Annotated in this window: 54 protein-coding genes (2 of these 54 cut by a window edge); 25 read left to right on the forward strand and 29 right to left on the reverse strand. The window is 63.5% G+C overall.

Annotated features, from left to right (window positions below; translation table 11 throughout):
• Positions 1–190, forward strand: the 3' end of a protein-coding gene (locus FFS37_RS02135; protein WP_137929274.1) for a DeoR/GlpR family DNA-binding transcription regulator. The gene continues 587 nt to the left of window position 1, outside the view; the window shows 190 of its 777 coding nt (coding positions 588–777); its start codon lies beyond the left edge, outside the window; the stop codon is at positions 188–190.
• An 11-nt stretch (positions 191–201) separates the two neighbouring features.
• Here the strand turns inward: FFS37_RS02135 and FFS37_RS02140 are convergent, their stop codons facing one another.
• The 4 genes from FFS37_RS02140 to FFS37_RS02155 all read right to left on the reverse strand — a co-directional run bounded on the left by FFS37_RS02140 (position 202) and on the right by FFS37_RS02155 (position 3,656).
• Complete coding sequence (locus FFS37_RS02140; protein WP_137929275.1) at positions 202–1,101, reverse strand: NAD(P)/FAD-dependent oxidoreductase; 900 nt, start codon at positions 1,099–1,101, stop codon at positions 202–204.
• The gene (locus FFS37_RS02145; RefSeq protein ID WP_137929276.1) at positions 1,091–1,540 is read right to left on the reverse strand and encodes an RrF2 family transcriptional regulator; all 450 of its coding nucleotides are present in this window, start codon (positions 1,538–1,540) and stop codon (positions 1,091–1,093) included. The genes FFS37_RS02140 and FFS37_RS02145 overlap by 11 nt, the downstream gene beginning before the upstream one ends.
• Before the next feature lie 75 nt (positions 1,541–1,615).
• A complete protein-coding gene (locus tag FFS37_RS02150) occupies positions 1,616–2,971 on the reverse strand; it encodes a sensor histidine kinase (protein WP_137929277.1) in 1,356 nt (451 codons plus the stop codon).
• Positions 2,972–2,981: 10 nt separating this feature from the next.
• Entirely contained in the window at positions 2,982–3,656 is a 675-nt protein-coding gene (locus FFS37_RS02155) for a response regulator transcription factor (protein WP_137929278.1), read from the reverse strand.
• Positions 3,657–3,955: 299 nt separating this feature from the next.
• Between FFS37_RS02155 and FFS37_RS02160 the strand changes: the two genes are divergently transcribed.
• The 8 genes from FFS37_RS02160 to FFS37_RS02205 all read left to right on the forward strand — a co-directional run bounded on the left by FFS37_RS02160 (position 3,956) and on the right by FFS37_RS02205 (position 12,235).
• A complete protein-coding gene (locus FFS37_RS02160) occupies positions 3,956–4,555 on the forward strand; it encodes a class I SAM-dependent methyltransferase (RefSeq protein ID WP_137929279.1) in 600 nt (199 codons plus the stop codon).
• A complete protein-coding gene (locus FFS37_RS02165) occupies positions 4,552–5,169 on the forward strand; it encodes a DedA family protein (protein ID WP_137929280.1) in 618 nt (205 codons plus the stop codon). Before FFS37_RS02160 ends, FFS37_RS02165 begins: the two co-directional genes overlap by 4 nt.
• Before the next feature lie 72 nt (positions 5,170–5,241).
• Positions 5,242–6,153 carry a LysR substrate-binding domain-containing protein gene (locus FFS37_RS02170; RefSeq protein ID WP_137929281.1) on the forward strand — a complete coding sequence of 304 codons (912 nt, stop codon included), beginning with the start codon at positions 5,242–5,244 and terminating at the stop codon, positions 6,151–6,153.
• 213 nt (positions 6,154–6,366) lie between these two features.
• Positions 6,367–7,521, forward strand: coding sequence for an ABC transporter substrate-binding protein (locus FFS37_RS02175; protein ID WP_137929282.1), 1,155 nt, complete (start codon positions 6,367–6,369; stop codon positions 7,519–7,521).
• A 182-nt stretch (positions 7,522–7,703) separates the two neighbouring features.
• Positions 7,704–8,702, forward strand: coding sequence for an ABC transporter ATP-binding protein (locus tag FFS37_RS02185; protein ID WP_137929284.1), 999 nt, complete (start codon positions 7,704–7,706; stop codon positions 8,700–8,702).
• Between the two features lie 217 nt (positions 8,703–8,919).
• Positions 8,920–9,885 (forward strand): ABC transporter permease, encoded by a 966-nt coding sequence (locus FFS37_RS02195; protein WP_137929285.1) that lies wholly within the window; start codon positions 8,920–8,922, stop codon positions 9,883–9,885.
• Positions 9,875–10,690, forward strand: a complete 816-nt coding sequence (locus FFS37_RS02200; protein WP_137929286.1) for an ABC transporter permease — start codon at positions 9,875–9,877, stop codon at positions 10,688–10,690. Before FFS37_RS02195 ends, FFS37_RS02200 begins: the two co-directional genes overlap by 11 nt.
• Before the next feature lie 117 nt (positions 10,691–10,807).
• A complete protein-coding gene (locus tag FFS37_RS02205) occupies positions 10,808–12,235 on the forward strand; it encodes a gamma-aminobutyraldehyde dehydrogenase (protein ID WP_137929287.1) in 1,428 nt (475 codons plus the stop codon).
• Between the two features lie 137 nt (positions 12,236–12,372).
• Here FFS37_RS02205 and FFS37_RS02210 read toward each other — a convergent pair whose 3' ends face one another.
• The 11 genes from FFS37_RS02210 to FFS37_RS02260 all read right to left on the reverse strand — a co-directional run bounded on the left by FFS37_RS02210 (position 12,373) and on the right by FFS37_RS02260 (position 22,874).
• Entirely contained in the window at positions 12,373–12,687 is a 315-nt protein-coding gene (locus FFS37_RS02210; protein ID WP_137929288.1) for a hypothetical protein, read from the reverse strand.
• Positions 12,688–12,694: 7 nt separating this feature from the next.
• Entirely contained in the window at positions 12,695–13,057 is a 363-nt protein-coding gene (locus FFS37_RS02215; RefSeq protein WP_137929289.1) for a nuclear transport factor 2 family protein, read from the reverse strand.
• A 105-nt stretch (positions 13,058–13,162) separates the two neighbouring features.
• On the reverse strand, positions 13,163–14,719 hold the full coding sequence (locus tag FFS37_RS02220) for an alpha/beta fold hydrolase (protein ID WP_137929290.1): 1,557 nt from the start codon (positions 14,717–14,719) through the stop codon (positions 13,163–13,165).
• Positions 14,720–14,931: 212 nt separating this feature from the next.
• Positions 14,932–15,243, reverse strand: coding sequence for a formate dehydrogenase subunit delta (locus FFS37_RS02225; RefSeq protein ID WP_137929291.1), 312 nt, complete (start codon positions 15,241–15,243; stop codon positions 14,932–14,934).
• Complete coding sequence (gene fdhD / locus FFS37_RS02230; RefSeq protein WP_137929709.1) at positions 15,233–16,060, reverse strand: formate dehydrogenase accessory sulfurtransferase FdhD; 828 nt, start codon at positions 16,058–16,060, stop codon at positions 15,233–15,235. Before fdhD ends, FFS37_RS02225 begins: the two co-directional genes overlap by 11 nt.
• Positions 16,060–16,284, reverse strand: a complete 225-nt coding sequence (locus FFS37_RS02235; RefSeq protein WP_137929292.1) for a hypothetical protein — start codon at positions 16,282–16,284, stop codon at positions 16,060–16,062. The genes fdhD and FFS37_RS02235 overlap by 1 nt, the downstream gene beginning before the upstream one ends.
• A gap of 28 nt (positions 16,285–16,312) precedes the next feature.
• Positions 16,313–19,189: a formate dehydrogenase subunit alpha gene (gene fdhF, locus FFS37_RS02240; protein ID WP_137929293.1), complete on the reverse strand. Its 2,877-nt coding sequence runs from the start codon at positions 19,187–19,189 to the stop codon at positions 16,313–16,315.
• A 10-nt stretch (positions 19,190–19,199) separates the two neighbouring features.
• Positions 19,200–20,756, reverse strand: coding sequence for a formate dehydrogenase beta subunit (locus FFS37_RS02245; RefSeq protein ID WP_137929294.1), 1,557 nt, complete (start codon positions 20,754–20,756; stop codon positions 19,200–19,202).
• Positions 20,753–21,232, reverse strand: a complete 480-nt coding sequence (locus tag FFS37_RS02250; RefSeq protein ID WP_137929295.1) for a formate dehydrogenase subunit gamma — start codon at positions 21,230–21,232, stop codon at positions 20,753–20,755. Before FFS37_RS02250 ends, FFS37_RS02245 begins: the two co-directional genes overlap by 4 nt.
• A 134-nt stretch (positions 21,233–21,366) precedes the next feature.
• Positions 21,367–22,266, reverse strand: coding sequence for a LysR family transcriptional regulator (locus tag FFS37_RS02255; protein ID WP_137929296.1), 900 nt, complete (start codon positions 22,264–22,266; stop codon positions 21,367–21,369).
• A gap of 239 nt (positions 22,267–22,505) precedes the next feature.
• Complete coding sequence (locus FFS37_RS02260) at positions 22,506–22,874, reverse strand: hypothetical protein (RefSeq protein WP_137929297.1); 369 nt, start codon at positions 22,872–22,874, stop codon at positions 22,506–22,508.
• Between the two features lie 65 nt (positions 22,875–22,939).
• Between FFS37_RS02260 and FFS37_RS02265 the strand changes: the two genes are divergently transcribed.
• Positions 22,940–24,115 (forward strand): Mrp/NBP35 family ATP-binding protein, encoded by a 1,176-nt coding sequence (locus FFS37_RS02265; protein WP_137929298.1) that lies wholly within the window; start codon positions 22,940–22,942, stop codon positions 24,113–24,115.
• Positions 24,116–24,289: 174 nt separating this feature from the next.
• Here FFS37_RS02265 and FFS37_RS02270 read toward each other — a convergent pair whose 3' ends face one another.
• Positions 24,290–24,736, reverse strand: coding sequence for an SRPBCC family protein (locus FFS37_RS02270; protein WP_137929299.1), 447 nt, complete (start codon positions 24,734–24,736; stop codon positions 24,290–24,292).
• A gap of 147 nt (positions 24,737–24,883) precedes the next feature.
• Here FFS37_RS02270 and FFS37_RS02275 point away from each other — a divergent pair, with 147 nt between their 5' ends.
• The 4 genes from FFS37_RS02275 to FFS37_RS02290 all read left to right on the forward strand — a co-directional run bounded on the left by FFS37_RS02275 (position 24,884) and on the right by FFS37_RS02290 (position 29,562).
• The gene (locus FFS37_RS02275; protein ID WP_137929300.1) at positions 24,884–26,689 is read left to right on the forward strand and encodes an IlvD/Edd family dehydratase; all 1,806 of its coding nucleotides are present in this window, start codon (positions 24,884–24,886) and stop codon (positions 26,687–26,689) included.
• 205 nt (positions 26,690–26,894) lie between these two features.
• A complete protein-coding gene (locus FFS37_RS02280; protein WP_137929710.1) occupies positions 26,895–27,713 on the forward strand; it encodes a chromate resistance protein ChrB domain-containing protein in 819 nt (272 codons plus the stop codon).
• Positions 27,710–29,098: a chromate efflux transporter gene (gene chrA / locus FFS37_RS02285; RefSeq protein WP_137929301.1), complete on the forward strand. Its 1,389-nt coding sequence runs from the start codon at positions 27,710–27,712 to the stop codon at positions 29,096–29,098. Before FFS37_RS02280 ends, chrA begins: the two co-directional genes overlap by 4 nt.
• A 65-nt stretch (positions 29,099–29,163) precedes the next feature.
• Positions 29,164–29,562 (forward strand): hypothetical protein, encoded by a 399-nt coding sequence (locus FFS37_RS02290; RefSeq protein WP_137929302.1) that lies wholly within the window; start codon positions 29,164–29,166, stop codon positions 29,560–29,562.
• Between the two features lie 18 nt (positions 29,563–29,580).
• Here the strand turns inward: FFS37_RS02290 and FFS37_RS02295 are convergent, their stop codons facing one another.
• Both FFS37_RS02295 and pdxR read right to left on the reverse strand, forming a co-directional pair.
• Complete coding sequence (locus tag FFS37_RS02295; RefSeq protein ID WP_137929303.1) at positions 29,581–31,173, reverse strand: trimethylamine methyltransferase family protein; 1,593 nt, start codon at positions 31,171–31,173, stop codon at positions 29,581–29,583.
• 181 nt (positions 31,174–31,354) lie between these two features.
• On the reverse strand, positions 31,355–32,848 hold the full coding sequence (pdxR, locus tag FFS37_RS02300; protein ID WP_137929304.1) for a MocR-like pyridoxine biosynthesis transcription factor PdxR: 1,494 nt from the start codon (positions 32,846–32,848) through the stop codon (positions 31,355–31,357).
• Between the two features lie 302 nt (positions 32,849–33,150).
• Here pdxR and pgi point away from each other — a divergent pair, with 302 nt between their 5' ends.
• Positions 33,151–34,794, forward strand: coding sequence for a glucose-6-phosphate isomerase (gene pgi / locus FFS37_RS02305; RefSeq protein ID WP_137929305.1), 1,644 nt, complete (start codon positions 33,151–33,153; stop codon positions 34,792–34,794).
• Positions 34,795–34,799: 5 nt separating this feature from the next.
• The gene (locus FFS37_RS02310; RefSeq protein ID WP_137929306.1) at positions 34,800–35,522 is read left to right on the forward strand and encodes an HAD family hydrolase; all 723 of its coding nucleotides are present in this window, start codon (positions 34,800–34,802) and stop codon (positions 35,520–35,522) included.
• A 106-nt stretch (positions 35,523–35,628) separates the two neighbouring features.
• Here FFS37_RS02310 and FFS37_RS02315 read toward each other — a convergent pair whose 3' ends face one another.
• The 3 genes from FFS37_RS02315 to FFS37_RS02325 form a co-directional block, all read right to left on the reverse strand.
• Positions 35,629–36,126 carry a GNAT family N-acetyltransferase gene (locus FFS37_RS02315; protein WP_137929307.1) on the reverse strand — a complete coding sequence of 166 codons (498 nt, stop codon included), beginning with the start codon at positions 36,124–36,126 and terminating at the stop codon, positions 35,629–35,631.
• Between the two features lie 171 nt (positions 36,127–36,297).
• Positions 36,298–36,939 carry a class I SAM-dependent methyltransferase gene (locus tag FFS37_RS02320; RefSeq protein WP_137929308.1) on the reverse strand — a complete coding sequence of 214 codons (642 nt, stop codon included), beginning with the start codon at positions 36,937–36,939 and terminating at the stop codon, positions 36,298–36,300.
• 71 nt (positions 36,940–37,010) lie between these two features.
• Positions 37,011–39,050 carry a long-chain fatty acid--CoA ligase gene (locus FFS37_RS02325; RefSeq protein ID WP_137929309.1) on the reverse strand — a complete coding sequence of 680 codons (2,040 nt, stop codon included), beginning with the start codon at positions 39,048–39,050 and terminating at the stop codon, positions 37,011–37,013.
• 466 nt (positions 39,051–39,516) lie between these two features.
• Here FFS37_RS02325 and FFS37_RS02330 point away from each other — a divergent pair, with 466 nt between their 5' ends.
• From FFS37_RS02330 to FFS37_RS02350, 5 genes are all read left to right on the forward strand, one after another.
• Positions 39,517–41,109, forward strand: a complete 1,593-nt coding sequence (locus tag FFS37_RS02330) for an ABC transporter substrate-binding protein (protein ID WP_137929310.1) — start codon at positions 39,517–39,519, stop codon at positions 41,107–41,109.
• Between the two features lie 51 nt (positions 41,110–41,160).
• Entirely contained in the window at positions 41,161–42,168 is a 1,008-nt protein-coding gene (locus FFS37_RS02335) for an ABC transporter permease subunit (RefSeq protein ID WP_137929311.1), read from the forward strand.
• Positions 42,169–42,238: 70 nt separating this feature from the next.
• A complete protein-coding gene (locus FFS37_RS02340) occupies positions 42,239–43,093 on the forward strand; it encodes an ABC transporter permease subunit (RefSeq protein ID WP_210240435.1) in 855 nt (284 codons plus the stop codon).
• 2 nt (positions 43,094–43,095) lie between these two features.
• Positions 43,096–43,968 (forward strand): ABC transporter ATP-binding protein, encoded by an 873-nt coding sequence (locus FFS37_RS02345; RefSeq protein WP_137929313.1) that lies wholly within the window; start codon positions 43,096–43,098, stop codon positions 43,966–43,968.
• Positions 43,965–44,792: a dipeptide ABC transporter ATP-binding protein gene (locus FFS37_RS02350; RefSeq protein WP_137929314.1), complete on the forward strand. Its 828-nt coding sequence runs from the start codon at positions 43,965–43,967 to the stop codon at positions 44,790–44,792. Before FFS37_RS02345 ends, FFS37_RS02350 begins: the two co-directional genes overlap by 4 nt.
• Positions 44,793–44,819: 27 nt before the next feature.
• Here the strand turns inward: FFS37_RS02350 and FFS37_RS02355 are convergent, their stop codons facing one another.
• The 3 genes from FFS37_RS02355 to FFS37_RS02365 form a co-directional block, all read right to left on the reverse strand.
• Positions 44,820–45,611 carry an inositol monophosphatase family protein gene (locus FFS37_RS02355; protein ID WP_137929315.1) on the reverse strand — a complete coding sequence of 264 codons (792 nt, stop codon included), beginning with the start codon at positions 45,609–45,611 and terminating at the stop codon, positions 44,820–44,822.
• 37 nt (positions 45,612–45,648) lie between these two features.
• Complete coding sequence (locus tag FFS37_RS02360) at positions 45,649–46,545, reverse strand: ROK family protein (protein WP_137929316.1); 897 nt, start codon at positions 46,543–46,545, stop codon at positions 45,649–45,651.
• 70 nt (positions 46,546–46,615) lie between these two features.
• Entirely contained in the window at positions 46,616–47,836 is a 1,221-nt protein-coding gene (locus tag FFS37_RS02365; RefSeq protein ID WP_232375552.1) for an ROK family transcriptional regulator, read from the reverse strand.
• Between the two features lie 477 nt (positions 47,837–48,313).
• Here FFS37_RS02365 and FFS37_RS02370 point away from each other — a divergent pair, with 477 nt between their 5' ends.
• The 4 genes from FFS37_RS02370 (at position 48,314) to FFS37_RS02385 (ending at position 52,415) form a co-directional block, all read left to right on the forward strand.
• A complete protein-coding gene (locus tag FFS37_RS02370) occupies positions 48,314–49,342 on the forward strand; it encodes a sugar ABC transporter substrate-binding protein (protein ID WP_137929318.1) in 1,029 nt (342 codons plus the stop codon).
• A gap of 284 nt (positions 49,343–49,626) precedes the next feature.
• Complete coding sequence (locus FFS37_RS02375; RefSeq protein ID WP_137929319.1) at positions 49,627–50,706, forward strand: ABC transporter permease; 1,080 nt, start codon at positions 49,627–49,629, stop codon at positions 50,704–50,706.
• 23 nt (positions 50,707–50,729) lie between these two features.
• Positions 50,730–51,479 carry an ATP-binding cassette domain-containing protein gene (locus FFS37_RS02380; protein WP_137929711.1) on the forward strand — a complete coding sequence of 250 codons (750 nt, stop codon included), beginning with the start codon at positions 50,730–50,732 and terminating at the stop codon, positions 51,477–51,479.
• Positions 51,480–51,530: 51 nt separating this feature from the next.
• Positions 51,531–52,415 (forward strand): sugar phosphate isomerase/epimerase family protein, encoded by an 885-nt coding sequence (locus FFS37_RS02385; protein ID WP_171026142.1) that lies wholly within the window; start codon positions 51,531–51,533, stop codon positions 52,413–52,415.
• Positions 52,416–52,456: 41 nt separating this feature from the next.
• On the opposite strand, the gene FFS37_RS02390 is transcribed toward FFS37_RS02385, so the two are convergent.
• The 5 genes from FFS37_RS02390 to FFS37_RS02410 all read right to left on the reverse strand — a co-directional run.
• Positions 52,457–53,731: a cysteine desulfurase-like protein gene (locus FFS37_RS02390; RefSeq protein ID WP_137929321.1), complete on the reverse strand. Its 1,275-nt coding sequence runs from the start codon at positions 53,729–53,731 to the stop codon at positions 52,457–52,459.
• Positions 53,732–53,768: 37 nt separating this feature from the next.
• Complete coding sequence (locus tag FFS37_RS02395; protein ID WP_137929322.1) at positions 53,769–54,443, reverse strand: amino acid ABC transporter permease; 675 nt, start codon at positions 54,441–54,443, stop codon at positions 53,769–53,771.
• Positions 54,444–54,601: 158 nt separating this feature from the next.
• Positions 54,602–55,396, reverse strand: coding sequence for an ABC transporter substrate-binding protein (locus tag FFS37_RS02400; protein WP_137929323.1), 795 nt, complete (start codon positions 55,394–55,396; stop codon positions 54,602–54,604).
• A gap of 93 nt (positions 55,397–55,489) precedes the next feature.
• The gene (locus FFS37_RS02405) at positions 55,490–56,689 is read right to left on the reverse strand and encodes a pyridoxal phosphate-dependent aminotransferase (RefSeq protein WP_137929324.1); all 1,200 of its coding nucleotides are present in this window, start codon (positions 56,687–56,689) and stop codon (positions 55,490–55,492) included.
• 170 nt (positions 56,690–56,859) lie between these two features.
• Positions 56,860–57,106 carry the final stretch of an HpcH/HpaI aldolase family protein gene (locus FFS37_RS02410; protein WP_137929325.1) on the reverse strand. It continues 530 nt past the right edge of the window, so only the last 247 of its 777 coding nucleotides appear in the window; its start codon lies beyond the right edge, outside the window; it ends in the stop codon at positions 56,860–56,862.

Genomic DNA, 57,106 nt, shown 5'->3' on the forward strand with positions numbered 1-57,106 from the left:
GTCGCGCGGCCAGCGCTCGCTCGTCATTACCGACCATACCAAATTCGGCCGCCAGGGCCTGGTCCAGGTCTGCGGCTTCGAAGGCTTTTCCGAGCTCGCCACCGACCGGCCGCCGCCGCGCGATATCGGCGCCGCGCTTTCACAGGCCGGAGCCCGGCTCAGCATCGCCGGCGGCGAGGCCCGGTTTTAGTCGAGCAGATTCTAGCCGAAGACGAGCGACTGGTGGGCGCACACGCCCGCGAAGGCGCCACCCGACACGGCAAAGGCGATGTTGTGCATCGCGCGTGCCGCGTCCCCCGCGGCATAGACGCCGGGAACCGTCGTCTGCTGCCTCTCGTCGACTGTGATCACCGGGCCGAGCATTCCGTCCGTGAAGCCGCAGCCGAGCTGTTCCGCCAGCGGGCTCGCCATCTGGTTGCGTGGCGCCGTGAACATCGCGCGGACACCAGCCTTTCGGCCGCCGTCGAGATGCACCATCAAGCCGCCGGAGCCGTCCTCCCTGAGCTCGCTGACCGCGGCGGGCTCGAACCGGATGTTCCTGCGCTCCAGCGCCTGCATCTCCTCGGCGTCAGGCTCGATCAGTCCGTTGCCGAACAGTGTGACGTCGCCCCAATCGGAAATCAGCTGCGCCTGATGCAGGGACATCGGGCCTGTCGCGAGCACGCCGAGCGGCCCGCCTGACACTTCGTAGCCGTGGCAGTAGGGGCAGTGCAGCACGGTCCTGCCCCATTGCCCGGCAAGTCCCGGAACCTCCGGCAGGATATCGCGCACGCCGGTCGCCAGCACCAGTCGCGCGGCGCCGAATGTCTCCTGGCCATCGGTGGAGATTTCGAAATCGCTGCCGCTGTTGGCGACGGCCTTGTCCGCGCGCGCCGTCACGATCCTGGCTGTCGGATAGGCCAGCAATTGCCGTCTTGCCTCGTCGAGGATGGCGTCGGGTGCGCGCCCGTCCTGCCCGAGAAAGCCGTGCGAATGTTCGGCGAAACGGTTGCGCGGCTGGCCGGCGTCGATCACCAGCACCTTGCGGCGGGCCCGCGCCGCCTGGATGGCGGCGGACAGGCCGGCGAAGCTGCCGCCGACGACGGCAAGATCATATTGCATGGCTGGAAACTCCAATGAGGTCGTAACGGCGGCGGAAGTCGGCGGTCAGGTCGGCCAGCGTGATGCGGCTGAGCTTCTCCGCCAGCAGCCTTTCGGCAGCGATGCGGAAATCGTCGAGCACGGCGATCACCGCTTGCTCGACCAGGCATCCCGGGCTTTCCGGCTCGGTGCTGAACGGTAGCAGCGTTTCGCCAAGGGCAGCACTGATCTCGGCCAGCGAGATGGCTTCTGGCGCTCGCCCGAGCAGCCAGCCGCCGCCATGCCCGCGTGACGAAGTGACGATGCCGGCGTCGCGCAGGCCCGCTATGGTGCGGCGCACCACCACGGGATTGGTGTGGATGAAGGTCGCAAGCTGCTCGGAAGTCAGTGCGTGCCCGGGCTCCTCGGCCATGTGGACGAGAATGTGCAAGGTGGAGGAAAGCCGGCTGTTGCGCTTCATGTAACTTAATTAGTTACGATATGCGCCGGCGTCAAGGATTGATGAAAGAGGCTCGACCTGTTGGAACCGGGACCTCTACGACGTGCGGAAGGTCAGCCTGAAGCAGGCGCCGGTCGGATTGCCGTCGAGAATTTCGATGCGTCCGCCATGCATCTGCATGATCTCCTGGACAAGGTTGAGGCCAAGGCCCGCGCCGTGATCCATCGGGCGCAGCCGGTAGAAAGGTTCGAAGATGCGTTCCCGTTCGGCCGGCGGCACGCCGCCGCCTTCGTCTCGGACCTCGATGGTGGCCGGGCGGGCGACGCTTAGCGTGATCTTGCCGGTGCGGCCGCCATGCTCGATGGCGTTCTGGACCAGATTGGTCACGGCGCGCTCGATCGATGTCCGGTCGCCGATGGCCTTGAGGGCTTCTTGTTCGGGTTCGAACGCCATTTCATATCCGGCCGAGAAAGCCATCGGCGCAAGGTCGACGATGACGCCGCGCGCGATCGCCACGAGGTCGACGCTCTCGAAGGATGAGGACTGCCGGTCGAGGCGCTGCAGGTCGAGCAATTGGTCGGTCAGCGTCGAAAGCCTGGCCGCGTCCTGCAGCAGCCGCGCCCGCTCTGGGGTCGGCGGCAGCGAGGCCAGCCGCGTGTTGAGGATGGCCACCGGCGTCCTGAGCTCATGCGCGGCATCGGTCAGGAAGCGCTTGTGGCGCTCATAGCCCTTGTCCAGGCGCGCAAGCGCGGCATTGACCGCGTTCACCAGCGGCGTGACTTCCTTGGGCACGTCCTTCAGCGGCAGTTGCACGCCACGCTGGTCGATGTCGATGCGTTCGGCCTCGGCGGCGGCATGGCCAAGGCCCGAAAGCGCGCCGCGCACCACCCAGGGCGTCGCGAACAGCGTGGCCAGCGCCATCAGTCCGGCCAGCGGCAATATCCCTTGCAGGAAGAATTGCGGCGCTTGCCCGAGCAGGCGCAGCAGCGAAAGCCCGCCCTTGGTGCCGCTGAAGATCTGGACGTTGCCGGCCGCCGTGTCGGTCCAGCGGATTTTTCCATCCGGCGGCGCGGCCTCCCCGATCGCGTGGTCGATCCGGGCGTCGCTGATAATGTCGAGCAGTCCGACGAAAGGCTGGAAGATGGCAGGCACCGTGCCCTCCTGGAGCCGCTGCCCCTGCTTGTCGCGGATAATGAACCACAGGTCCGGAACGCCGGATCGCAGCCTCGTCAGGTCAGGCGTTTCGTTGAGGACAAGCTTGCCGCCGGCATCGCGTGCCACCGCGTCGGCCAGCACATCCATCGTGCCGTCCTCGTAATCGTGGGGAATGAGGCCGGTGGCGAGCAGGGCGCCGAGAATGCCGACGATGATCAGCGTCAGCATCGCGCATTGCAGCAAGGCAATACGCAGCACCAAACTCCATTTGAGCGAACGCGGGCGCCTTATACTCATGGCTTGAGGCTCATGTCGTTTCACGCAAGAGGTAGCCCACACCGCGAATGCCGTTGATCGTCACCCCGGCATCGGCGTCGGCAAGCTTGCGGCGCAGGCGCGAGACATGGGTGTCGAGCGCGTTGGACTGGATCTCGTCGTCGAGGCCGAACACGGCCTCCATCAGCGCCTCGCGCTGCACCATGCGCCCGGTGCGTCGCATCAGCGCTTCCAGCACAAGCAGTTCGCGCCGCGGCAGGCTAAGCGGCTCGCCGCCGATCGATGCCTCGCGGTGACCGACATCGAGCACGAGATGGCCGGCGCGGATGAACTGCGACTGCATGGGCGCCGGACGTCGGAGCAGCGCGCGCAGCCGGGCCAGCAATTCCTCGAAGGCGAAAGGCTTTGCCAGATAGTCGTCCGCGCCCCTGTCCAGCCCGTCGACCTTGTCCGAGATGTCGCCTTTCGCCGTCAGCATCAGCACGGGCGTGGTGTTCTTGCGGGAGCGCAGCCTCGGTACCAGCGACAGCCCGTCGCCATCGGGCAACTGGCGGTCGAGCAGAATGGCGTCGTAGCTGTCGGCGGCAACGAAGCCTTCGGCCTCGAGCAGCGAGCCGGCATGATCGACCACCATATCGTGGCGCTTCAGCGCGGCGCGCAGCGCCGAGACCATTTCAGGCTCGTCTTCGACCAGCAAGATACGCATCCACGGTTCCTTCTTGGCGGCTCTCCGTCAGGCCGCGCTACAGCGCCAACATTGCGCAAACATGGCAAAACGCGCCAGCCAGCCGCCGGAAGTCTTTTCTGCCCGGCCGTCATGTTGCGCAATGTCTATGCAATCCAGCCGCTCCAAACAGCCCCGGTCGGTATGCAACCGCCAGCATGCCGGCCCCAAAGGCGCCGGACCCGGACATGGAACCGATTCCGGGTCCGGCGCCGAAGTCGAGAAATTCCAACGGCCGCGCCGATCCGCAGGATCGCCGCGGCCCAGCATTGAGGTTGGCTATGTCTGCAAATGATGCCTTGTCGTTTCTCATGGCGTGGACCGTGGCGCCGTTCAGGATCGGCTCCGTCACGCCGTCCAGCTCCACCCTGGCGACATTGATGACGCGCGACATCGGTCCCGAGACCGGCCCCGTGCTGGAGCTCGGACCTGGAACCGGCCCGTTCACCCGGGCACTGCTGGCGCGTGGAGTAAAAGAAGAGAACCTGACGCTGATCGAATCCGATCCGGATTTCGCCGCGCTGCTCAAGCGCCGCTTTCCCTCGGCGCGGATCTTCGAAATGGACGCTGTCGGCCTGCGGCATCTGTCGCTGTTCCCCGGGCCGGTGGTGGGTGCCGCCGTCAGCGGGTTGCCCTTCCGGCTGATTTCGCCGCGCAAGACCTTGGCCATCCTGGAAGGTGTTTTCGCGAACCTCCGCCCCGGCGGGGCGCTCTATCAGTTCACGCTCGGCCGGCGTTCCCCCTTCGACCAGTCGCTGCTTGACCGGCTCGATCTCGAAGTCACGCGGGTCGGCCATACCTTCCGCAATTTCCCGCCGGCGACGGTCTATCGCGTCTCCAGAATCAAGGGGCTCAAAACCTATGATTGGCGCGTCTCGTGACCGGTCCGCTCTCTGCCGTCCTCGGCCTCGGTCTGTTCGGTGTCTTCTGCCTCGCCTTCACCGAGAAGATCCTGCCTGTGCCGCCCTCGCATGTGCTGCTGCTGTTCCTCGGCATGACGGCGGCGCCTGACGAGGCGACATTGGCGATACTGCTCATGGTGACGACGCTTGCCTCCTTCGCCGGCTGCCTTGTCTGGTATGCCGTCGGCCGTCGGATCGGATTCGATCGTGCCGACAGGCTGATCGAGCGGGTCGGCAGATACATCTTCCTTCGACCGGCGACCTATCGCAGGCTTGGCGAGGCCTATCGCCGAAATCATATCCGGGTGTCCCTGCTGGCGCAGTTCATCCCGACAGTGCGCAATTATCTGCCGATCGCCGCGGGAGCGCTCTGCCTGCCGGCCCTGCCTTTCGCCCTGGCGACGTTGCTCGGCGCCGCTGTCTGGAATGCGGGCTTTCTTCTGACCGGCTATCTCCTGCATGGTCGCGGTCAGGATTATTTCACCGTGGGGTTCCGCATCATCGTCATCGTCGTGGCTCTGGAAACGGTTTTCATGCTCGCATTGCGCTATGGCGGCGCGTGGCGGCGGCGCATCAGGCTGGTGTTCGGCTGAGCCGATCACCAGCGGCGGGATAAGCCCGGCCGCCGGCTTTCTTTCCGGTTCGCGGCGGTGTTTAGTCCGCCCATGGCCTTCACCATCCGCCAGTTGCAGTTCTTCGTCGCCGTGGCCGAGCAAGGCACGGTGTCGGGCGCCGCGCAGAACCTTTCCATCTCTCAATCGTCGGTCACTGAAGCGATCAAGGAACTGGAAAGCGATCTCGGCGTCGAGCTGTTCGAGCGCCATCCGCGCGGCCTCAACATCACCCACAAGGGGCACCAGTTCCTGCGCCACGCGACCAAGATCCTGGCCGATGTGTCCGACGCCCGCCGTTCCTTCTCCGGCGAACAGGCCGTGGCCGGCGGCCGGCTGCAACTCGGCGTCACCTCGCTGGTTGCGGGCTATGTGCTGTCGGACCTTCTTGCCCGCTATCGCCGCGCCTATCCGGGCGTCGACGTCTCCGCCATCGAGGACAATGGCGACTATCTCGAACATCTGCTGATTGGCGGCAAGCTCGACATTGCCGTCATGGTCACTTCCAACCTGCGGGACCGCACCGCGCTGCAATCCGAAATCCTCGAGGTCTCGGCCTATCGCCTGTGGCTGCCGCTCGGCCATCCGCTGGCCAGTGCCGACATCATCGGCATCGGTGACATCGCCTCCGAGCCGCTGATCATGCTGACCGTCGACGAAATCGAGGAGAACACCGGCAAGCTTTTGACGGCGATCGGCGCCAGGCCGCATGTCGCCTTCCGCACCCGCTCGGTGGAAGCGGTGCGCAGCCTGGTCGCCACCGGCGCCGGCGTCGCGCTGCTGCCCGATCTCGTCTACCGGCCCTGGTCGCTGGAAGGCGACCGCATCGAATCGCGCGACATTTCCGGCTCCTTGCCGGTGGTGCAGGTCGGCATGGTCTGGCGGCGCGGCTCCGGCCTGCCGCAGGCCGCGCGCGATTTCATCGGCCTTGCCCAGTCGCAGCGGACCGTCCGGCAACGTGCCTGATCCGGTATATCGATATATCGGAAAAACCGATATCGCCTTTCTGATAAATGAATTTGCGAAACCGGATTTTTCCAAGCACCTTCCATTTCAGGGACCAAAGCCGCCATCAGAGCGGCACCGGATCCATAGGACGAACTGACAGTTTTTTCAGTCCGCGCATGATTGGCGAAACCCGGGCGGTTTCGGGATCAGCGCCAAAATGGGAGATCGATGATGAATTCATTCCTGAAGTCATGCACTGCGCTGACGGTTGCGCTGACCTTCTCCGGTCAGGCCGTTGCCCAGGTCAAGGAACTCGGCAAGGGCGAAGGCCAGGTCAACATCGTTGCCTGGCCCGGCTATATCGAGCGCGGCGAGACAGACAAGGGCTATGACTGGGTCACCGCCTTCGAGAAGGAAAGCGGCTGCAAGGTCAACGTCAAGACCGCCAACACGTCGGACGAGATGGTCTCGCTAATGAACGAGGGCGGCTTCGACCTCGTCACCGCTTCGGGCGATGCCTCGCTGCGCCTCGTCGCCGGCAAGCGCGTGCAGCCGATCAACACCGATCTCATCCCGAGCTGGAAGAATGTCGACGACCGGCTGAAGGACGCGCCCTGGTTCACCGTCGACAAGGTGCATTACGGCGTTCCCTACCAGTGGGGCCCGAATATCCTGATGTACAACACCGAAGTGTTCAAGGAAGCGCCGAAGAGCTGGAACGTGGTCTTCGAGGAGATGAAGCTGCCGGATGGCAAGTCCAACAAGGGCCGCGTCCAGGCCTATGACGGTCCCATCCATATCGCCGACGCCGCCAACTACCTGATGTTCCACAAGCCGGAACTCGGCATCAAGGATCCCTACGAACTGAACGAAGACCAGTACAAGGCCGCCCTTGAGCTGCTGCGCGTCCAGCGCACGCTGGTCGGCCGCTACTGGCATGACGCCGCCATCCAGGTCGACGATTTCCAGAACGAAGGCGTCGTCGCCTCCGGGTCCTGGCCGTATCAGGTCAACACGCTGGTCGCCGCCAAGAAGCCGATCGCCTCGACGGTGCCGGAAGAAGGCGTCACCGGCTGGGCTGACACCACCATGATGGAAGCCGACGCTGCGCACCCGAACTGCGCCTATATGTGGCTCGAGCATTCGCTGGCGCCAAAGGTGCAGGGCGACGTCTCGGCCTGGTTCGGCTCGCTGCCGGTTGTGCCCGCCGCCTGCAAGGGCAACGAACTGCTCGGCGAGGAAGGCTGCAAGACCAACGGCTACGACAATTTCGACAAGATCAAGTTCTGGAAGACGCCGGTCTCCAAATGCGCCACCCAGAACGACCAGTGCGTGCCTTACTACCGCTGGGTGTCGGACTATATCGGCGTCATCGGCGGGCGTTAAACTCCAAGGGCTGGCGCTGCCCCTCACCCTTACCCTCTCCCCGTGAAGAACGGGGAGAGGGGGGCGTCAGCGCGGGAGCTTCTCCCTTCTCCCCGTCACTATACGGGGAGAAGGTGCCGGCAGGCGGATGAGGGGCAGCACTGCCGCTCCGAATTGAAAAGCCTGACAGATCAGGACAACCCATGACCTCTGCCGTTTCCTTCAAACAAGTCTCGCGCCATTTCGGCAGCGTTCGAGCGGTCGACGCGGTCGATCTCGACATCGCGCCGGGCGAATTCTTCGCCATGCTCGGGCCGTCCGGTTCGGGCAAGACGACATGCCTGCGGCTGATCGCCGGCTTCGAGCAGCCGACGGCGGGGTCGATCTCGATCTTCGGTGAGCGGGCGGAGGGCGTGCCGCCCTATCGGCGCAACGTCAACACCGTGTTCCAGGACTATGCGCTGTTCCCGCATCTCAATGTGCTGGACAATGTCGCCTACGGGCTGATGGTCAAGGGCGTCGGCAAGGCCGAGCGCCACAAGGCGGCCGAGGAAGCGCTGTCGCTGGTCAGGCTGCCCGGTTACGGCGCGCGCCGCCCAGGCCAGCTTTCCGGCGGCCAGCGCCAGCGTGTCGCGCTCGCCCGCGCGCTGGTCAACCAGCCCAAGGTGCTGCTACTCGACGAGCCGCTCGGCGCGCTTGATCTGAAACTGCGCGAGAACATGCAGGAAGAGCTGAAATCGCTGCAGAAGGCGCTTGGCATCACCTTTGTCTTCGTCACCCACGACCAGGGCGAAGCTTTGTCGATGGCGGACCGCGTCGCGGTGTTCAATGACGGCAGGATCATGCAGATCGGCACGCCGGAGGACATCTATCAGCGGCCAAGGACGCGCTTCGTCGCCGACTTCGTCGGTTCGTCCAACGTGCTGCCGCCGGATTTCGTCCAGCGCTATTCCGGCCAGCACCGCTGGGGGAGTCTCAGGCCTGAATCCATTCGCGTTTCAAACGCAACCAGCGGCGACGGCGTTGCCGCGAAGCTCATCGGAACCAACTATCTCGGCGCCACCACAAGGCTGGCGCTCGATGCCGATGGGCTGAGGCTCCACGCCGTCGTGCCGGCGGGAACGGCGCTGCCGGCGGAAGGCGAGGCGGTGATGCTGACGTTCAACCGTGAAAGCCTCCACCTGATGGACGAGCCGGCATGAGGAAGGTCAGCGCGAAGCACCCCCCTCTGTCCTGCCGGACATCTCCCCCGCAAGGGGGGAGATTGGCTGTCGTCGCCGGCTTCGCCAATTTCCGACGTTGCAGAACTAGCGCGGCAGAAAAGCTGCTGATCTCCCCCCTTGCGGGGGAGATGTCCGGCAGGACAGAGGGGGGTGTGAAGGAACGCGGCCTCATTGATCCAATCGCCACGGTCGCCCCATGACGTCAGCCGCGGTTCAATACAATCCCACCCCTGCCATCCTGCCCGGCAAAGGCGGTATGCGCGGCGCGCTGTCGGACCTCTTCTGGCGCCGGCCGAAACTGCTTCTGCTGCTGATGCTGCTGCCGCCGGTACTGTGGCTCGGCATCGTCTATATCGGTTCGCTGTTTGCCCTCTTGGCGCAGAGCTTTTTCTCCATCGACGAGTTTTCCGGCCTCATCAACCGCCAGTTTACGCTGAAGACCTATGGCGACCTGTTCCAGCCCGCCAATCTCGACATCATCCTGCGCACGGTGACGATGGCGGCGCTGGTGACGCTGGCCTCGGCGATCGTCGCTTTCCCGATCGCCTACTACGCCGCGCGTTATGCGAAGGGGCGCTGGAAGGCGCTGTTCTACCTCGGCGTCATGCTGCCGCTGTGGTCGAGCTACCTGGTCAAGGTCTATGCCTGGAAGCTGATCCTCGCCAAGGAGGGCATCCTCACCTGGCTGTTCGGCAAGCTCGGCCTGTCCTGGCTGCTCGACGCCTGGCTCTCGCTGCCGATTGTCGGCGGCAACTCGCTGTCGGTGTCGTTCACCGGCACCTTCATCGTCTTCGTCTATGTCTGGCTGCCCTTCATGATCCTGCCGGTGCAGGCAGCGCTCGAGCGCGTGCCCGGCAATCTGGTCGAGGCCTCGTCCGACCTCGGCGCCTCGCCGGGGCAGACCTTCCGCAACGTGCTGTTCCCGCTGGCGCTGCCCGGCATTGTCGCCGGCTCGATCTTCACCTTCTCGCTGACCCTTGGCGACTACATCATCCCGGCCATCATCGGCACGTCGCGCCTGTTCATCGGCCAGGCCGTCTATTCGCAGCAAGGCACGGCCGGCAACATCCCGCTTGCCGCCGCCTTCACCGTGGTGCCCATCGTCATCATGGGCTTCTATCTCTGGGGTGCCAAGCGCATGGGGGCCTTCGATGCGCTCTGACCGTGGCCAACGTGCTCCGCTCGGCCTGAAGATCGCTGCCGCCTGCGGCCTGCTCTTCCTGCATCTGCCGATCCTGCTGATCTTCGTCTACGCCTTCACGACGGAAGAGAAGAGTTTCGTCTGGCCGCCGCCGGGGCTGACCACGCAATGGTTCGCCGTCACCTGGAACCGGCCCGATGTCTGGCAGGCGCTGTCGCTCTCGGTGCGCGTCGCCGCCATCTCGACCGCGATCGCGCTGGTGCTGGGTACGCTGTGCGCCGCAGCCGTCTCGCAGACACGTTTCTTCGGCCGCGAGACGATCTCGCTGCTGGTTATCCTGCCCATCGCGCTGCCCGGCATCATCACCGGCATCGCGCTACGATCGGCCTTCTCGCTCGCCGACATCCCGTTCTCGTTCTGGACCATCGTGCTCGGTCACGCCACCTTCTGCGTGGTCGTCGTCTACAACAATGCGGTGGCCCGCTTCCGCCGCACCTCAGGCTCGATGATCGAGGCTTCGATGGATCTCGGCGCCGACGGCTTCCAGACGTTTAGGCATGTCGTGCTGCCGAACATAGCCACCGCGCTGCTCGCCGGCGGTATGCTCGCCTTTGCCCTGTCCTTCGACGAGGTCATCGTCACCACCTTCACCGCCGGCCAGCAGCAGACCGTGCCGATCTGGATGCTGGAGGAACTGATCCGGCCGCGCCAGCGCCCGGTCACCAATGTCGTGGCCATGGTGGTGGTGCTGGTGACGCTGCTGCCGATCCTGTTTGCCTATTACCTGACCCGCGACGGCGACCAGATCGCCGGTTCGGGCAAATGAGAACAGTGAGTGGTGAGTAGGGATTAGCGAATAGGGAAATCCGCGACCGAAGCCTGCTCATCACTGACCACCAACTACTCACTATTCACTACTCACTTCTGTTCAAGGAGGAAGCCAATGGACACCCAGATGCTGATCGGCTCGAAATTCGAGAAGGGCACCGAAACCGAGGAGCCGATCCTCAATCCCAAGACCGGGGCGACCATTCTCAACCTGCCCGAGGCGAGCCAGATACAGATCGAAGCAGCTGTCAGTGCCGCCGAACAAGCGTTCGTCTTGTGGTCCCGCACCACGCCGGCGCAGCGCTCGGGCTATCTCCTGAAGATCGCCGACCGCATCGAGGCCGAGGCGAAGGAATTCGCCACCCTCGAGGCGCTGAACTGCGGCAAGCCGATCAACGCGGTGCTCAATGACGAAATACCGGCGATCGTCGATTGCTATCGTTTCTTCGCCGGCGCGGTGCGTTCGATGCCGGGCGTTGTCGCCGGCGAATATCTGCCCGGCCACACCTCGATGGTGCGGCGCGACCCGATCGGCATCGTTGCCTCCATCGCGCCCTGGAACTATCCGCTGATGATGATGGCCTGGAAGCTGGCGCCGGCGATCGCCGGGGGCAACACGGTTGTCTTCAAGCCATCCGAACAGACACCGCTGACGGCTTTGAAACTCGCGAGGGTTCTTGCCGACGTGCTGCCCGAAGGTGTCGTCAATGTCGTGCTTGGCCGTGGCGACAGCGTCGGCAACACGCTGATCAATCACCCCAAGATCAACATGATCTCCATCACCGGCGATGTCGCCACCGGCAAGAAGGTGCTGCAGGCGGCCGCCAAGTCGGTCAAGCGCACGCATCTGGAACTGGGCGGCAAGGCGCCGGTCATCGTCTTCGACGACGCCGATCTCGGCGCCGTGGTCAACGGCCTGCGCGCCTTTGGCTATTACAATGCCGGCCAGGACTGCACCGCCGCCTGCCGCATCTATGCCGGCAAGAAGATCTACGAGAAGCTCGTCGCCGATCTCTCCTCGGCCGTCTCGACCATCAAGTACAATCAGCCTGACGACACCGAAAACGAGATCGGTCCGCTGATTTCGCGCCGCCAGCGCGACCGCGTGTCGAGCTTCGTCGAGCGCGCGTCCGAACTGAAGCACATCGAGATCACCACCGGCGGCAAGCCGGGCGATGGCACCGGCTTTTACTACCAGCCGACGGTCGTCGCGGGCGCCTTGCAGGAAGACGAGATCGTGCGCCGCGAAGTGTTCGGCCCGGTCGTCTCGGTCACCCGCTTCACCGACGTCGACGAGGCGGTGAACTGGGCCAATGACAGCGACTACGGCCTGGCGTCGTCTGTATGGACGAAGGATGTGTCTCGCGCCATGTCGACCGCGGCGCGCCTGCAATATGGCTGCACCTGGATCAACACCCACTTCATGCTCACCAACGAGATGCCGCATGGCGGGCTGAAACAGTCCGGCTACGGCAAGGATATGTCGCTCTACGCGCTGGAGGACTACACCGCCGTGCGGCATGTGATGGTTGCGCACGGGTAGCGATTTCTCTTCTCCCCGTTCACGGGGAGAAGGTGGCCCGAAGGGCCGGATGAGGGGCAGCGCTGACGTCTGCGAGGTTGGCTCAGCCCCTCATCTGCCTACCGGCATCTTCTCCCCGTAAACGGGGAGAAGAGTTGTTACTCCACGATGCGATAGATGGCCCACAGGCTGGTGCCCGAAACCACATAGGGCTCCAGCTCCTTGCCCCATTTGGCGTGCGCGTCGATCTTGCCGATCTTGGCGAAGAATTCTTCCAGCTGCGCAAGCGTTTCGACCTGGTGATGCGTTTCGATCGTCGCCTCGCGCGCGCCGATCGAACCGGTCATGATCTGGAATTTCAGATCCGCGATACCCACCTGCGAGCCGATCTCGCGCTCCCATTTGCGCATCAGCTCGAGCACGGTCTGCTTGTGTCCGAACTTGGCGTCGATCTGCCATCTGGCGCTGAACATGGCGGCCTCACTCGTCCCAGGCCTGCACGACAGTCTGCCGTGCGATCAGGCCGTTCTTCAGCTCCAGCATCGCGGCGCAGAACACCTTGGTGCCATCCGGATAGGCGCAGGCCTGGGTGAAAGCCAGATTGTCGCCGTCGGCGATCGTGGTGTCGACCTTGTGGGTCATGGCCCGGCTGCAGATGTCGTCCCAGAACGTCGTGATCGCCGCGCGGCCACGGACCTCGCGCGGCTTGCTCGGCGGGTTGTTGCGGTCGATCACCCGAACCAGCGCGTCATCGGCATAAAAGCTCGCCAGCATCTTGCCATCACGGCCTTCGATCGCCTTCTTGATCGCCGCGCCGTTCACGGCCTGGGTCTTGGTCAGCATCTCATCCTCCGTTCGCAGCGCCTTCCCGGCGATATCCGCCCGGCCTGCATGGGGCAATTGATAACCCTGACGCCGGCGTGCCCGCTTCGCCCGAAAGCGCCATGGCTATGATGGCCCGTCCGAGCCAGCGTGCCGGGCCGAAAATGCCGCCGCCGCCGCTCGCGATGGCAGGTCGAGCTTGAGCAGTATGTTGGCGACATGGCGCTTGACCGTGTGTTCGCTCAGCCTGAGTTCGGCGGCGATCGTGGCATTGCTCTTGCCGTCGGCGATCAAATTTACCACCTCGCTCTCGCGCGTCGTCAGGCAGGCCGGCTCCGTCGCCTTGGCCTTGGGGCGGCAAGCCGGCTCCAGATGCTGCTCGGACATCGCGAGCACTAGCGCCAGCGGCTCGTCCAGTTCGTCGACGCCGATGCGGCCGGCGTCGGTGAAGTGGAGCCCTGAGCCGGTTGCCAGGTCGGCGACGAGCCGCGACGCCAGGATGTCGCCACGCCCGGCATGCGTGGCCAGGCGCATCGTCACGCGGCCCGTCAATCCGCTCGGTGGCCCGCGCAATTCGATCTCGCCGACATGCACGCCCTGCGCGCTCGACACGCCGATCTGCTGCGCTGCTTCACGCAGCGCCGCGGCGCAGCGCAGCGCGCGCCCAGCCCCATCGAAGCGTGAAATCATAGTCTCGCCACGCATGTCCACGCAGCGCCCGCCATGGCGTCCGACCAGTGTCCGCCACGTTTCCTGGAAACGCTGGCTGCGTTCGTTCCACATCCGGTCGCCAAGCCGCGCCGTGTCGTAGATGCGCGTCACCAGAAGCACCGCCAGCACGCGTTCGGCTTCCGCCACGGCGCACGCCCCTGTCAGGAATTCCTCGATCAGGTCGGCCACCCGGTCGACATCGCCGGTCCAGATCGGATGGTCGCGTCCCGGGATTTCCGCCAGCCGCGCATTCGGGATGTTCCTGGCCAGGAAGCGGCTGGCGTCGGGATCGACCCGGACATCGTTGCGGCGATGGATCAGCAGCGTCGGCGCGCCAATCGCGCCGAGCACGCCACGCACGTCGATTTCCGCGTTCATCCGCGCCAGCGCCGCCGCCGCGGTCGGGCTCGCCGACAGCCGTTCGAAGCGCGCCCACCAGGTCGAGAACCTGATGTCATCCACCCGGCCCGGCGCGAAATTGGGCAAGGTGGCGCCGGTGCCCCAGGCCGTGTCGGCCGTCGCGATGAAGGCGTTGAGACGTTCGGGCGACATCACCCATTTGTGGAAATGCGCATAGCCGCCATAAAGCGCCAGCGCGCGCGTCCGCTCCGGATAGGTGGCGGCGAACAGCATCGCCATGGGCGCGCCCTCGGAGGCGCCGAGCAGTGCGGCCCGGCCGCTGCCGGCCGCATCCATCACCGCGCGCACATCGTCCATGCGGGTTTCGAGGCTCGGCAAGTGATGGACATCGACGCGGTCGGAAAGACCCGTGCCGCGCTTGTCGAACAGGATCAGCCGCGAGAACGCCGAGAGCCGCTTCAACAGCCTTGTGTAGCCCTCGTCTTCCCAATGCAGGTCGAGATTGGAGATGAAGCCTGGGACGAAGACGAGATCAAGCGACCCCTGGCCGACCACCTGATAGGCGATCCGCACCTCGCCGCTGAGGGCATATCGGGTCTCGATCGGCCTCACGAGTTTCTTCCGCCCGGCCTGACGATTTCTGATCGTCAATCATAGCAGAGCCGCGTCGCCTAAGGCAGATTAAACTTTAGCGAAACGGAATATAGCCCGTACCGCTCGCCGCCCAGAGCAATTCCAGGAAAAGTGTGAGCGGTTTTCCGCCCGGAATTGCGTGTAACAGATAGATAGAGCGGTTCGCCATTTCCGTGAAACGGTGAAACGCTCTAGCCCTGCGACGCCGCGACATCGGCCGGCGAGGCTTCGATCCCGAGCTTTCGGTCAGCCTCGGCGGGGGTAATCGGGCGCTTGATTCTTGCCGAGGCCACCACGACAAGCTCGTCGAAGCCTTCGCCGCCGCTGTCCAGCATCTCGAAGAACTGGCGCCGCATCCTCGGTTCCCAGAACTTGTTGATGTGCTCGGCGACGCCGGCAACGCCTTCCTCGCGCGGCCTGGAATGGAAGAAGGCCGCGATCTGGTTGGCCATGCGCACCAGCTTTTCCCTGGTGCTCATCATGTGACCTTCGTCATGCGACATTCTGGGCAACTCCGTAAGCCACCCGTTCGGGGTGGGTGAAAACATCGAAATCGTCGCCGCGCACCAGCGCCACAAGGGTCATGCCGGCATCTTCGGCGGTGCGGATGGCGAGTGCTGTCGGCGCCGAGACGGCCATGATGAAGGCCGAGCCGATCGCCGCGGTCTTCTGCACCATCTCGACAGAAACGCGTGACGTCACCACCACCGCGCCGGTCGAACCATCGATACCGGCTTTCGCCAGCGCACCGGCCAGCTTGTCCAGCGCGTTGTGGCGCCCGACATCCTCGCGCGCCATGACGACGCCCTTGCCGGGTATGTAGAAGCCGGCGGCGTGGACGGCGCCCGTTTCGGCGTGAAGCGGCTGCACCTTCGACAGCAATCGGACGGCGCTCGTGATATCGGTGGCGCCAAGCGTAAGCTTTGACGCACCAACCGCGTCGACCGATCGCATCGCTTCCTCGATAGATTCGATGCCGCACAGCCCGCAGCCGACCGGTCCGGCAAGCCGCCGCCGCCGCGCCTCGAAGCGCGTGTTGGCCTGGTCCTTCAGTCGTATCTGGATATCGATGCCGGCACCGTGATCCTCGACCTCGATCGCCTCGATCTCGTCAGGCGAAGCGATGATGCCTTCGGTCAGCGAAAAGCCCAGCGCGAAATCCTCGAAGTCAGCCGGGCTCGCCATCATCACCGCATGCGTGGTGCCGGCAAAGGAAAACGCCACCGGCGTTTCCTCCGGCACCATGCGGTTTGCCGGCGCCGTTCCGGTGGCGCGATGCGCCAGCCGCGAGGTCTGGCTGATCGGCTGGCGCGAGCGCATCAGTCCTGCTTCATCCACTTTGGCGTCAACTCCGGGACGTCGTGCGCGATCATTTCGAATGCCTTGTAGTGTCCAAGACCCATTAGATTTCCGACAATGTGGCGCAGCTTGTCGAAGTCTTCCTTGGTCGCATGATCCTGAATATCGAACAAAAACTGATTCAGGTCGGCTCCTTGCTGTTCGCAAAGGCGCAAAAGTCTTTCGTAGGCTTCCTTTTGGGTCACCCGTGTTCCTCCGGCCGCGCGGCCAAGACTACTCCGCCGCCTGCAGCGGAGCGATGCGGCGGCTCTGCTCGGCCTGCTCGTTATAGTCGCGCTGCCATTCGGTCGGACCGTTGGAGGCGCCCACCTGAACCGCCGTCACCTTGTATTCCGGGCAGTTCGTCGCCCAGTCGGAGAAGTCGGTGGTGATGACGTTGGCCTGCGTATCCGGATGGTGGAAGGTCGTGTAGACGACGCCAGGCGACACGCGGTCGGTAATCTCTGCACGCAGCGTCGTTTCGCCGGAGCGGCTGGTCAACTTCACCCAGTCGCCGTCCCTCAGGCCCCGGTTCTCGGCGTCGTGCGGGTGGATTTCCAGCCGGTCCTCCGAATGCCACATGACATTGTCGGTGCGCCGCGTCTGCGCGCCGACATTGTACTGGCTGAGAATGCGGCCGGTGGTGAGCAGCAGCGGGAAGCGCGGTCCGGTCTTTTCGTCCGTCGCGACATATTCGGTGCGGATGAACTTGCCCTTGCCGCGCACGAAGCCGTCGACATGCACGATCGGCGTACCGAGCGGAGCCTTGTCGTTGCACGGCCACTGCACGGAGCCCATCTGCTCCAGATAGTCGTAGGAAACCTTGGCGAAGCTCGGCGTGGTCTTGGCGATCTCGTCCATGATTTCGGACGGATGCTGGTAATTCCAGTCGAGCCCCATGGTCTGGGCGAGCTTCTGCGTCACTTCCCAATCGGCCAGGCCGTTCTTCGGCGCCATCACCTTGCGCACGCGGTTGATGCGGCGCTCGGCGTTGGTGAAGGTCCCGTCCTTTTCGAGGAAGGTCGAACCCGGCAGGAAGACATGCGCGTAGTTCGCCGTCTCGTTGAGGAACAGGTCCTGCACCACCACGCACTCCATCGCGGCAAGGCCGGCGGCGACGTGCTTTGTATCGGGATCCGACTGCAGGATGTCCTCACCCTGGACATAGAGGCCCTTGAACGAACCGTCGACGGCGGCATCCAGCATGTTGGGGATGCGCAGACCCGGCTCGTCGTCGAGCTTCACGCCCCACAGGCTTTCATAGATGTCGCGCACCGCATCGCCCGAGACATGGCGGTAGCCCGGCAGTTCGTGCGGGAACGAACCCATGTCGCAGGAGCCCTGCACATTGTTCTGGCCGCGCAGCGGGTTCACGCCGACGCCCTTGCGGCCGATATTGCCGGTCGCCATGGCAAGGTTGGCGATGGCGATGACGGTGGTCGAGCCCTGGCTGTGCTCGGTCACGCCGAGGCCGTAATAGATCGAGCCGTTGCCGCCGCGCGCGTAGAGACGCGCCGCACCCCGGATCAGTTCGGGGTCGACATTGGCGAGCTTGCCGACAACTTCGGGGCTGTTTTCCGGCAGCGCCACGAACGAGGCCCAGTCCTGGAATTCGTCCCAGTCGCAGCGTTCGCGGATGAAGGCTTCGTTGAACAGGCCTTCGGTGACGATGACATGCGCCAGCGAGGTGACCACGGCGACGTTTGTGCCTGGCTTCAGCGGCAGGTGGTAATCGGCCTGGATATGGGCCGACTTGACCATCTCCGTGCGGCGCGGATCGAGCACGATCAGCTTGGCGCCCTTGCGCAGCCGCTTCTTCAGCCGCGATGCGAAGACCGGGTGCGCGGACGCCGGATTGGCGCCGATGACGATCACGACATCGGTATGTTCGACCGAATCGAAGTCCTGCGTGCCGGCCGAGGTGCCGAAGGTCTGGCCCAGGCCATAGCCGGTCGGCGAATGGCAGACGCGGGCGCAGGTGTCGACATTGTTGTTGCGGAAGCCCTGCCGGATCAGCTTCTGCACCAGATAGGTTTCCTCGTTCGTGCAGCGCGACGAGGTGATGCCGCCGATGGCGGTGCGGCCATACTGGTACTGGATGCGGCGGAACTCGTTGGCGGTGTGGGTGAGCGCCTCTTCCCACGACACTTCGCGCCACGGATCCGAGATTTTTTCGCGGATCATCGGCTTGAGGATGCGATCCTTGTGCGTCGAATAGCCATAGGCGAAGCGGCCCTTGACGCAGGAGTGGCCGCGATTGGCCTTGCCGTCCTTGTAAGGCACCATGCGCACCAACTCGTCGCCGCGCATCTCGGCCTTGAACTGGCACCCCACGCCGCAATAGGCGCAGGTCGTGACCTTCGAATTCTCGGGTTGGCCGATCTGGATCAGCGATTTCTCGGAAAGTGTCGCCGTCGGGCAGGCCTGCACGCAGGCGCCGCAGGATACGCATTCGCTGTCGATAAAGGGCTGGTGCATGCCGGGCGACACCCGGCTGCCGAAGCCGCGGCCTTCGATCGTCAGCGCGAACGTGCCCTGCACCTCTTCGCAGGCGCGCACGCAGCGCGAGCAGACGATGCACTTCGACGGATCATAGGTGAAGTACGGATTGGACTCGTCCTTCGCCATCCAGCGGAAGTTTTCGACGCCGTCGTTTTTCTTGAAGACGTGATTGTCGCCCTCATAGCCGTAGCGAACGTCGCGCAGGCCGACGACGCCCGCCTGGGTCTGCAATTCGCAATTGCCGTTGGCAGCACAGGTCAGGCAGTCGAGCGGATGGTCGGAAATGTAGAGTTCCATCACGCCGCGGCGGATATCCTTCAGCTTGCCGGTCTGGGTATGCACCACCATGCCCGGCGCAACCGGCGTCGTGCAGGAGGAGGGGGTGCCGTTGCGGCCCTCGATCTCGACCAGGCAGAGCCGGCAGGAGCCGAAGGCGTCGACCATGTCGGTGGCGCACAGCTTCGGGATGGCGATGCCCGCCTCCATCGAGGCGCGCATGATCGAGGTGCCTTCCGGCACTGTGACGGTGAAGCCGTCGACTGTCAGCGTCACCTGCTTCTCGGAGGTCGAGGCTGGCGTGCCGAAGTCGATTTCCTGAATGAGACCCATGAAGTGGCTCCTACTCTGCTGCTTCGGCAACCGGCGCCGGTTTGAAATCATCGCGGAAATGGGTGAGTGCGCTCATGACCGGATAGGGCGTGAAGCCGCCCAGCGCGCAGAGCGACCCGAACTTCATCGTGTTGCAAAGGTCGGTGACGAGCGCGATGTTCTTTTCCGGCTCGATGCCGCCTGCGATCTTGTCGATGGTCTCGACGCCGCGCGTCGAGCCGATGCGGCAGGGCGTGCACTTGCCGCAGCTTTCGATGGCGCAGAACTCCATGGCAAAGCGCGCCTGCTTCAGCATGTCGGCCGTGTCGTCGAAGACGGTGATGCCGGCATGGCCGATCAGCCCGTCACGCTTGGCGAACTCTTCGTAGTCGAACGGCGTGGCGAACAGTCCGCGCGGGAAATAGGCGCCGAGTGGTCCGCCGACCTGCACCGCCTTGACCGGCCGGCCCGTCGCCGTGCCGCCGCCGATATCGTCGACGATTTCGCCAAGCGTCAGGCCGAACGCCGTCTCGAACAGGCCGCCATTCCTGACATTGCCGGCGATCTGGATAGGGATCGTGCCGCGCGAGCGGCCCATGCCGAAATCCTTATAGAAGGCGGCTCCCTTGTCCATGATGATGGGCACGGAAGCCAGCGAGATGACGTTGTTGATCACCGTCGGCTTGCCGAACAACCCTTGGATTGCCGGCAGCGGCGGCTTGGCGCGCACCACGCCGCGCTTGCCTTCCAGGCTGTTGAGCAGAGAGGTTTCCTCGCCGCAGACATAGGCCCCGGCGCCGACGCGGATTTCCATGTCGAACGCATTGGGCGAACCCAAGACATTGAGCCCGAGCACGCCGGCCTTGCGGGCGACCTCGACCGCCTTGCGCATCATGGCAACCGCATGCGGATATTCCGAGCGGATATAGACGAAGCCCTTGGTCGCGCCGGTGGCGACGCCGGCGATCGCCATGCCTTCGATCAGCACGAAGGGATCGCCCTCCATGATCATGCGGTCGGCGAAGGTAGCGCTGTCGCCCTCGTCGGCGTTGCAGACGATGTACTTCTTGTCGGCGGTCGCATCGAGCACCGTCTTCCACTTGATGCCGGTCGGGAAGCCGGCGCCGCCGCGGCCGCGCAGTCCCGATTCCGTTACCTGTTTGACGACATCGGCCGGCGCCATGGCAACCGCGTTCTGCAGGCCCTTTAGGCCGCCGAGCGATTTGTAGGCGTCGAGCGACAGCGGGTCGTTGATGCCGCAGCGGGCGAACGTCAGCCGGGTCTGTTTGGCCAGGAACGGGATCTTGTCGGGCGCGCCGAGCCAGCGCTTGTGATGGCCGCCGGTGAGGAAGCCGCTGTCGAACAGGCTCTTGACGTCCGACGGCTTGACCGGTCCGTAGGCGATGCGGCCCTTGGCGGTCGCCACTTCGACCATGGGTTCGAGAAAATAGGCGCCGCGCGAGCCGTTGCGCACGATCTTGGCCTCGATGCCGCGCGCGGCGAGTTCAGCCTCGATTGCCTTGGCGACCTTTTCGGCGCCCAGCGCCAGCGCACCGGAATCGCCGGGAATATAGATGCGCGGGATCATGAGCGTACCTCCGCGACGATCTCGTCCAGCTTTTCGTCATCGAGCCGGCCGATCACCTCGCCGTCGAGCATGGCCGAGGGCGCGCAGGCGCACAGGCCAAGGCAGTAGACCGGTTCCAGTGTGACCGATCCGTCGCGGGCCGTCTCGTGGAAGCCGATGCCCAGCAACTGCTTGAGCTTGGCGGCGACCGCGTCCGAACCCATCGACTGGCAGGCTTCGGCCTGGCAGACCTTGAGCACATGCCGGCCGGCCGGATGGCTGCGATAATCGTGGTAGAAGGTGGCGACGCCATGCACTTCGGCATTCGAGATGTTCAGCGCGTCGGCGATGACGGGCAGCGAGTCCTGCGGCACGTAGCCAAACTCTTCCTGAATGCCGTGGAGGATCGGCAGCAGGGGGCCTTCGAGGCCTTTGAATTCGTGGATGATCGCCGCCGTGCGCGATACGATCTCGGTACTTGCAGGCTGCATCGTCATGCAGCGCCCTCCCTGGTCGGTAGCGTTCTAGCGCTAAGTGCTTAAGAAATCAGAGGAAACCTCTGAAATCAATAAAGCTGTCCCGTTGCTCGATAGAAAAATTCTATCAAACGGCGGTGTCGGGCATTTCTAACCTAGCGATGGGTGCGGAAATCGTCTGCCAGCGCCATCGCCTCGTCCAGCAGCGCCTGCACCAGAGGCGTGTGCGGCTCGCGCGGCGCGGCCACCAGGCCGACCGTGTGGCTGGCGTCCGGCTCGACGATCGGAATGGCCCGTATCGGTTCGGAAAAACCGAACGTTTCCGCGAGGTTGAGCGGCATGATCGACGACCATTTGCCGGTACGGATATGCGAGAACAGGACGATCATCGAATTGGATTCCAGCGTTGGCCGCACCTGCACGCCCGCTTCCGCCAGATGCTGGTCGATGATGCGCCGGTTCTGCATGTCGGGGGTAAGCAGGCAGAGCGGCAGTCGGCTGATCTCGGCCCATGTCACTTTGTCGCGATCCGAAAAAGGCGTGCCGACAGCGGTGATCAGCTGGTATCGCTCGTCGTAGAGCGGCACGCTGGTCACCCGGCCGAGCGGTTCGTTGTCGAGATAGGTAATGCCGGCATCGACATCGAAATTGCCAAGCAACGACAGCACTTCGATCGAGGTGCGCGACAGGATCGAGAAGGTGACGCCCGGGTGCTTTTCGCGAAAGGGGGTCGTCAGCCGCGCCACCATGGCGAGCGCGGTCGGGATGGCGGCAATGCGGATGCGGCCCGAAAGGCCGTGGCGCGCCGCGCGCATCTCCTCGCGCATGGTCCTTGTATCGCCGACGATCCGGCGCGCCCAGCCGAGCACCTGTTTGCCCTCCGGCGTCAGCCCCTGGAAACGTGATCCGCGATTGACCAGCATCACGCCAAGCTGGCCCTCAAGCTGCTTGATGCCGGCCGACAGGGTCGGCTGGGTGACGCCGCACACTTCCGCGGCGCGGCCGAAATGCTCTTCCTTGGCCAGCGCGATGAAGAATTCCAGCTTGTCGATCATGAGTAGGGTTTCGGTTTTGTTGGTAGATGTCTGGATCCAAGCCCGATGCCTGAGAATCAACGGGGTGGAGCAATGAGGAAGAGAGCTGCAGCAGCGACGGCCACGATGGCATGTGGCAGCATTACATGGGGCCACACCATGATCTGTAATGCGAGTCCTCCACGCCCACGGGCGTGCCAAGCGCGCGACCACGAAGTCGCAATCTGATAGGGTGGAAATTTGCCGACAGGATCCAAAAATTAGTGTTCGATATCATACACTCGTTTGTAGTATGCTTGCTGGTTAGTTTTCCAAAGTGCCTCAACAATCCAAAAAACTACAGCGCTACAGCAAGCCACGAGCAGTATCATCGGGGATTTTTGTGCATAAGACGTGACGATGCCGGCAGCGCTTAATGTAACGCTCCAGGCTTTTATAGTCAGAGATTTGCTGTCGAAATCCTCAACTATCTGCTGAATTCGCATGTATTCACGCGACAAATGCTCGACGGATTTATCTTCGCTGTCCATGGCATCCCCCGTTTCGATCGCAGGATCATAACTTTTATCGGGAGATTCCGACACCCACCGTCGTTTTCCAGGGCGTGTCGGCAAAGTGCGTTGCTGCACGGCTTGGTTCTATCCGGAAACTGCACTATCTCAGGCGCCAAAGCCTCGAAGGAAGAAGCCCAGCCATGTCCGTCACCAAGGAAATAGTCACCGAGCGTCTGAAGACGGTCAACGGACCTGACTTCACCGGCAACATCGTCGATCTCGGCATGGTCTCCGAGATTTTCATCGCCGATTCGAAAGTGTTCTTCTCGATCACCGTCCCCGCTGCCCGCGCCCAGGAAATGGAGCCGCTGCGCGCCGCCGCCGAGCGCGTGGTGAAAGCCATTCCCGGCGTTGCCGGCGCGGTCGTCGCGCTGACTGCCGAAAAGAAAGGCGGAGGCATGGAGGCGCCGGTTCCATCGCGGCCGGCGCCCAGGCCAGCACCGCCGGCTCCGCCCGCCGCCCCGCGCCCCGCTCCGCACGCTCCGGCGTCCCAGAGTTCCGGCAAGCGCGGCGTGCCCGGCATCGAGGCGATCATCGCGGTCGCCTCGGGCAAGGGCGGCGTCGGCAAGTCGACCACCGCCGTCAATATCGCGCTTGGCCTTGCCGCCAACGGCCTGCGCGTCGGCGTGCTCGATGCCGACATTTATGGGCCGTCCATGCCCAAGCTGCTCAACATCCATGGCCGGCCGCAGACGGTCGATGGCAAGATCCTGAAACCGATGGAGAATTACGGCCTCAAGGTGATGTCGATGGGCTTCCTCGTCGATGAGGAGACGCCGATGATCTGGCGCGGCCCGATGGTGATGTCGGCGCTGACGCAGATGCTGCGCGAGGTCGAATGGGGCCGGCTCGACGTGCTCGTCGTCGACATGCCGCCCGGAACCGGTGATGCTCAGCTCACCATGGCCCAGCAGGTGCCGCTGGCCGGCGCCGTCATCGTTTCGACACCGCAGGATCTGGCCCTGATCGATGCCCGCAAGGGTCTGAACATGTTCAGGAAAGTCGACGTGCCGCTGCTCGGCATCGTCGAGAATATGAGCTATTTCATCGCGCCGGACACCGGCAAGCGCTACGACATTTTCGGCCATGGCGGCGCGCGCCGCGAGGCCGAGCGTCTCGGCGTCACGTTCCTCGGCGAGGTCCCTCTGGAGATGGGCATCCGGGAAAGCTCGGATGCCGGCGCGCCGGTCGTCGCGTCGAAGCCCGACGGCGCCGAGGCAAAGACTTACCGAGACATTGCGTCCAGGGTCTGGGACCGGGTCAATGAGGAGCGTGGCGCGGCGGAAGCCGCCGTGCCCAACATCGTTTTCGAGTAACGCTGATATCCCTCCCCCTCGAGGGGAGGGTGGCCCGCAGGGCCGGGTGGGGTCGCCCGCGACACACTCTACGCTATTTCTTTCTAGGAGTGGGGCAGCGCAACTCAGGTCGAGGCAGCTTAGGCGACCCCACCCGCCGCGCTTCGCGCGGCACCCTCCCCTCAAGGGGGAGGGTCAACTGAGCTTATCGCCAAACGTCGAGAAGAACTGCGCGGCGAGTTTCTTCGAGGTCGATTCGATCAGCCGGCTGCCAAGCTGGGCGATCTTGCCGCCCACTTCCGCCTTGGCCGTATATCTGAGGATCGTGGCATCCGTGCCGTCCTCGCTCAGCGTCACGTCGGCTCCGCCCTTGGCGAAGCCGGCAATGCCGCCCTTGCCCTCGCCCTGGATGGTGTAGGCGTGCGGCGGCTTCAGGTTCTTCAGCTTCACCTCGCCGTTGAAGGTCGCCTTGATCGGTCCGATCTTCAGCACCACGGTCGCCGCCATTTCGGTCGGCGAATTCATTTCCAGGCTCTGGCAGCCGGGGATGGCCTGCTTTAGGATCTCGGGATCGTTCAATGCTTCCCAGACCTTCTGGACAGGGGCCGCGATGCGTTCCTCGCCTTCCATCACCAAAGCCATCGATATCTCCCTGCGTTATTCCAAAAAGGGGTAACGTAGGGTTCACCGCAAGTCCATCGGCACCAAAGTCCTGATTCGGGCAGCACCTCCTCTTGCCTGCATTCGCGCGTTGTCATAGGGATTTGTCATACAAATACGGAGACCACGATGGCAGGCGCCCCCACCAGGAAGAAGAAGTTCCGCTCGCAGGAGTGGTTCGACAACCCGGACAACCCGGGGATGACGGCGCTGTATCTGGAGCGCTACCTGAACTACGGCCTGACGCGTGCCGAACTGATGTCCGGCAAGCCGCTGATCGGCATCGCCCAGACCGGCTCGGATCTGTCGCCCTGCAACCGGCACCACATCGAACTCGCCAAGCGCGTGCGCGAAGGCATCGTCTCGATGGGCGGTATCCCTTTCGAATTCCCCTGCCATCCGATCCAGGAGACGGGCAAGCGCCCGACGGCGGCGCTCGACCGCAACCTTGCTTATCTCAGCCTGGTCGAAGTGCTCTACGGCTATCCGCTGGACGGCGTGGTGTTGACCATCGGCTGCGACAAGACCACGCCGGCGCTGCTGATGGCCGCCGCCACGGTCAACATCCCTGCCATCGCCCTGTCGGTCGGCCCGATGCTCAATGGCTGGCACAAGGGCAAGCGCACCGGTTCCGGCACCATCGTCTGGGAATCGCGCCAACGCCTGTCGGCCGGCGAGATCGACTATGACGAGTTCATGGACATTGTCGCTTCTTCAGCGCCGTCCACCGGCTATTGCAACACGATGGGCACCGCCACCACGATGAACTCGCTGGCCGAGGCGCTGGGCATGCAATTGCCGGGTTCGGCCGCCATCCCCGCGCCCTACCGCGAGCGCGGCCAGATCGCCTACGAAACCGGCAAGCGCATCGTCGACATGGTGCATGAGGACCTGAAGCCGTCCGACATCATGACGCGCAAGGCCTTCGAGAACGCCATCGTCGTCAATTCGGCCATCGGTGGCTCGACCAACGCGCCGATCCATCTCAACGCGATCGCGCGCCATCTCGGCGTGCCGCTCGACAATGACGACTGGCAGTCGATCGGCCTCAAGGTGCCGCTCATCGTCAACCTGCAGCCTTCGGGCGAGTATCTCGGCGAAGACTATCACCATGCCGGCGGCGTGCCCGCCGTGGTGGCCGAGCTGATGAAAGCCGCAATGCTGCCCCATCCCGATGCCCTGACGGTCAACGGCAAGTCGATCGGCGACAACTGCAAGGGGGTCGCCAACGAGAACACCGAGGTCATCCACAGCGTCGACAAACCGCTGAAGACCAATGCCGGCTTCATCAACTTCAAGGGCAATCTTTTCGATTCCGCGATCATGAAGATGAGCGGCATCTCGCCGGAGTTCCGCGAGCGCTATCTGTCCAACCCCAACGATCCCGAAGCCTTCGAAGGCAAGGCCATCGTCTTCGACGGGCCGGAGGATTACCACGCCCGCATCGACGATCCGGCGCAAGGCATCGACGAGCACACGATCCTGTTCATGCGCGGCGCCGGGCCGGTCGGCTATCCCGGCGGCGCCGAGGTCGTCAACATGCAGCCGCCGGCCTATCTCATCAAGAAGGGCATCCATTCGCTGGCCTGCATCGGCGACGGCCGCCAGTCCGGGACGTCGGGTTCGCCGTCGATCCTGAATGCCTCGCCGGAAGCCGCGGCTGGCGGCGGACTTGCCTTGCTCAAGACCGGTGACCGCGTCCGCATCGATTTGCGCAAGGCCACGGCCAACATGCTGATCAGCGATGAAGAGCTTGCCAGGCGGCGCACCGAACTGCAGAGCAATGGCGGCTACCACTATCCCAAGCATCAAACGCCGTGGCAGGAGATCCAGCGCGGCATGGTCGGCCAGTTCTCCGAAGGAATGGTGCTGAAGCCGGCCGCGAAATACCTCGATGTCGCGCACACCAGCGGGGTGCCTCGCGACAATCACTGATTTGCTCCGGCGACTATCGATCGCTTGTTCGCGGCGGTTTGTATGAACGACGGACGGTGGCTTGATCGCATCAGGCCGCCGCCTGTCGTCCTTGACAAGCGCACCCAACAATTCCACCATCTGACCAAGGGGTGTATCGCGACGACCCCGTGAGGCGTCAGCCCAACGTTCGCGTCCAGGCTTCTCTTTTCAGGAGGTGGACGCCATGCCGTCAACAACCGCCATCACCGTATCGCAACTGTCCCGTCTGGTTGGTCTGCCGGGTGCGCCTGTCATCATCGATGTCCGCATCGATGATGATTTCGACGCCGATCCGCGCTTGTTGCCGGCCTCATGCCGGCGCAATTTCAAAGCCGTATCGACCTGGGCCGCCGAGTTCGCCGGCAGGCAGGTCTCGGTCGTCTGCCAGAAAGGTCAAAAACTCTCGCAAGGTGTGGCCGCATGGCTGCGGCACGAGGGAATTTCCGCTGAATCCCTCGAAGGCGGCTTTGAAGCTTGGCGCGACGCAGATGGGCTTATGGTCCGCGCCGAAAACTTGCCGCCACGCGACGAAAGGGGCCGCACCATATGGGTGACGCGCTCCCGCCCGAAGGTCGACCGCATCGCTTGCCCCTGGCTGATCCGGCGTTTCGTCGACCCTCATGCGGTGTTCCTGTTTGTCGAACCCGCAGAAGTACTGGCTGTTGCCGACCGCTTTCAGGCCGTGCCCTTCGATATCGACAATGTGTTCTGGAGCCATCGCGGTGAGCGCTGCACTTTCGACACGATGATCGAGGAATTCGGGCTGGAATCCGCCACGCTCAATCGCCTTGCCGTGATCGTGCGCGCGGCCGACACCGCGAGCCTCGATCTGGTGCCCCAGGCCGCCGGCTTTCTGGCCGCCTCGCTTGGCCTGTCGAGGATGTTTCGTGACGATCTGGAGCAACTGGAAGCAGGCATTCTGCTCTACGATGCGTTCTTCCGCTGGTGTCGCGACGCCACCGAGGAAACGCACAACTGGCCCAGCACAGGTAAACCGTCATGAACGCTGTTGCACCTGCACATGAGGCTGGGAACCTCGAAGCGCCGGCTACGCCCACCTTTGCCGAAGCCTTGAAGGTCTGGGCGAAGATTGGACTGCTCTCCTTCGGCGGGCCTGCCGGGCAGATCGCCCTCATGCACAAGGAATTGGTCGAGGAGCGGCGCTGGATCGGCGAACAGCGTTTCCTGCATGCGTTGAATTACTGCATGCTTTTGCCTGGCCCGGAGGCTCAGCAACTCGCCATCTATATCGGCTGGCTGTTGCACAGGACCGTCGGCGGCCTTGTCGCCGGCATCCTGTTTGTCGTGCCCGGCGCGCTCGTCATGCTGATCTTGAGCAGCCTCTATGTGCTCTACGGCGACGTTCCGCTCGTCGAGGCGCTTTTCCTCGGGGTGAAGGCGGCGGTGCTTGCCATCGTCATCCAGGCGGTGATCCGCATCGGACGGCGCGCCCTGAAAAACCAGGCCATGGTTGCGATCGCACTTGCCGCCTTCATCGCCATCTATGCGTTGAATGTGCCGTTCCCGCTCATCATCCTGCTCGCCGGACTGACTGGATGGCTGGGAGACCGCATGGTTCCCGGCCTGTTTTCCGGTTCGGCGCATGGCAAGGACATTGCCGATACCAAGGGAGCGGTCGATCTGATGTTCGAACGCGGCGAACTGACCCATGTCAAACCGACCAGATGGCATGCGCCGCGCACCGTCGCGATCTGGCTGCCGATCTGGCTCGGACCGGTTCTCGCGATCTGGTGGTTCACCGGCTCCGCCAGCGTGTGGACCGAGATCGGCCGCTTCTTCAGCCTGATGGCGGTCGTCACTTTCGGCGGCGCCTATGCGGTGCTGGCCTATGTCGCGCAGGCGGCCGTCCAGTCCTTCGGCTGGCTCGCACCGGGCGAAATGGTCGATGGACTTGGGCTGGCCGAGACCACGCCTGGTCCACTCATCCTGGTGCTGCAGTTTGTCGGCTTCATCGCCGCGTTCCGCCACGCCGGGCCGCTGGACCCGTTGCTTGCCGGATCGCTCGGGGCGCTGCTGACCTTATGGGTGACGTTCACGCCGTGCTTCTTCTGGATATTCCTTGGCGCGCCCTATATCGAGGCCCTGCGCGGCAACAGGGCCTTGTCGGCAGCGCTCGGCGCGATCACCGCCGCTGTCGTCGGCGTCATCTTGAATCTCGCTCTGTGGTTTGCCTTGCACGTCGTCTTCCGTGAGGTGCATGCGGTGGGCCTCGGCATGAATCTCCCGGTGCTTTCGTCGATCGACTGGCGTGCGGCGCTGCTTTCCCTGGCCGCGATGATCGCCATCCTGAAGCTGAAGATCGGCATGCTGCCGACGCTCGCCGGATCGGCCCTTGCCGGTGTCTTGCTGCTGGCAGCGGGTGGCTAGAGGCTCGCCTGCCTTTGTATTCCGCTAGCCGACCACTTAAGTGGTTGGAAACGGATTGGACCATCATGGCGCAACGACGCTCTTCCCTCGGGTTCCTCGGCATGTTCGGCCGCTCGGGTGATCTGAGGCAGCTTGATACCGCATTGCGCGGTGCCGACCTTCACCCGGCCCTGGTGCCGGAGGGCGTAAAACTCACCATCGTCAATCTGATGAAGGACCGCTGGCCTGACGAGCCGCCGCCACAGGCCTATCCGGATGTGGCGCGGCTGTTAAGCTATTGCATTGCCGGACCGGAAACCTTCGAAAGCGCGCAAGGCTCGCAGCAGCGTCAGGATGTCGAACGCCGGATCGAGGACGCGGTGGAAGCCGGCGACAGTTTCGATGCCCAGATCGTGCTGATGGCGCTGCACGCCAAGCTGATCAATGCCGACATCGTCGAGCGTTTTGGACTGAGCGCCGACTGATTTTTGTAAGGCGGGGCGCTACCCACCCATATTGCCCCGGGGCAGCTTTATCATCTCGCCGAAGCGGGTGCGCAATTTGTCGTCGAGCAGCTTCGGCACATGGCGCGGGAAACGTTCGGCGAGGACGCGCTTTTTCTCTGCGATCGCGCGCTGCAATATATCTGGCCGGCCCTTCTCGTTCCACTCCTTGGGCGAAAAGCGGTCTCCGACGGCGGGGTAGAAATACTCGGTCTGCATCAGCCGCAGGGTCTGCTCGTTGCCGAGATAGTGGCCCGGTCCCCTGAGGCAGACATCGGCGATGGTGTCGATCGACAGCGCTTCGTCGGTCACCTCGATGCCGCGCACGCAGCGCAGGCAATGGCCCAGCATGTCGTTGTCGATGATCAGGCTTTCCAGGCAGAAGCCGAGCAGCGAAGCGTGCATGCCGGCCGATTCATAGACGAGGTTGAGCCCTGCAAGGCCGGCCATCACATCGGTGATGCCTTTTTCATAGCCGGACTGGATGTCGGGCAGTTTCGAATCCGTCATGCCGGCGGCCGAACCGCCCGGCAGGTCGTAATACTGCGCCATCTGGGCGCAGGCCGCGGTCAGCACGGCTTGCTCGGCCGAGCCGCCCGACATGGCGCCGGTCCTCAGATCCGACACGAACGGCCAGGTGCCGAAGATCGCCGGATGCCCGGGCTTGATGGCGTTGACATAGACAAGGCCCGCCAGCACTTCGGCCACCGCCTGCACGACGGCGCCGGCGATCGCCGCCGGCGCGGTGGCGCCCGCCTGTCCGGCCGACAGAAGCAGGATCGGAATGCCGCCCTCCACACAGGCCTCGAGCACGCCGCAGGCATCCTCGGCGAACTTCATGGGCGGCACGACGAAGCAGTTGGAGTTGGAGACGAACGGCCGGGCGCGGAAATTCTCCTCGCCGCCGGCGATCGCATAGAGCATTTCGAGCGCCGGTTGCACATTTTCGCGCACGGTGAAGGACGTCCCGACATGCTTGGATGTGCCCATCACGCAGGCGTAGAGCGTGTTGAAGTCCATTTCGAGCGGATCGGGGATATCGCGCGGCACCATCGGCCGCTGGAAGAAATGGATGTTGTCGAGGCCGTCGACGATACGGGCGGCATCGTAGATGTCCTGCAGCAGCGACTCGCGGTATTCGCGCTTCTCGACATCGACCAGGTGAACGGCAGCGCCCGCGGTGCCGTAATGCACCCGCTTGCCCTGGATCACCATGTCGTGTTTGGGATCCTGGCCATGGAGGGTGAAGTTGCGCGCCGCCCTTTTGATCGTATCGAGGACCAGGGCGCGCGGGAAACGGATGCGGCCATCGTCGCCGTAGGTGGCGCCGGCCTTGGTCAGCGCATCGATGCAGGAAGGGATGGCATTGGCGAAGCCGACCGTCTCCAGCAGTGTCAGCACCGCCTCGTGGATGCGCTCGCAATCATTGCCCTTGAGAGGACCGTAGCTGCCGCCCTCGAGACCGGCGCGCACCGGTCTGATGTCGTCGGCCAGGGGCGCTGCCCGCATGGCGCGGCGCGCTTCGCGTCCACCGGACCGGCGCGAGCGTTGGTCCGCCGCGGCGTCCTGCTGCTTCTCGAGAATTGCTGACATCGAGACACTCCACCTTTTCAGGCAGCAAGCGCGGCGGTTGGTCCACCATCGGCTGCCTCTTCCCCTTTGTGCCACGACTATGCCGCCGGCATTGGCACAGCCTATGGGCCAGCGTTTCCGGTTGCATATACCAGAACAGGGGAAACCGAAGCCGCCGGTGGCGGCTCCGGGTGGAAGAAAATCAAGCGGCGGCGGGTCTGCGCCCGGCGGCCGTGGCGAGTTCCCTTATGCCGGGCTCGATGTGCTGCAGTGCGATCGAGGAAATGCCCAAACGCATGAAACGAGAGGGCTTTTCGGTGCGGTCGAAGAAGCGGTCGCCAGGCTCGATGATGACGCTGCGCGAGGCCGCGGCCTCGGCCAAACCGCGCGAATCCGTGCCACGTGGCCCTTCCAGCCAGAGCGATGTGCCGCCGGCGGAGTCGGTCGAACGCCATTCCGGCAGGAAAGCGGAAATCGCATGGACCAGCCGCTTGCGCCGCTCGTCGAAGGCGCTCGACAACCGCCGCACCAGCGCCTCGTGATGGCCGAGCGACAGGAAGAGCGCCACGGCGCGCTGGTTGTTGGCCGGCGGATGGCGCAGCATGAAGCGGCGCAGCGCCCTCAGTTCCGCGATTAGTCCAGCGGAGGCCACGATATAGCCAAGCCGCAGGCCGGGAGCCAGGGTCTTCGACATCGAGCCGACATAGACGACACGACCGGAGCGGTCGAGGCTCTTCAGCGCCTGCTGCGGTGCCTCGTCGAGAAGCTGGCTGTCGTAGCCGTCCTCGATGATGATCTGGTTGTGGCGGTTGGCGCGCGCCAGAAGATCCTGCCGCCGCTCGGCCGACAACGGCACCATGGTCGGGCAATGATGGCTCGGGGTGACGAACACGAAGCCGGAATCAGCGGGAATAGAAGAGGTTACGATGCCGGACTGGTCGACCGGCACCGGCTGGATGTCGGCGCCCGCAAGGCGGAAGATGGAGCGCGCGTCGGGGTAGCCCGGATCTTCCATCGCCACTTTCGAACCCTTGGTCATCAGCAGCGACGCCAGCATGTAGAGTGCATTCTGGGCGCCGAGCGTGACGATGATCTCGTCGGGATTGGCGAAGATGCCGCGCCGGGGCAGGAGCCGCGCCTGGATCTGTTCGATCAGCAGCGGATCGTCGCGATCGACCATGTCGGACGCCCAGTTGCGGATTTCGAGCACGGCCAGCGCCATGCGGTTGCACTCGCGCCACTCGGCGGTCGGAAACAGCGCCGGATCGAACTGGCCGTAGACGAAGGGATAGGACGACTTGATCCAGTTCTCATGCTTCACCGGCGGCTGCATGTCGCTGGCAGCGATCTGACGGCGCGCCTTCCAGTCGATCTCGTTGGCCTGGTCGGGAGCCTTCTGATGCGGCTTGGCCGGCGTTGCCAGCACGTCGGGATTGACGAAATGGCCACGGCGCTCGCGCGCCACCAGGAAACCCTGGTCGACGAGCTGCTGGAAGGCCAGCACCACCGTTCCGCGCGCCACGCCGAGTTTCTCGGCGAGGATCCGGCAGGAGGGGAGCGGCATGGAAGCGGCGATCTGGCGGTCGAGAATGGCGGCTACGATGGCTTGGCGGATCTGCGCTTGCAGGGTCTGGCCGGATTCAGCCGAAATCCGGAACAGGCCGGACCATATCGCCGTGTCGTTTCTCTGTGGCATGGAAGATGTTCCTCGATGGCCAGCTTTTTTGGCTTGGCTGGACCAGTCGAATGTAGCGGTGGCACAAGGGGTTGCGCCAATCAATTTTTCTGATCTTTGGGATTTATGCCAGTGATCCATCCAGCCGGAATTGCACGGCTTTGCGGCCATGCGTGACACATTCTGTCGCCGCGACGTGACAGAATGTGTCACCGCCACATATTGACCGGACGGAATTCGGCTCAATAGTTTTGCCGCGACGACACGCGCCGGAAACATCCGGTCTGATATGGTGCGTCGAAAAAAGCCAGGAGTCCCCGCCAGTGGATCAGTCAGCCTTCCAGAAACAGTTCGCCGCCTTGCGCGAACATCGCGCCGCGGCACCCGCCTCGATGCGGCAGGCCTTTGCCGCCGATCCGAAGCGGTTCGCGACCTTCTCCGCCACCGATGGCGACCTTTTGCTCGACTGGTCAAAATGCGCCGTCGATGCGACCACGATGGATTTGTTGGAAAAGCTCGCCGGGGCCGCCGACCTCGAAGGCCGCCGTGCCGCCATGTTCGCCGGCAAGAAGATCAACATCACCGAAGACCGCGCCGTGCTGCACACGGCGCTGCGCAACCTCAGCGGCAAGGGTGTCACGGTCGACGGCCAGGACGTCAAGGCCGACGTCCTTTCGGTGCTCGACGCCATGGGTGCCTTTGCCGATGCGATCCGCTCCGGCAAGGCGCCGGGCGCAACCGGCAAGAAGATCACCGACATCGTCAATATCGGCATTGGCGGTTCCGATCTCGGCCCGGCCATGGCGACGCTGGCGCTCGCCCCCTATCATGACGGCCCGCGCGCGCACTATGTCTCCAACATAGACGGCGCCCATATCCACGACACGCTGAAGGACCTGTCCGCCGAAACCACGCTGTTCATCATCGCCTCCAAGACCTTCACCACCGTCGAGACGATGACCAATGCGCAGACGGCGCGCGACTGGGTCCAGAAGGCGCTCGGCAAGGATGCGGTCGGCAAGCATTTCGCCGCCGTCTCCACCGCGCTCGACCTTGTGGCCAAGTTCGGCATCGCGTCGGATCGCGTGTTCGGTTTCTGGGACTGGGTCGGCGGCCGCTATTCGGTCTGGGGCGCCATCGGCCTGCCTGTCATGATCGCCATCGGGCCGAGGAACTTTCGCGCCTTTCTCGATGGCGCGCACGAGATGGACGAACACTTCCGCACCGCGCCGCTGCAACAGAACCTGCCGGCGCTGCTTGGCCTTGTCGGCTGGTGGCACCGTGTCATCTGTCAGTATCCGGCCCGCGCGGTCATCCCTTATGACCAGCGCCTGTCCAGGCTGCCGGCCTATCTGCAGCAACTCGACATGGAATCGAACGGCAAGGGTGTCACACTCGACGGGACGCCCGTAAAGACGCCGACCGGGCCGCTGGTCTGGGGCGAGCCCGGCACCAATGGCCAGCATGCCTTCTTCCAGTTGCTGCACCAGGGTACCGATTTCATCCCGGTCGAGTTTCTTGTCGCGGCTGTCGGCCACGAGCCGAACCTGAAGCACCAGCATGATCTGCTGCTCGCCAACTGCTTGGCGCAGTCGGAAGCGCTGATGAAGGGCCGCACGCTGGAGGAAGCGCGCGCGCAGATGCTGGCCAAGGGCATGAAGCCGGCCGATGTCGACAAGATAGCGCCGCATCGTGTGTTCTCCGGCAACCGGCCTTCGCTCACCATCCTCTACCGCAAGCTCGATCCGCGCACCTTCGGCAGGCTGATCGCGCTCTACGAGCACCGTGTCTTTGTCGAGGGCACGCTGTTCAACATCAATTCCTTCGACCAATGGGGGGTCGAACTCGGCAAGGAACTGGCGACCGGCCTGTTGCCTGTCGTGGAAGGCAAGGAAAGCGCCGCAAACCGGGACGCCTCGACCAGGGGCCTTGTGGAACGCATCCACCAATTGCGTGGTTCGGAGTGAAGGGCTTGGCAGACATCAAGGGGATACTCTTCGACAAGGACGGGACACTTGTCGATTTCAACGCGACCTGGCTCGGGGTCGCCGACTTCATGGCCATGGATGCTTCCGACGGTGACCGATGGAAGGCCGACAGGCTGCTCGCCGCCGCCGGTTTCGATTTCGCCAACCGCCGCTTCAAGGCCGACTCGATCTTCGCCGCCGGCACCAATCTGGATGTCGTGGAACTCTGGTTTCCGCGCCTGTCGAACGAAGACCAGATGCTGGCCGTCGCCCGCTTCAACGAGATCACCTCGGTGCAGGGGTCGGCGATGGCGGTGGCGCTGCCGGGCATAGTCGATTCCCTGGCATTGCTGCACAAAAGGTCATACCGGCTTGGTGTCGCCACCAACGATTCGACCAGCGGCGCGGAAAAGACCCTGGTCACGCTCGGTGTCGCGCAACTCTTCGACGCCGCCTATGGCTATGACGCCGTCGCCAATCCAAAGCCCGCGCCCGACACCATCCAGGCTTTTTGCGACCTGACCGGCCTCAAGCCGGCCGAGATCGCCATGGTCGGCGATAACAGACACGATCTCGAAATGGCGCGCGCCGGCGGCTGCGGCCTGGCGGTGGGCGTGCTTTCGGGCACCGGCACGCGCGAATCGCTGGCCGAGATGGCCGACATCGTCCTCGATTCGGTTGCCGATCTGCCGGATTTCCTTTCGGCACGGGTCAGGGAGACGGTCTGATCGGCTAAGGCTGGGCAAAACGAAAGCCAACGTGGGCTTCGTTGCGCCAGACGCAGAGGCACCGTAGTTCGAGCCGTTCAGCGATTCCGCGAAATGCTGAACGGCTCTACGCCTCCAGGCCCGGCCCTGCAGGGCGCGATACATATTCCGGGAATTCCTCGGCGCCTCGGCTCAGGGCCTTCACCATGAGCAGACCGTCATCGAAGAAGCCGTTTCGAACATAGAACTGGTGGGTGCGCTCCTTGCCGAGCACCATGGCGATACGGAAGACGGAGCATCCGGTCCGTTCGCCCTCCGCCTCGATCCACGCCATCAGTCTGGCGCCTATGCCAAGGCTGCGCAGGGTCGTGTCGACCACCACGTGGTCGGCTTCGATATACTTGCCGCACCAGAGCTGATTGCCTGTCCAGAGGCCGGAAAGACCGACCGGCCGCTCGCCGATATAGGCCGCGATGCAGCGGTAATTGCCCTGAGCGTGCATTGCCGAAAGTCGTTCGCGAAATGCTGCTTCGCTCAGATGCGAGTTGCTCTGCCGGAACAACGGGTAGACCGCGAGCATCTCATCGAGCCCGTTGAGCTCACGAATTATCACCTCGTCAGTCAAGACGGCCCCCTCCGTTTCACTCCACTCTGCGGGCGATCCCGGCCGCGGTCCAGAGGATTTCCCAAGGCTGAGCCAATCGACGTTCAGGGGCGGATCGCGTCATGCGATCCGTCGAAATCGAGCGACCGCCAGAGGCCGGCCATTCAGTGCGTCCGGCCTAGCTCCGTCGCGCTAATGCAGTTCCGGTTCGAACGAAAAGACGCCGCTCGGTTTCGCCGCAGCCCCCGTCGGCTCACCGAAATCCTGCACCTTGTATTCGGCAAGCAGGCGAAGGCGCGAGCGTGGGAGGTCGGCGCGGCGGGGATCGCCGACCAGCACATCGATGCCGGCTGCCAGGCAGCGATCGAGGAAGGGGATAATCCGTCTGGCAACCTCGGGGCCATAGAACACGTCGCCTGCGAGCACGAGGTCGACCGCCGGTGGCGGATCCGCGGTGATATCCCCTTCGGCAATGGCGATCGCGACGCCGTTGGCCCCGGCGTTGAGGCCGATCGCGGCGATGCCGTTGCGGTCGATCTCCGCCGCGATCACCGCGCTGGCGCCGGCCTTTGCGGCGGCAATGCCGACAATGCCGGAGCCGGCTCCGAGGTCGAGGACGCGGCGGCCCGCTACCGTCCCGGGATGGTCGAGGACGTAGCGTGCAAGCACCGTTCCGCCGGCCCAGGCATAGGCCCAGTAGGGCGGCTTGGGTTCGGATGTGTCCTCGTTTGCTTCGTCGTCGCCTCCGGGCTCGACGAGCCGCCTCAATCCGCTGCCCGGGTGAGCAGTGTAAATCCGGATTTCGGGAAGCGCAGGCACCGGGAAAAGGCGCATGTTCGCCTTGATGAATTCCGCGGGATCCAGGCGTCGACGCCGGCCCGGTCCATCGTCGGCGGCACCCCCCACTACTGGCGCAGCGCCCGCCGCAGGATCTTGCCGACCGGCGTCTTCGGCAATTCGGTCCGGAACTCGATATATTTGGGCCGCTTGTAGCCGGTCAGGTTTTCGCGGCAATAGGCGGTGATGGCTTCCGCCGTGAGGTCCGGATCCTTCTTGACGATGAACAGTTTGGGCACTTCGCCGGAATGTTCGTCCGGCACGCCGATCGCCGCCACTTCGAGCACGCCTGGATGCATGGCCACGACCTCCTCGAGTTCTGTCGGATAGACGTTGAAGCCGGAGACGAGGATCATGTCCTTCTTGCGGTCGACGATCTTGGTGTAGCCGCGATCGTCCATGAAGCCCATGTCGCCCGACTTGAAGAAGCCGTCCTTGGTCATCACCTTGGCGGTCTCGTCCGGCCGGTTCCAGTAGCCGGCCATCACCTGCGGTCCCCTGATGCAGATCTCGCCGACCTCGCCCAGCGGCACGTTGTTGCCGTCATCGTCGCGGATGGCGATTTCCGTCGACGGCAACGGCAGGCCGATGGTGCCGGTGAAGTCGCTGGACGTGAACTTGTTGGCCGTCGCCACCGGCGAGGTTTCGGAGAGGCCATAGCCCTCGCTGATCGGGCAGCCGGTCAGCGCCTTCCAGCGCTCGGCCACGCCCTTCTGGACCGCCATTCCGCCACCCAGGGTCAGGATCAGCGGCTTGAAGTCGAGCTTGCGGAAATCCTCGTTGTTGAGCAGCGCGTTGAACAGCGTGTTGAGGCCGGGAAATATGTGCGCCGGATACTTCCCGAGTTCCTTCACGAAGCCCGGAATGTCGCGCGGGTTGGGAATGAGGATGTTCTGCGCGCCTTGCTGCATGCCCATCAGCGCGTTCACCGTCAGCGCGAATATGTGGTAGAGCGGCAGCGCGCAGACGAAGTTGAGATGCGCGGGCTTCGGCTTGACCGTGTAGGCGTCTTCCACCCACAGCGAGTTCTGCGCGACATTGGCCAGCACATTGCTGTGCAGCAGGGTCGCGCCCTTCGAAATTCCCGTCGTGCCGCCGGTATATTGCAGGAAGGCGACGTCATTGGCCGCGACCGTGGCGGGCTTGAAATTCATGCCACCGCCGGCCTTCAGCGCCGCGTTGAACTTGACATGGCCTGGCAACGACCAGGCCGGCACCATCTTCTTGACGCGGCGCACCACCAGATTGACGATCGTCCCTTTCAGGCCGCCGAGCATGTCGCCCATGCTTGCCACGACGACATGCTTGACCGAGGTTCTGGAGACCACGGCCTGCAACGTGTTGGCGAAGTTCTCCAGGATGACGATGGCCTGCGCGCCGGAATCCTTGAGCTGGTGTTCCAGTTCCCGCGGCGTGTAGAGCGGATTGATGTTGACCACGGTGTAGCCGGCGCGGGCCACCGCCATCATCGCCACGGGATATTGCAGGATGTTCGGCATCATCAGGCCGACGCGCGCGCCCTTCTGAAGCCCCGTGGATTGCAGGTAAGCGCCGAAGGCCGCCGAAAGCCGCTCGAGCTCGGCATAGGTGATGGACTTGCCCATGCAGGTGAAGGCCGGCTGGCCTGCAAACTGCTTGCAGGCGGCGACGAGGAAGTCGCCGATGGAACTGTAGGGAAGGGGGCCGATCTCGGCCGGCATGTTCTTCGGGTAATTCTTCAGCCACGGCTTTTCCGGCAGGCCGGAGGCGAGCTCGGTAAGCGCCTTCGGCAGTCTCTGGCTGTCAGCCGCCGGCGCCGCCTTTGCGGGCGATGCTGCCTTTGCAGTCGATGCCGCCTTGGTGGCGCCGGTCTTTGCGGGAGAGGTCCCGGCGGCGGAGCGCTTGGTCGGCGGCGTCTTTGCCGGCAGAGCCTTGGCCGGCGCACCCTTGGCCACCGGCTTGGTCGCGGACTTGGCTGTGGCTTTTGCGGACGGCGCCTTTGTGGCTGGCTTTGCTTCCGTCTTGGCTGGAGCGGCCTTGGCGGCAGCTTTGACCTGCCTGTCGGCTGAGGCTGGTTTGGAGGCCGCCTTGGCCGACGTTTTCACCGGCGTCTTCGATGTTTTTGCCACCCGTTCCTCCTCGACATCTTGTTTGCCTGTTTCCTGGTGGCCTTGACGCGCTCGCCTCCGAACTGACAGAGACGTCCTCCGCTGCCACCAGTTGATCATCTATGTATTGCCTCTATCGGCGAGGGTGCAAGTCTTGCCCTAGCGGCAAGGCGCCGAAAGATTTGCCGCCGAAAATCTTTACCTCCGATTGCACTTGCAGCCGCTTGTTGCGCCCTCGCGGGCGTGACGAGGGGCGGACGCGCCGTCCATTCTGTCGGGCTGCCGATCAATAAAAAAATGCGGTCGTTAACAATATCGTGAATGGAAAAAACTGCTAATTTTTTCTGCCATTTAACAAAATGGCGGATTTTTTTCCTGCTTCCCGCGGGGTAAGCAAACGGGGTGTTCCAAAGCCCGAAAAACGGTGCTTATATGCGCGCTTCGCGAGCCTGATAGAGGGGCTTGGAAGAACATCAGGGAGTGCTCAATGAAGAAGAAATTGACTTTTGCAGCCGCGTTGCTGGCTGCAAGCGTCCTGGGAGGCGTGGCAAACGCGAAAACTCTGGTCTATTGCGCGGAAGCATCGCCGGAGGGTTTCGACCCGGCGCCGTATACCGCGGGCCAGACGTTCGACGCGTCCTCGCGTACCGTTTTCAACCGCCTCGTCGAATTCGATCACGGCAAGACCTCGATCTCGCCCGGCCTGGCCGAAAGCTGGACCATTTCCGACGACGGCAAGGAATATACCTTCAAGCTGCGCAAGGGCGTCAAGTTCGCGCCCACCGACTATTTCACCCCGACGCGCGACCTCGACGCCGATGACGTCGTGTTCTCGTTCGAGCGTCAGGTCGACAAGAACGGCCCGTGGTTCCAGTACATCCCTGGCATCGCCTACCAGTATTACAATGACCAGTTCGGCGACAACATCACCAAGGTCGAGAAGGTCGACGACCTGACCGTGAAGTTCACCCTCAAGGAGCCGGCGATCACCTTCGTTCCGACCCTGGGCATGGATTTCGCCTCGATCGTCTCGAAGGAATATGCCGACAAGCTGCAGGCCGACAAGACCCCTGAGCTGTTCAACCAGAAGCCGGTCGGCACGGGTCCCTTCATCTTCGTCGACTACCAGACCGACGCCGCCATCCGCTACAAGGCCAACCCCGACTATTGGGGCGGCAAGCAGAAGATCGACGACCTCGTCTTCGCCATCACCACCGATCCGGCGGTGCGCGCGCAGAAGCTGAAGGCCGGCGAATGCAACATCATGTCGTACCCGGCACCGGCCGATATCGCCGGCCTGCAGGCTGATCCGAACCTGACGGTCGCGGAGCAGGAAGGCCTCAATGTCGGCGCGCTGATGTACAACACCCAGCAGAAGCCGTTCGACGACGTGCGCGTGCGCAAGGCGCTCAACATGGCCATCAACAAAAAGGCCATCATCGACGCCGTCTTCCAGGGCGCCGGCCAGGTGGCCATCAACCCGATCCCGCCGACCATGTGGTCCTACAACAAGGACGTGAAGGACGATCCGTACGATCCGGATGCGGCCAAGAAGCTGCTTGAGGAAGCCGGCGTCAAGGACCTCAAGATGAACGTCTGGGCGATGCCCGTGTCGCGTCCCTATATGCCGAACGCGCGCCGCACCGCCGAGCTGATCCAGGCCGACTTCGCCAAGGTCGGCGTCACCGTCAGCATCGTCAGCTACGACTGGGGTGAATACCTCAAGCGCGCTTCCGCGGTCGATCACGACGGCGCCGTCATCGTCGGCTGGACCGGCGACAATGGCGATCCGGACAACTTCCTCGGCGTGCTCCTGAGCTGCGCTTCCGTCGGTTCGAACAACCGCGCGGAATGGTGCAACAAGGACTTCGACGCGCTCATCAACAAGGCCAAGACGGTTTCCGACCAGGCCGAGCGCACCAAGCTCTATGAACAGGCACAGGTCATCTTCAAGGAGCAGGCACCGTGGGCGACGCTCGCTCACTCCAAGGTGTTCATGCCGATGCAGAAGACCGTCACCGGCTTTGCGATGGATCCGCTCGGCATCCACCGCTTTGACGGCGTCGATATCGCCGAATAAGGTTCGCGAAACGGGGCGGCGCCACATCGGTGCCGTCCCACCTCGCCCGCCATGCTGCGTTATATCCTCGGCAAGCTCGCCCTCATCATCCCGACCTTCATCGGGATAACCATCCTCGCCTTTGGCTTCGTGCGCATCCTGCCCGGTGATCCGGTGCTGGTGCTCGCGGGCGAACGCGGCCTGTCGCCCGAACGGCACACGGCGCTGATGCACCAGTTCGGTTTCGACCTGCCGATCTGGCAGCAGTACCTGACCTATCTCACCAACATCCTCAGCGGCGATTTCGGCACCTCGTTCTCGACCAAGACGCCGGTGCTCAGGGATTTCCTGGTGCGCTTCCCAGCAACGGTCGAACTCGCCATCTTCGCCATGATCTTCGCCATCGTGTTCGGCGTCGCCTTCGGCATTTTCGCCGCGATCCGGCGTGGTTCCTGGTTCGACCAGCTGACCATGGGCACCGCGCTCGCCGGCTATTCGATGCCGATCTTCTGGTGGGGCCTGCTGCTGATCATCGTCTTCTCCGGCACGTTGCACTGGACGCCGGTCTCGGGACGCATCGACCTGCTCTACTTCTTCAAGCCGGTCACCGGCTTCATGACCATCGATTCGCTGATCTCCGGGCAGAAAGGCGCTTTCCGTTCGGCGCTGTCGCATCTCATCTTGCCGACCATCGTGCTCGGCACCATTCCGCTTGCCGTCATCGCCAGGCAGACGCGCTCGGCCATGCTTGAAGTGCTGGGCGAGGACTATGTGCGCACCGCACGCGCCAAGGGCCTCGCGCCACGCCGCGTCATCGGCCTGCATGCCTTCCGCAACGCGCTGATCCCGGTCGTCACCACGATCGGCCTGCAGGTCGGTACGCTGCTCACCGGAGCCATCCTGACCGAGAGCATTTTCTCCTGGCCCGGCATCGGCAAGTGGATGATCGACGCCATTTCCAAGCGCGACTATTTCACCGTGCAGGGCGGGTTGCTTTTGATCGCGCTGATCGTCATGTCGGTGAATCTGATCGTCGACGTGCTCTATGCCGTCATCAACCCGCGCATACGGGCGAATTGACATGACCAATGAAGGCCCAGCCACCGTCGAAGCGGCGACCGTCGTCAAGCAGCAGGACGCACGGCTGCAGATGTTCGCCGAGTTCTGGCACTACTTCTCGATCAACAAGGGCGCGGTGATCGGCCTCGTCGTCTTCGCGCTCCTGATCCTGGTCGCCATCTTCGCGCCGCTGCTCGCGCCGCATTCGGCGGACGACCAGTTCCGCGACTTCTTCCTGACCCCGCCTGCCTGGCAAGCGGGCGGCAATGCGCAGTTCCTGCTCGGCACCGATGCCGTCGGCCGTGATATCCTTTCGCGGCTGATCTACGGCTCGCGCTTCTCGCTCGCCATCGGCTTCGTCGTCGTCACCACCGCGCTTGTCTCGGGTGTGATCCTCGGCCTGCTCGCCGGCTACTGCCGGGGCTGGGTCGACACGCTGATCATGCGCATCATGGACATCATCCTGGCCTTCCCGTCGCTGCTCCTGGCGCTGGTGCTGGTAGCGGTGCTCGGCCCTGGCCTCGTCAACGCCATGATCGCCATCGCCTTCGTGCTGCAGCCACATTTCGCGCGGCTCACCCGTGCCGCCGTGATGGCGGAGAAGAACCGCGAATATGTGATCTCGGCCAAGGTCGCCGGCGCCAGTCATATCAGGCTGATGCTGGTCACCATCCTGCCCAACTGCATCGCGCCGCTGATCGTGCAGGCCACCCTGTCCTTTTCCAATGCCATTCTCGAGGCGGCAGCACTCGGCTTCCTCGGCATGGGCGCGCAGCCGCCGACGCCCGAATGGGGCACGATGCTGGCCGAAGCGCGCGAGTTCATCCTGCGCGCCTGGTGGGTCGTGACCTTCCCCGGCCTCGCCATCCTGATCACCGTCTTCGCCATCAACCTGATCGGCGATGGCCTGCGCGACGCGCTCGACCCCAAGCTGAAGAGGTCGTGAGCATGTCCCTGCTCGAGATCAAGAACCTCACCGTTTCCTTCGACACCGCCGCCGGGCCCTTCATGGCGGTGCAAGGCATCGACCTTTCGATCGAGCCGCGCGAGGTGCTGGCGATCGTCGGCGAATCCGGTTCGGGCAAGTCTGTGTCGATGCTGGCGGTGATGGGCCTGCTGCCCAACACGGCGACGGTCAAGGCCGACCGCATGGCCTTCGACGGTGTCGATCTCCTGAAGCTCAGCCCGTCCGAACGGCGCAAGATCGTCGGCAAGGACATCTCGATGATCTTCCAGGAGCCGATCGCCAGCCTCAATCCGTGCTTCACGGTCGGCTTCCAGATCGAGGAAGTGCTGCGCTTCCACATGGGCATGGACCGTGCGCAGCGGCGGGCGCGGGCCATCGAACTCCTGAAGCTCGTCGGCATTCCCGAGCCGGAAGACCGGCTGAGCTCCTTTCCGCACCAGATGTCGGGCGGCCAGTGCCAGCGCGTCATGATCGCCATCGCCATTGCCTGCAATCCGAAGCTGCTGATCGCCGACGAGCCGACGACGGCCCTCGACGTCACCATCCAGAAGCAGATCCTCGACCTCCTGGTGTCGCTGCAGGCCAAATACGGCATGGGGCTGATCATGATCACCCACAATATGGGCGTGGTCGCCGAGACCGCGGATCGCGTCATCGTCCAGTACAAGGGCCGCAAGATGGAAGAGGCCGACGTGCTGTCGCTGTTTGAATCGCCCAAGAGCAACTATACGCGGGCCCTGCTGTCGGCGCTGCCGGAGAACGCCGTCGGCGACCGCTTGCCGACCGTCTCGGACATGCTGTTCGAGCCGGCGCCTCCTGCTGGAAACAATGCCGCCGCGGGAGCCGCCTCATGAGCACTACAGTCCTCGAAGGCAAGAACATCGTGCGCGACTACCATATCGGTGGTGGCCTCTTCTCCGGCCCGCGCACCGTGCACGCGGTCAAGGGCGTCTCGTTCACCGTGGACAAGGGCAAGACGCTGGCGATCGTCGGCGAATCGGGTTGCGGCAAGTCCACGCTTGCCCGCATCATCACCTTGATCGATCCGGCGACGGCGGGCGAACTGTTCATCGACGGCAACAAGGTCGACATCGCCAGGGGCGGCTTGACCAGGGAGATGCGCCGCAAGGTGCAGATCGTGTTCCAGAATCCGTATGGCTCGCTCAACCCACGCCAGAAGATCGGCGACGTGCTGGGTGAGCCGCTGCTGATCAACACCGACAAATCGGCCGCCGAGCGGCGCGACCTCGCCATGAAGATGCTGAAGAAGGTCGGCCTCGGTCACGAACACTACAATCGCTATCCGCACATGTTCTCCGGCGGCCAGCGCCAGCGCATCGCCATCGCCCGCGCGCTCATGCTGAACCCCAGCCTGCTTGTGCTGGACGAACCTGTCTCGGCGCTCGATCTTTCGGTCCAGGCGCAGGTGCTCAACCTGCTCGCCGACCTGCAGGACGAATTCCAGCTGACCTACGTCTTCATCAGCCACGACCTGTCCGTGGTGCGCTACATCGCCGACGACGTGATGGTGATGTATTTCGGTGAGGCGGTCGAATACGGCTCGCGCGACGAGGTCTTCTCGGACCCCAAGCACAGCTACACCAAGACGCTGTTCGCCGCCACACCGCGCGCCGACGTGGCCTCGATCAAGGCAAGGCTGGCCAAGAAGGCTGCCTGACCGCGGGCGCGGGAGCAGCCTGCCCGATCAGTTGTCATAGATCCTTTCAAGCTCCGCATAGATCGTCTCGTTGCCGGCGAGCACGCGGTTGCCTTTGTTCAAGCCGTCGTTTGCAAGGAAGTCGTTGGTTTGCAGGCCGGCTGCCCGGATGACGGCGATGGCGCCGAGGCAGTCCCATGAGTTGATGTGGGGCTCGATATAGCCCAGCAACCGGCCGCAGGCGACGTAGCAGAGGGTCAGGGCTCCCGAGCCGTCGCGATAGAACATGCCGCCATTGTTCAGGAACCGCTCGAATATGGGTAGAAATTCACCGGGCGTGACGCGTGGTGAGTAGCCGACGCCGACAATGCCATCCTTGATCGTCCTGCCCGGGTGGCGCTGGACCCCCACGCCATTCAATGTCGCCGGAAACTCGACGCCACCGCTGAAGAGTTCGTCCCTTGCCGGCGCATAGACCATGCCGAACTGCAGCTCACCGCCTCTGACAAAGGCGATCGAGACGCACCAGCTGGACATACCCGAGATGAAAGGCTGCGTTCCGTCGATTGGATCGACGACCCAGATCCCCTGATCGGCGGCAAACGCGGATATGCCTGTTTCTTCTCCCAGGAATGCGTCCTGAGGAAAGCTGGTGTTCAATCGCTCCTTGATCAGGAGTTCGGTGTTCAGGTCGGCTTCGCTTGCCATGTCCTGGAGACCCTTGCTTTTGATGGTCAAGGCATCGCGATCCCTGAAATAGCCATGCGCCAGATCGCCAGCCTCGCGGATGAGCGCGAGCGCAAAGTCATAGCGGTCCTTCAACGATTGCGTATCGATCATGATGTGTTTTCCTTACTGGAGCGCGGGCCGTGCGGTGTTATGATTTCCAAAGCCAGGCAGCGCCTCGGACGCCGCTGGAATCTCCGTGCACCGCTTTGCGTATCGGCGTGTTGAAAACTGTCGAGAAGGTGCGTTTCGCCAGTTCGCGTGGCAGGTCCCGGTAGAGCTCCTCGACGTTCGACATGCCGCCACCCATGACGAGAATGTCGGGGTCGAGCGTGTTGACCACCGTCGCAAGGCCCCGCGCCACGCGGTCGACATAGCGATCCCACAGCAGGCCCGCCAGGCGGTCGCCCATGCGCTTCTTCTCGATGATCTCGCTGGCCTTCAGCTGCTCGTTCGTGTGGCTGGCATATTCGGCCTCGAAGGCACGGCCCGACACCCAGGTCTCCATGCAGCCATGACGTCCGCAGTAACAGGGCTTGCCCGAGATTTCCGTCACATTTGGAAAGGGCAGGGGGTTGTGGCCCCATTCGCCGCCACTGTTGTTGGGTCCATGGTGTGCCTTGCCACCAACGGCGATCCCGGCGCCGGCGCCCGATCCCAGGATGACGGCGAAAACCACGTTGTGACCGGCGCCGGCGCCGTCCAGTGCCTCGGAGGCGGCGAAGCAATCGGCATCGTTTTCGACACGCATCTCGCGTTTGATCGCCTCGTACAGGTCCTTTTCCACCGGACGCCCGAGAAGCCAGGTCGAACTTGCGCCCTTGCCGAGACGGCTGGCCGGCTCGAGGGAACCAGGGATGCCGATGCCGATCGAGCCGGTCCTGCCAGTCTGGCTTTCCAGGGCATCGATCATGGTCTTGATGAGGTGGATGCAGCCGAAATAGTCATGGCGTGGCGTCGCCTCCCGCAGGCGAAGGAGCTCGCGGCCATCGTGCTCCATGGCGACGCCTTCGATCTTGGTGCCGCCCCAGTCAATTCCAATCAGCATGTCGGTCTTTCCTTCCGCCGGTCCGCCGGTGCACGGTCGGTTACTATGAAACAGTCGCTGCTCGCCGGTTTCAGCTGAAGAGAATATCGCGGTCGCGCGCATAGTCGGCGAGAAGGGGAAGGCTCGCCGCGCCGAGAACACGCGCGTCGCTGCCGATCCTGCCTTCGACGATCTCGACCGGCGCCAGGCCTTGCATGTCCATCAGGGCGACCTTCTCGCGCGTCCGCCGCACTATTTTTGATCGGACGTCGGCCGGAAATCCGCCGTCGATAACGACATTGTGGAAGTCGATGATGGCGATCGCGGAGCCGATGGCGAGCGCCAGGCTGTCGGTGGCCTGTTCGATCCAGCGGTCGAGGACCGGGCCGAGGTTGGACCAATCGGTATTGTTGTGCCAGATCGCACTCGGGTCGCCGCCGCTATCGCGGATCATGCGTTCGAGCAGGAAAATCGATGCGCACTGGATCAGGCGCTTCGGCGGCTGGCCCGGCACCGGCGAGGGTACCGGCGCTGAACCGATGGAGCCGGCATAGCCGCGGCGGCCAGGATAGAGGCTGCCGTCCAGAACCACGCCGCCACCGATCAGCGTCGCGAAGAAGACATAGAGAAAATCCTGGTAGTTGCGGCCCTCGCCGAAAGCCAGTTCCGCCGCGCAGGCGGCTGTGGCGTCATTGTAGAAGTGCACCGGCCAGGAGAACATCTGCTCGACCTCAGCCTTGAAATCGAACAGGCGCCAGGCCTCGACCACATCATGCGGCGCTCCGACTTCCTCTTCCCAGCTCCACATTTGCGACGGCGCGGCGATGCCAATGCCGCGGATGCGGCCGTATTGCAGCCGGGTCATGTTGTCGATGATCTGGTTGACCCCGCTCTCCAGGAAGGACTTGAGCAGTCCGGGCGTGGGATAGGCAAAGGAGGTGCGTATCAGCTGACGGGCGTTGCCGACCATGTCCATCAAGACGACGTCGGCTGATCGGCGACCCACTTTGAAGCCGATCGAGAAGGCGCCTTCCGGGTTGAGGGACATCGGGACGGACGGCTGGCCGACCTTGCCGCGCTGGGGCTCGCCCTTGATGAGCAGGCCATCGCTTTCCAACTGCTTCATGATAACCGAACTCGCCTGGGCGGACAGGCCGGTCATGCGCGCGATCTCACCCTTGGAGAGCGCACCGTGGGCGCGGATGAGCGATAGCACCAGCCGTTCGTTGTAGAGCTTTACGCCTGTCTGGTTGGTGCCGCGGCTGGTGCCTGACGACTGGTGGGAATCCCGACCGGTTCTTTCACTGTTCAACAAGACTGGCCTCCTCGACGAACGGCACCCCGGCTGCCGTCGTTCCGCGGCTCCATAGTACCTGTTGACATGGGAAGCTCCAAATCATCGGCGGGTGCGCCTCGTGTTTTCCGCAAGCTATGGCGAGGTGGGGTTGCAGGTCAACAAATAAATCATATCGAGTTATAAATAGGTCAGCTCCCAAAAAAGAATGTCATCCATAGTGGTCCGGAAACTCAGGTTTTTGTTTCCTCCATGCCGCCCCTTTCTCGTTGTTTAACTGATTCCTGGCCCTGCCGTGAGCGCGGTAGCCAGGCATGTAGAGTGGGTCACTGACGCAATAAATAAATCATACCGCATTATCTATTGACAGCGAGATTGTTTGGTGTTTGCCTTTGCGCGTTGCCATCGAGCCGAGGGGCTGATGGCAAAGCCGAGGAACACCAGGGAGGGGTTCCGGTCAACGCTGCCAGCTTCGGCCTGGCCTGGGAGGAGAAGATGAAGACAGCTTTCGTAGGCGCGATTTCCTGCGCCCTGCTTTCCACGGTCGCCCTGACCGTTCCCGCTTATGCCACTGACGCCATCACGGCGTGCCTGGTAACCAAGACCGACGTCAATCCGTTCTTCGTCAAGATGAAGGAAGGTGCCACGGCCAAGGCCAAGGAATTGGGAATCAGACTGATGACCTTTGCCGGCAAACAGGACGGTGATGCGGACACCCAGATCGCCGCCATCGAATCCTGCATAGGCAGCGGTGCGAAAGGCATCCTGTTGACGCCGAACGATTCCAGCGCCCTCGTACCGGTCATCACGAAGGCGCGCGAGGCCGGGCTCCTGACGATCATGCTCGACACGCCGCTTGATCCGGCCAATGCGGCGGACGCGACTTTCGCGACGGATAACTTCAAGGCAGGTGAACTGATCGGCAAATGGGCAGCCGGCAAGCTCGGGCCGGAAGCCAAGAACGCCAGGATCGCGCTGCTGAACCTCAATCCGCAGCAGATTACCGTCGATTACATGCGCAACCAGGGTTTCCTGAAGGGCTTTGGCATCGACATCAAGAACCCGACACGCATCGGCGACGAGGATGATCCGCGCATCGTCGGCAACGCCGTTACCAACGCCAATGAGGAGGGCGGCCGATCGGGCATGGAGAGCCTTCTTCAGATCGACCCGGACATCAACCTCGTCTACACCATCAACGAGCCGACGGCGGCTGGCGCCTATGAGGCGATCAAAGCCGCGGGCCGCCAGGGCAAGGTCACTGTGGTTTCGGTCGACGGCGGTTGTCCCGGTGTCGCGAATATCAAGGAAGGTGTCATCGGGGCCACCTCGATGCAGTTTCCCCTGCTGATGGCGTCCATGGGCGTCGAGGCCATCAAGACTTTCGCCGAAACCGGCAAGAAGCCGGAGGTGACGCCGGGTCTCGATTTCTTCAACACAGGTGTTGAACTCATCACCGATCAGCCCGTCGATGGTCTGCCGTCCATCACGTCCGAGGAAGGCCTCAAGAAGTGCTGGGGTTGATCGCCTAGAGCCGGATGATTTCAGGTCGTATCGACCTGAAATCTGAATCCGCCTCTAAATCAAAGAGATAGAGCATGATGCCTGGACAAACGGAAACGTTTGTCCGCGAAAACCGCTTCACACTTTTCGGCATCATGCTCTAGCGCGGCAAGACACGTTGTCCTGCGACAATCGTTACCGCTGTTCGGGCGCGTAACTCCCAGCGGCGCGCCCTGGGGCGGGCTTCGAGCCCGCCCCCTCGCCCTGCCGGAGGCGCATCGAAGATGATGAGGAGCGTTCTCTCCATGGCCGACAAATTCGATGGCCTGCCCGGCTATTCAGGCGAGGCGGCGTTGAGCGACACGGATGCACCGCATGCCCGTTTCGATATCGACAACGTTGGCCCGCTCGGCCGTGTGCAGCGGTTTCTCCATGCCTTTCCGACGATGGTCCCGCTCATCGTTCTGGCCCTGTCCGTTGTCGGGTTCGGCCTCTTTGCGGGAAGCAAGTTCTTCTCACCCTACAACATGTCCCTGATCGTCCAGCAGGTCTCGATCATCGGGGTGCTTGCGGTGGCCCAGAGCCTGATCATTTTGACCGCGGGGATAGATCTCTCCGTCGCCGCCACCATGGTCCTGAGTTCGGTGATAGCCGGACATCTCGCCGTGCGGCTCGGCATCAACGCCCCGGTATCCCTGTTGATCTCTTTCGCCTGCGGCACTGCCATCGGCTTCCTCAACGGATTTCTGGTGACGCGGATCCGATTGCCGCCGTTCATAGCAACGCTCGGCACATGGAACGTGTTCTACGCACTCAATCTCTACGTCTCGGGCGCACAATCGATCCGCGGCGCCGAGATCGACGCGGCGGCGCCGATGCTGAAATTCTTCGGCGAGAATTTTTCGCTCTTCGGCACTCAGATCAGCTACGGTTCGCTGTTGCTCGTCCTGGTTTTCGGCATTCTCTGGTACGCGCTGACCAAGACCGCATGGGGCCGACATGTCTATGCGGTTGGTGACGACAGGGAGGCTGCGGAACTCGCCGGCATCCGGACCGATCGTGTCCTGATTTCCGTCTATGCCGTCGCGGGCTTGATCTGCGCCATTGCCGGCTGGTCGGCTATCGGCCGTGTCGGCGCCGTGTCGCCCACGAGCTTCTTCGAAGGAAACCTTCAATCGATCACCGCTGTCGTGATCGGGGGCATATCGCTGTTTGGCGGCCGGGGCTCCATTCTGGGTCCTCTCATCGGCGCACTGATCGTCGGTGTCTTTCAGTCGGGGCTGCGCATCGCCGGCGTCGATGTCCTCTGGCAACTTTTTGCGATTGGCTGGCTGATCATCATCGCCGTTTCGGTCGACCAGTGGATCAGGAGAATATCGGCGTGACCAGTGCAGCCATCCCCACCCTCATGGCCCGGGGCCTTGTGAAACGCTATGGCCGCGTGGTTGCCATCGACAGCGCGGACTTCGATCTGATGCCGGGCGAGATTCTTGGCGTGATCGGTGACAACGGCGCCGGAAAGTCCAGCCTCATCAGAGCACTTTCGGGTGCGCTTCGCCCGGATGCGGGTGAAATCCGCCTGGACGGGGAGCTGGTGTCCTTCGCTTCGCCGATCGAGGCCCGGCAGGCCGGCATCGAGACGGTCTACCAGACGCTCGCGCTGTCGCCGGCATTGTCGATCAGCGACAATATGTTTCTCGGCAGGGAGATCCGCAGCTCCGGCCTTCTCGGAAAGCTGTTTCATCAGCTCGATCGAAAGGCCATGGCCGACATCGCTCGCAAGAAGCTGTCCGAACTGGGCCTGCTTACCATCCAGAACATCCAGCAACCCGTGGAAACGCTGTCGGGCGGCCAGCGCCAGGGTGTTGCCGTTGCCCGCGCCGCTGCTTTCGGCAGCAAGGTGATCATCTTGGACGAGCCGACCGCGGCGCTTGGCGTGAAGGAATCGCGCAAGGTTCTGGATCTTGTCCTGAAGGTGCGGGCACGGGGTGTCCCTATCGTGCTGATCAGCCACAACATGCCGCATGTCTTCGAGGTGGCCGACCGCATCCATATCCATCGCCTCGGCAAACGGGCTACGGTCATCAAGCCCAGGGATGTCTCGATGGCCGATGCCGTCGCGATCATGACCGGCGCCCTGGCACCCATGACCGCCTGACATCGTCTCTCATGTCTTCAACCAGCCGCGCGCATGATGGAGCCGGATGCCATGAAGTTTGCCTTCAATACATTCCCGTTCAGCAGCTTCCCCACACTTCTCCCAACCTATCCGCTCGAGGATGCCATCCGGTCGCTGGCGGCCATAGGCTATGACGCGCTGGAAATCGGCTGTTGTGCACCGCATGCCTGGCCGCAGCATCTGTCCCGCTCGCGCCGAAACGACATCAAGGCGATCGCCGCAGGCGAGGGAATTGCCATATCCAGCCTGCTGCCGGCCATCGGCGGCGGGTTTGGGTGCAATCCCTGCTCGATCCTGCGCGTCGAACGCCAGGCAACAGTCGAACACTATAAGGGAATCGTCGAACTTGCGTCGGATCTCGGTGCCGGCATGGTGCTTTATATCGGTGGTTGGCGGGCGGAGGGCATGTCCCGTCAAGACGGTTGGGCTCATAGCCTCGACTGCCTGCGCGCGGTCGCCGCACACGCCGCCGATCGAGATATCACCGTCGTCATCGAACCGACCACGGCCGACACGAACCTGATCGACACCGCCGCGGACGCGCGGCGCATGATGGCGGAAAGCGAAGGCGATAATGTGAGGCTGATGTTCGACACCTGCCACGTTGCCCATGAGGGCAGGTCGGCGTCGAGTTATGTCGGCGATATGGGGCTCGACCTCGTCCATCTCCATGCCGCGGACACCGGCCGCAGGGCGATTGGTGACGGAAACATGGATTGGGACGATCTGCTTCGTTCCCTTCTCGCATCCGATTATGGTGGCTACTTCACGGTTGAGACCGGCTTCGGCGCGCGCGGCATCGATCCGCATGACGTTGCCCGCCGCAGCCTGAAGTACCTGAAAGAACGGCTGGCGATAGCCTGTGCTCAAATCACGGATGGCGACGGAAAGCGGCTGGCCATGCCCGCGGCCTAGCCTCTCGTTGCTTACCGTCCGGGCCTCGTGAAGCCGTAAATCTACGACAGCTTTGCGATGACGGCGCGCAGCGCTTCCCCGAAACGCCTGATCTCGTCGACCGTGTTGTAATGAACCAGAGAGGCGCGGATGGCGCCGCTGTCCATCGACAGGTCCAGGCGCTTCATGAGGCGCGGCGCATACATGTGGCCGTCGCGGATGCCGATCTGCATCTCGGCCATTTCCTCGACGATTCGCTGCGGCGACAATTTTCCGATGTTGAAGCAGAAGGTCGGCACGCGCTCGTCGATGCGCGCTTCGTCCGCGACGCCATAGATGGTCGCGTCGCAACTCTTGAGCACGGCCATCATCTCGCGCGCCAGCAGGAGTTCGTAGTCGCGGATGGCGCCCATGCCGGCAACGATGTTCTCGCGTCGCGAGCGGTTGTTGGAAGGCGTGAGGTTGCGGCCGATCAGCTCCAGATACTGGACTGCGGCGTCCATGCCCGAGACGTTTTCGTAGATGAAGGTCCCCGCCTCGACCTTGTAGGGCGGCTCGTCTGGAATGAAGTCTTCGCGGAATGTCGGCAGCCGCTTGAGGGTTTCGAAGCGGCCCCAGAGGAAGCCCATATGCGGCGAGAAATTCTTATAGCCGGAACAGACGAGGTAGTCGCAGTCCCAGGCCTGCACGTCGATCAGCCCGTGCGGCCCGTAATGCACGCAGTCAAGGAACACTTCGGCGCCGGCCGCGTGCGCGATCCCGGCCACCGCGGCGACATCGACGATCGAGCCGATCGAATGCGCCGTCACCGTGCAGGCGACCAGGCGCGTACGGTCCGAAACCAGCGGCTTGAGGTCGTCGACATGCAGGTTGCCGTCCTCGCGCATGCGCCACCACTGAAATTTGGCGCCGGCGGATTCCAGTGCCAGCCAGGTGGCGATGTTGGCGTCGTGGTCCATGTCGGTGATGATGATCTCGTCCCTGTCTTGCAGCATCTGGCCGATGCCGAGGCTGACGAGGCGGATGAACGAGGTGGCGTTCATGCCGAAGCAGATTTCCGCGGGACTGTAGGCGTTGATCAGCAGCGCCACGCTTGTCCGCGCGTCAGCCACGGACTGGTCGACGGTGACGCTGCGGCCATAGCGGCCGCCGCGCTGCACATTGTGCGAAACCAGATGGTTGGTCACCGCGTCGAGCACGCTCTGCGGAATCTGGGCGCCGGCGGCGTTGTCCATGAAAATGAAATCTCCGGCGCGCTGCAGCGCCGGAAACATCGCCCGGATTTTCTCCACGGGGAACGCGGCGGCGTTCGCATTGTCGGTCTGATGCTTGTTCACGGGGATGCTCCTGCGGGAACGTGGGGATGGGTTGAACTCAGCGCGTCTTCTCGGTCTGGAAGCGGCGCTCGAGCAGGCTGACCAGCCGCACCATCGGCCAGAGGAAGATGAGATAGACCAGCGCCGCGCCGATCAGCGGCGAGGGATTGGCGTAGAGCGACTGCGCGTTGGTCGCTTCCTTGAGGAGTTCCGGCAGCGCCACGGTGGAGGCGAGCGAAGTGTCCTTGAACATCGAGACGCAATTGCTGGTCATCGGCGGGATGACGACACGGATCGCCTGCGGTAGGACCACCTTGCGCAAGGTGAGCAGGAAGGGCAGGCCCAGGGCGTGCGCCGCCTCGAATTGGCCACGTGGAATGCTTTCGATGCCGGAGCGGAACACCTCGGCCGAATAGGCCGACATGATGATTGCGAAGGCCGTTACGGCCGACGCCCAGGATGACAGGCGGATGCCCAGGAAAGGCAGCGCGTAGTAGATCAGGATCAGCACCACCAGCACCGGCAGGGCGCGGAAGATGTCGATGTAGCCGACAGCGAGCCAGCGCAGCGGCTTTGGCGCATAGAGCCGCACGAGGCTGATCGCCAGCCCCGCGGCGATGCCGATTATGATGCTGAACAGTCCGAGCAGCAGCGTGTTGAGGAAGCCGCGCAGCAGCGCCGGCAGGCTGGATGCGATGACGTCCGGATTGAAGAAAGTGTCGATCAGCGACATCAGGGCATTCCTCAGCCGTGGCGCGTCTTGCGACGCCGGAACGAGACCCGGAACACTGAGGTCGACTTGGCCGCGCGCATGGCGGTTCCGGGAAGGTCATGCTTGAAACGGCACGTGCCGACCCTGTCAGCCGGCACGTCCGTTGTGCTGGCGGCCGCTCAGGCCTTGGGCAGCGGCATTTCCTTCATGGTCGAGGAATCAGCCGGCGCGTCGCTGCCGAACCACTTCTTGTGGATCGCCGCCAGCGTGCCGTCCTTCTTCATCGCCGTCAGCGCGTCGTTCAGCTTGCCGAGCAGCGGGTGGTCCTTGGTCATCATCAGCCCGTACTGTTCGCCGGTCTTGATGCGCTGCTTGACCTTCAGATCCTTCATCTTGGTGAAGGAGTATTCCATGCCCGGAATGTCGCTGACGGCGGCGTCGACCCGGCCGGCGCTGAGGTCGAGCAGCAGGTTCTGCTGGGTGTCGTAGCCCTTGACGTCGCTGAAGCCGTCGGCCTCCTGATGAGCCTTGACCCAGGTCTCGCCCGTCGAGCCGGAGAGCACGCCGACCACCTTGCCCTTGAGATCGGCTTCCGCGTTGATCGGACTGTCGACCTTGGTGGCGATGCCCATGTCGGAATCATAATAGGGCTGGGTGAAGGACTGTGACTTCAGACGCTCCGGCGTGATGGTGATCGACGAAATGGCGACGTCGATGCGCTTCGATGTGGTGGCGGCAAACAGCGCCTGGAAGCCCAGATCGGCGATATCGGTGGTCATGCCGATGCGCTTGGCCGCCTCATTGACGATGTCGACTTCAAAGCCCTCGAAAGTGCCGCTCTCGTTCTTGTATTCGAACGGCGGATTGGTCGGATAGGCGCCGACATTGAGCACGTCTGCGGCATAGGCCGTGGCCGGGCCGGCGGCGATGCCGATGGCAGTGGCAAGCAGGATGAGATTACGACGGTTGATCATCTCTAATGGTCCCTCTGGGGTGTTCCCTCTGGTTGTTGATCGGGCGGGGCGGACCCCGCACGGTTTCTTGCCGTCCCGCCTCCCAGCGGGGCGTCAATTCATGGCGGCGACCATGCGGTCGAGCGCAGTCGCTATCTGGTCGCGGTCGCGGCATACGCACATGCGCATGAACGCCGAGGAAGAGTTTCCGAAAAGATGGCCAGGGGCCAATCCGACGCGCGCCGTCTCCAGGATCCTGGCGCAGGCCTGCCGGGCGTCGCTTTCGCCCTCCAGGGCAAAGAAGGCATACATGCCGCCGCGCGGTTTCGTCGGCAGGATGACGCCCGCGATCCTCGACAGCCGGTCATAGGCCAGATCGAGGCCGGTCCGGATCCGCTGCCTGATCTCCTCGACCAGCGGCTCGCCCTGGCGGACAGCGGCAACAGCACCGGCCTGGATCGCTGCGGCGGTGCCGCTGTTTATGTATTGCGTCATGGCGCCAAGCTGGTCGGCAATGCCCGACGGATGCGTCAGCCAGCCGATACGCCAGCCCGTCATCGCCCAGGCCTTCGAGAAGCTGTTGACCGACAGCACCCGGTCGCCGTCCTCGGCGATCTGCAGGATCGAGGGCGCGACCTCGCCATCGAAATAGAGCCGGCCATAGACTTCGTCGGAAATGATCCAGATGCCGGTGCGCCGGCTGAAGTCGAGCAGCGCCTGCATCTCCTCGCGCGAAGCCGTCCAGCCGGTTGGGTTGGACGGCGTCGACAGGAAGATGGCGCGGGTGCGCGCGTCGCAGGTCGCGAACAGCCGGTCGAGGTCCAGATGCCAGTCGCCCTTGAAGTCGAGCGGCAACGGACGCGGCTCGCCGCCGATCAGATGGATTGCGTTGTGGATGTTGGGCCATTGCGGCGCGACATAGACGACATTGCTGCCGGTATCGACCAGCAGTTCCAAGGCAAGGTACAGCGCCTGCATGCCACCCGGCGTCACGGTGGTCCGGGTGATCGGGATCTGGCGGCCATGGATGCGCGTCTGATACTCCGACAGCGCTTCATTCAATGGGCCGAGGCCCCGCATGTTGGGGACATAGAAAGTCTGGCCGTCGTCGAAGGCGGCCTTGGCGGCGTCGCGGATGAAGGCCGGCGTCACCATGTCGCCTTCGCCGTACCAGAGCGCGATCACGTCGCCGAGCTCCCGTGCGCGCACAGCGAGGTTGGCGATGTTTTCGGTGTGAAGGTCACGGATCTGTGCGCGCACGCCATCGAAGGCATAGCGCGCGCTGGACGATGACTGGGGCAGTATGAACGACAAGGACTGAAACCCCTCCCACCCGGAGCACCAAGACCGACTGGCCGGCAAACCCCTCCGCCTCCGCAGTCGCCCTCGACTTTGAATGCTTATCCAAAGTGCGGCGCTTTTCAAGGCGAAAGTTTTAAGCTTAAAAAATGCGCCGGCCTGTCGCCGCGCCGATACGTCTTCTCCTAGCCGCGGCCGCCTTGAGCCAGCTCGTCGCGCGCGGCGGTACAGTTTGCTGCGGCGCCGGCCCCGAGAAACATCGTGTCGCTGGCCAGCACGAAGAAACTCGCGCCAAGCGCCGCCCATCGGCTGACGGCCTGTGGGCTGGCGCAGAATATGCCAGCGGCCCTCCCGTGCGCGATCGTTGCGCCGATGATCGTCTGGATTGCCTCGTTGAGCCTGACGGCGCCTTGGGGTCCCACTGCACCGATG

This window comes from Mesorhizobium comanense (assembly GCF_005503535.1).
GTDB classification, from domain to species: Bacteria; Pseudomonadota; Alphaproteobacteria; order Rhizobiales; family Rhizobiaceae; genus Mesorhizobium; species Mesorhizobium comanense.

Coding starts and splice junctions, on each gene's coding strand:
- FFS37_RS02140 (WP_137929275.1), bottom strand. CDS start 1,101: ATGCAATATGATCTTGCCGTCGTCGGCGGCAGCTTCGCCGGCCTGTCC.
- FFS37_RS02255 (WP_137929296.1), bottom strand. CDS start 22,266: ATGATCGACAAGCTGGAATTCTTCATCGCGCTGGCCAAGGAAGAGCAT.
- FFS37_RS02400 (WP_137929323.1), bottom strand. CDS start 55,396: ATGATCAACCGTCGTAATCTCATCCTGCTTGCCACTGCCATCGGCATC.
- FFS37_RS02155 (WP_137929278.1), bottom strand. CDS start 3,656: ATGCGTATCTTGCTGGTCGAAGACGAGCCTGAAATGGTCTCGGCGCTG.
- FFS37_RS02320 (WP_137929308.1), bottom strand. CDS start 36,939: ATGCGCCTTTTCCCGGTGCCTGCGCTTCCCGAAATCCGGATTTACACT.
- FFS37_RS02185 (WP_137929284.1), top strand. CDS start 7,704: ATGACCTCTGCCGTTTCCTTCAAACAAGTCTCGCGCCATTTCGGCAGC.
- FFS37_RS02270 (WP_137929299.1), bottom strand. CDS start 24,736: ATGGCTTTGGTGATGGAAGGCGAGGAACGCATCGCGGCCCCTGTCCAG.
- FFS37_RS02265 (WP_137929298.1), top strand. CDS start 22,940: ATGTCCGTCACCAAGGAAATAGTCACCGAGCGTCTGAAGACGGTCAAC.
- FFS37_RS02225 (WP_137929291.1), bottom strand. CDS start 15,243: ATGTCGCATGACGAAGGTCACATGATGAGCACCAGGGAAAAGCTGGTG.
- FFS37_RS02175 (WP_137929282.1), top strand. CDS start 6,367: ATGAATTCATTCCTGAAGTCATGCACTGCGCTGACGGTTGCGCTGACC.
- FFS37_RS02385 (WP_171026142.1), top strand. CDS start 51,531: ATGAAGTTTGCCTTCAATACATTCCCGTTCAGCAGCTTCCCCACACTT.
- chrA (WP_137929301.1), top strand. CDS start 27,710: ATGAACGCTGTTGCACCTGCACATGAGGCTGGGAACCTCGAAGCGCCG.
- FFS37_RS02350 (WP_137929314.1), top strand. CDS start 43,965: ATGAGCACTACAGTCCTCGAAGGCAAGAACATCGTGCGCGACTACCAT.
- FFS37_RS02160 (WP_137929279.1), top strand. CDS start 3,956: ATGTCTGCAAATGATGCCTTGTCGTTTCTCATGGCGTGGACCGTGGCG.
- FFS37_RS02210 (WP_137929288.1), bottom strand. CDS start 12,687: ATGTTCAGCGCCAGATGGCAGATCGACGCCAAGTTCGGACACAAGCAG.
- FFS37_RS02355 (WP_137929315.1), bottom strand. CDS start 45,611: ATGATCGATACGCAATCGTTGAAGGACCGCTATGACTTTGCGCTCGCG.
- FFS37_RS02340 (WP_210240435.1), top strand. CDS start 42,239: ATGTTCGCCGAGTTCTGGCACTACTTCTCGATCAACAAGGGCGCGGTG.
- FFS37_RS02395 (WP_137929322.1), bottom strand. CDS start 54,443: ATGTCGCTGATCGACACTTTCTTCAATCCGGACGTCATCGCATCCAGC.
- FFS37_RS02345 (WP_137929313.1), top strand. CDS start 43,096: ATGTCCCTGCTCGAGATCAAGAACCTCACCGTTTCCTTCGACACCGCC.
- FFS37_RS02370 (WP_137929318.1), top strand. CDS start 48,314: ATGAAGACAGCTTTCGTAGGCGCGATTTCCTGCGCCCTGCTTTCCACG.
- FFS37_RS02250 (WP_137929295.1), bottom strand. CDS start 21,232: ATGACGATGCAGCCTGCAAGTACCGAGATCGTATCGCGCACGGCGGCG.
- FFS37_RS02275 (WP_137929300.1), top strand. CDS start 24,884: ATGGCAGGCGCCCCCACCAGGAAGAAGAAGTTCCGCTCGCAGGAGTGG.
- pdxR (WP_137929304.1), bottom strand. CDS start 32,848: ATGCCACAGAGAAACGACACGGCGATATGGTCCGGCCTGTTCCGGATT.
- FFS37_RS02170 (WP_137929281.1), top strand. CDS start 5,242: ATGGCCTTCACCATCCGCCAGTTGCAGTTCTTCGTCGCCGTGGCCGAG.
- FFS37_RS02200 (WP_137929286.1), top strand. CDS start 9,875: ATGCGCTCTGACCGTGGCCAACGTGCTCCGCTCGGCCTGAAGATCGCT.
- FFS37_RS02205 (WP_137929287.1), top strand. CDS start 10,808: ATGGACACCCAGATGCTGATCGGCTCGAAATTCGAGAAGGGCACCGAA.
- FFS37_RS02295 (WP_137929303.1), bottom strand. CDS start 31,173: ATGTCAGCAATTCTCGAGAAGCAGCAGGACGCCGCGGCGGACCAACGC.
- FFS37_RS02195 (WP_137929285.1), top strand. CDS start 8,920: ATGACGTCAGCCGCGGTTCAATACAATCCCACCCCTGCCATCCTGCCC.
- FFS37_RS02290 (WP_137929302.1), top strand. CDS start 29,164: ATGGCGCAACGACGCTCTTCCCTCGGGTTCCTCGGCATGTTCGGCCGC.
- FFS37_RS02380 (WP_137929711.1), top strand. CDS start 50,730: ATGGCCCGGGGCCTTGTGAAACGCTATGGCCGCGTGGTTGCCATCGAC.
- FFS37_RS02215 (WP_137929289.1), bottom strand. CDS start 13,057: ATGCTGACCAAGACCCAGGCCGTGAACGGCGCGGCGATCAAGAAGGCG.
- FFS37_RS02280 (WP_137929710.1), top strand. CDS start 26,895: ATGCCGTCAACAACCGCCATCACCGTATCGCAACTGTCCCGTCTGGTT.
- FFS37_RS02375 (WP_137929319.1), top strand. CDS start 49,627: ATGGCCGACAAATTCGATGGCCTGCCCGGCTATTCAGGCGAGGCGGCG.
- FFS37_RS02360 (WP_137929316.1), bottom strand. CDS start 46,545: ATGCTGATTGGAATTGACTGGGGCGGCACCAAGATCGAAGGCGTCGCC.
- FFS37_RS02245 (WP_137929294.1), bottom strand. CDS start 20,756: ATGATCCCGCGCATCTATATTCCCGGCGATTCCGGTGCGCTGGCGCTG.
- FFS37_RS02335 (WP_137929311.1), top strand. CDS start 41,161: ATGCTGCGTTATATCCTCGGCAAGCTCGCCCTCATCATCCCGACCTTC.
- fdhF (WP_137929293.1), bottom strand. CDS start 19,189: ATGGGTCTCATTCAGGAAATCGACTTCGGCACGCCAGCCTCGACCTCC.
- fdhD (WP_137929709.1), bottom strand. CDS start 16,060: ATGCGCTCGCGCCAGCCGATCAGCCAGACCTCGCGGCTGGCGCATCGC.
- FFS37_RS02145 (WP_137929276.1), bottom strand. CDS start 1,540: ATGAAGCGCAACAGCCGGCTTTCCTCCACCTTGCACATTCTCGTCCAC.
- FFS37_RS02330 (WP_137929310.1), top strand. CDS start 39,517: ATGAAGAAGAAATTGACTTTTGCAGCCGCGTTGCTGGCTGCAAGCGTC.
- FFS37_RS02150 (WP_137929277.1), bottom strand. CDS start 2,971: ATGAGTATAAGGCGCCCGCGTTCGCTCAAATGGAGTTTGGTGCTGCGT.